This window comes from Halomonas sp. LBP4 (genome assembly GCF_003202205.1).
Taxonomy (GTDB): Bacteria; Pseudomonadota; Gammaproteobacteria; order Pseudomonadales; family Halomonadaceae; genus Halomonas; species Halomonas flagellata.
In genome coordinates this window covers 112,716-162,422 of sequence record NZ_PDOG01000007.1, presented here as the reverse complement: position 1 = coordinate 162,422, position 49,707 = coordinate 112,716, and the positions used below count along the sequence as shown (strand labels likewise).

At 65.7% G+C, this 49,707-nt stretch carries 47 protein-coding genes and 1 pseudogene (1 of these 48 cut by a window edge); 34 read left to right on the top strand and 14 right to left on the bottom strand.

Features of this window, described 5'->3' with window-relative positions; genetic code table 11:
* Positions 1 to 77: 77 nt before the first annotated feature.
* From CR157_RS22410 to CR157_RS19290, 3 genes are read right to left on the bottom strand one after another with little or no spacing between them, the layout of a single operon-like run.
* Positions 78 to 1,229 carry a hypothetical protein gene (locus tag CR157_RS22410; RefSeq protein ID WP_146218736.1) on the bottom strand — a complete coding sequence of 384 codons (1,152 nt, stop codon included), beginning with the start codon at positions 1,227 to 1,229 and terminating at the stop codon, positions 78 to 80.
* Positions 1,219 to 3,261 carry a site-specific integrase gene (locus CR157_RS22685; RefSeq protein WP_181422120.1) on the bottom strand — a complete coding sequence of 681 codons (2,043 nt, stop codon included), beginning with the start codon at positions 3,259 to 3,261 and terminating at the stop codon, positions 1,219 to 1,221. The genes CR157_RS22410 and CR157_RS22685 overlap by 11 nt, the downstream gene beginning before the upstream one ends.
* Before the next feature lie 3 nt (positions 3,262 to 3,264).
* Entirely contained in the window at positions 3,265 to 4,365 is a 1,101-nt protein-coding gene (locus CR157_RS19290) for a tyrosine-type recombinase/integrase (protein WP_110285167.1), read from the bottom strand.
* A gap of 85 nt (positions 4,366 to 4,450) precedes the next feature.
* Between CR157_RS19290 and CR157_RS19285 the strand changes: the two are divergent.
* Positions 4,451 to 4,717: pseudogene (locus tag CR157_RS19285) on the top strand (peptide-methionine (S)-S-oxide reductase); the annotation flags it as partial.
* Here CR157_RS19285 and CR157_RS19280 read toward each other — a convergent pair.
* The 3 genes from CR157_RS19280 to can form a co-directional block, all read right to left on the bottom strand.
* Complete coding sequence (locus tag CR157_RS19280) at positions 4,698 to 5,759, bottom strand: hydrolase (protein ID WP_258364236.1); 1,062 nt, start codon at positions 5,757 to 5,759, stop codon at positions 4,698 to 4,700. The pseudogene CR157_RS19285 and the gene CR157_RS19280 overlap by 20 nt on opposite strands.
* Complete coding sequence (gene pepQ / locus CR157_RS19275) at positions 5,746 to 7,050, bottom strand: Xaa-Pro dipeptidase (RefSeq protein WP_110285164.1); 1,305 nt, start codon at positions 7,048 to 7,050, stop codon at positions 5,746 to 5,748. Before pepQ ends, CR157_RS19280 begins: the two co-directional genes overlap by 14 nt.
* Positions 7,051 to 7,238: 188 nt before the next feature.
* The gene (gene can, locus CR157_RS19270; protein ID WP_110285163.1) at positions 7,239 to 7,889 is read right to left on the bottom strand and encodes a carbonate dehydratase; all 651 of its coding nucleotides are present in this window, start codon (positions 7,887 to 7,889) and stop codon (positions 7,239 to 7,241) included.
* Between the two features lie 169 nt (positions 7,890 to 8,058).
* Between can and gorA the strand changes: the two genes are divergently transcribed.
* The 10 genes from gorA to yidD all read left to right on the top strand — a co-directional run bounded on the left by gorA (position 8,059) and on the right by yidD (position 17,285).
* A complete protein-coding gene (gene gorA / locus CR157_RS19265) occupies positions 8,059 to 9,423 on the top strand; it encodes a glutathione-disulfide reductase (protein WP_110285162.1) in 1,365 nt (454 codons plus the stop codon).
* Between the two features lie 291 nt (positions 9,424 to 9,714).
* Positions 9,715 to 10,293, top strand: a complete 579-nt coding sequence (ectA, locus tag CR157_RS19260) for a diaminobutyrate acetyltransferase (protein WP_110285161.1) — start codon at positions 9,715 to 9,717, stop codon at positions 10,291 to 10,293.
* An 88-nt stretch (positions 10,294 to 10,381) separates the two neighbouring features.
* On the top strand, positions 10,382 to 11,647 hold the full coding sequence (gene ectB / locus CR157_RS19255; RefSeq protein WP_110285160.1) for a diaminobutyrate--2-oxoglutarate transaminase: 1,266 nt from the start codon (positions 10,382 to 10,384) through the stop codon (positions 11,645 to 11,647).
* 100 nt (positions 11,648 to 11,747) lie between these two features.
* The gene (locus CR157_RS19250; RefSeq protein WP_110285159.1) at positions 11,748 to 12,158 is read left to right on the top strand and encodes an ectoine synthase; all 411 of its coding nucleotides are present in this window, start codon (positions 11,748 to 11,750) and stop codon (positions 12,156 to 12,158) included.
* A 294-nt stretch (positions 12,159 to 12,452) separates the two neighbouring features.
* A complete protein-coding gene (locus CR157_RS19245) occupies positions 12,453 to 13,298 on the top strand; it encodes an ATP-dependent zinc protease family protein (protein WP_110285158.1) in 846 nt (281 codons plus the stop codon).
* Positions 13,299 to 13,340: 42 nt separating this feature from the next.
* Positions 13,341 to 14,846, top strand: a complete 1,506-nt coding sequence (locus tag CR157_RS19240; protein WP_110285157.1) for a UUP1 family membrane protein — start codon at positions 13,341 to 13,343, stop codon at positions 14,844 to 14,846.
* Positions 14,847 to 14,851: 5 nt separating this feature from the next.
* On the top strand, positions 14,852 to 15,841 hold the full coding sequence (locus CR157_RS19235) for an alpha-L-glutamate ligase-like protein (protein ID WP_110285156.1): 990 nt from the start codon (positions 14,852 to 14,854) through the stop codon (positions 15,839 to 15,841).
* A gap of 146 nt (positions 15,842 to 15,987) precedes the next feature.
* On the top strand, positions 15,988 to 16,443 hold the full coding sequence (locus CR157_RS19230) for a Fur family transcriptional regulator (RefSeq protein ID WP_110285176.1): 456 nt from the start codon (positions 15,988 to 15,990) through the stop codon (positions 16,441 to 16,443).
* A 36-nt stretch (positions 16,444 to 16,479) separates the two neighbouring features.
* Positions 16,480 to 16,932 carry a phosphoribosyl-AMP cyclohydrolase gene (hisI, locus tag CR157_RS19225; RefSeq protein WP_110285155.1) on the top strand — a complete coding sequence of 151 codons (453 nt, stop codon included), beginning with the start codon at positions 16,480 to 16,482 and terminating at the stop codon, positions 16,930 to 16,932.
* A gap of 5 nt (positions 16,933 to 16,937) precedes the next feature.
* Positions 16,938 to 17,285 carry a membrane protein insertion efficiency factor YidD gene (gene yidD, locus CR157_RS19220; protein WP_110285154.1) on the top strand — a complete coding sequence of 116 codons (348 nt, stop codon included), beginning with the start codon at positions 16,938 to 16,940 and terminating at the stop codon, positions 17,283 to 17,285.
* Between the two features lie 4 nt (positions 17,286 to 17,289).
* On the opposite strand, the gene CR157_RS19215 is transcribed toward yidD, so the two are convergent.
* Both CR157_RS19215 and CR157_RS19210 read right to left on the bottom strand, forming a co-directional pair.
* Entirely contained in the window at positions 17,290 to 17,715 is a 426-nt protein-coding gene (locus tag CR157_RS19215; RefSeq protein WP_110285153.1) for a SufE family protein, read from the bottom strand.
* Positions 17,716 to 17,742: 27 nt separating this feature from the next.
* Positions 17,743 to 18,945 carry a tyrosine-type recombinase/integrase gene (locus CR157_RS19210; protein WP_110285152.1) on the bottom strand — a complete coding sequence of 401 codons (1,203 nt, stop codon included), beginning with the start codon at positions 18,943 to 18,945 and terminating at the stop codon, positions 17,743 to 17,745.
* Between the two features lie 284 nt (positions 18,946 to 19,229).
* Here CR157_RS19210 and CR157_RS19205 point away from each other — a divergent pair, with 284 nt between their 5' ends.
* Positions 19,230 to 20,297, top strand: a complete 1,068-nt coding sequence (locus CR157_RS19205; protein ID WP_110285151.1) for a DNA-binding protein — start codon at positions 19,230 to 19,232, stop codon at positions 20,295 to 20,297.
* 69 nt (positions 20,298 to 20,366) lie between these two features.
* Here the strand turns inward: CR157_RS19205 and nfuA are convergent, their stop codons facing one another.
* On the bottom strand, positions 20,367 to 20,957 hold the full coding sequence (nfuA, locus tag CR157_RS19200) for a Fe-S biogenesis protein NfuA (RefSeq protein WP_110285150.1): 591 nt from the start codon (positions 20,955 to 20,957) through the stop codon (positions 20,367 to 20,369).
* Positions 20,958 to 21,325: 368 nt separating this feature from the next.
* Here nfuA and metH point away from each other — a divergent pair, with 368 nt between their 5' ends.
* The 4 genes from metH (at position 21,326) to CR157_RS19180 (ending at position 28,735) form a co-directional block, all read left to right on the top strand.
* Entirely contained in the window at positions 21,326 to 25,051 is a 3,726-nt protein-coding gene (metH, locus tag CR157_RS19195) for a methionine synthase (RefSeq protein ID WP_110285149.1), read from the top strand.
* A 59-nt stretch (positions 25,052 to 25,110) separates the two neighbouring features.
* Positions 25,111 to 26,439: an MATE family efflux transporter gene (locus CR157_RS19190; protein ID WP_110285148.1), complete on the top strand. Its 1,329-nt coding sequence runs from the start codon at positions 25,111 to 25,113 to the stop codon at positions 26,437 to 26,439.
* 129 nt (positions 26,440 to 26,568) lie between these two features.
* Complete coding sequence (locus tag CR157_RS19185; RefSeq protein WP_110285147.1) at positions 26,569 to 28,221, top strand: nitrite/sulfite reductase; 1,653 nt, start codon at positions 26,569 to 26,571, stop codon at positions 28,219 to 28,221.
* Positions 28,214 to 28,735: a DUF934 domain-containing protein gene (locus tag CR157_RS19180; protein WP_110285146.1), complete on the top strand. Its 522-nt coding sequence runs from the start codon at positions 28,214 to 28,216 to the stop codon at positions 28,733 to 28,735. The genes CR157_RS19185 and CR157_RS19180 overlap by 8 nt, the downstream gene beginning before the upstream one ends.
* A gap of 155 nt (positions 28,736 to 28,890) precedes the next feature.
* Here the strand turns inward: CR157_RS19180 and smrA are convergent, their stop codons facing one another.
* On the bottom strand, positions 28,891 to 29,484 hold the full coding sequence (gene smrA, locus CR157_RS19175) for a DNA endonuclease SmrA (protein ID WP_110285145.1): 594 nt from the start codon (positions 29,482 to 29,484) through the stop codon (positions 28,891 to 28,893).
* Positions 29,485 to 29,604: 120 nt separating this feature from the next.
* Between smrA and CR157_RS19170 the strand changes: the two genes are divergently transcribed.
* From CR157_RS19170 to pdxH, 5 genes are all read left to right on the top strand, one after another.
* Positions 29,605 to 30,111: a gamma-glutamylcyclotransferase family protein gene (locus tag CR157_RS19170; protein ID WP_110285144.1), complete on the top strand. Its 507-nt coding sequence runs from the start codon at positions 29,605 to 29,607 to the stop codon at positions 30,109 to 30,111.
* A complete protein-coding gene (arsC, locus tag CR157_RS19165; RefSeq protein ID WP_110285143.1) occupies positions 30,108 to 30,461 on the top strand; it encodes an arsenate reductase (glutaredoxin) in 354 nt (117 codons plus the stop codon). The genes CR157_RS19170 and arsC overlap by 4 nt, the downstream gene beginning before the upstream one ends.
* A gap of 41 nt (positions 30,462 to 30,502) precedes the next feature.
* On the top strand, positions 30,503 to 31,126 hold the full coding sequence (gene wrbA, locus CR157_RS19160) for an NAD(P)H:quinone oxidoreductase (protein WP_110285142.1): 624 nt from the start codon (positions 30,503 to 30,505) through the stop codon (positions 31,124 to 31,126).
* A complete protein-coding gene (locus tag CR157_RS19155; RefSeq protein WP_110285141.1) occupies positions 31,123 to 31,512 on the top strand; it encodes a DUF2069 domain-containing protein in 390 nt (129 codons plus the stop codon). Before wrbA ends, CR157_RS19155 begins: the two co-directional genes overlap by 4 nt.
* Before the next feature lie 95 nt (positions 31,513 to 31,607).
* On the top strand, positions 31,608 to 32,249 hold the full coding sequence (gene pdxH / locus CR157_RS19150) for a pyridoxamine 5'-phosphate oxidase (RefSeq protein WP_110285140.1): 642 nt from the start codon (positions 31,608 to 31,610) through the stop codon (positions 32,247 to 32,249).
* A gap of 93 nt (positions 32,250 to 32,342) precedes the next feature.
* Here pdxH and CR157_RS19145 read toward each other — a convergent pair whose 3' ends face one another.
* Positions 32,343 to 35,090 carry a bifunctional acetate--CoA ligase family protein/GNAT family N-acetyltransferase gene (locus CR157_RS19145; RefSeq protein WP_110285139.1) on the bottom strand — a complete coding sequence of 916 codons (2,748 nt, stop codon included), beginning with the start codon at positions 35,088 to 35,090 and terminating at the stop codon, positions 32,343 to 32,345.
* 132 nt (positions 35,091 to 35,222) lie between these two features.
* Between CR157_RS19145 and CR157_RS19140 the strand changes: the two genes are divergently transcribed.
* Both CR157_RS19140 and CR157_RS19135 read left to right on the top strand, forming a co-directional pair.
* Positions 35,223 to 36,158 (top strand): histone deacetylase family protein, encoded by a 936-nt coding sequence (locus CR157_RS19140; RefSeq protein ID WP_110285138.1) that lies wholly within the window; start codon positions 35,223 to 35,225, stop codon positions 36,156 to 36,158.
* A gap of 171 nt (positions 36,159 to 36,329) precedes the next feature.
* Complete coding sequence (locus tag CR157_RS19135; protein WP_110285137.1) at positions 36,330 to 36,965, top strand: helix-turn-helix domain-containing protein; 636 nt, start codon at positions 36,330 to 36,332, stop codon at positions 36,963 to 36,965.
* A gap of 128 nt (positions 36,966 to 37,093) precedes the next feature.
* Here the strand turns inward: CR157_RS19135 and CR157_RS19130 are convergent, their stop codons facing one another.
* Entirely contained in the window at positions 37,094 to 37,933 is an 840-nt protein-coding gene (locus tag CR157_RS19130) for a formate dehydrogenase accessory sulfurtransferase FdhD (protein ID WP_110285136.1), read from the bottom strand.
* Positions 37,934 to 38,027: 94 nt separating this feature from the next.
* On the opposite strand from CR157_RS19130, the gene CR157_RS19125 reads away from it, so the two are divergent.
* The 11 genes from CR157_RS19125 (at position 38,028) to CR157_RS19070 (ending at position 48,776) form a co-directional block, all read left to right on the top strand.
* Complete coding sequence (locus tag CR157_RS19125) at positions 38,028 to 38,459, top strand: DUF3305 domain-containing protein (protein WP_110285135.1); 432 nt, start codon at positions 38,028 to 38,030, stop codon at positions 38,457 to 38,459.
* Complete coding sequence (locus CR157_RS19120) at positions 38,456 to 39,004, top strand: DUF3306 domain-containing protein (RefSeq protein ID WP_110285134.1); 549 nt, start codon at positions 38,456 to 38,458, stop codon at positions 39,002 to 39,004. The genes CR157_RS19125 and CR157_RS19120 overlap by 4 nt, the downstream gene beginning before the upstream one ends.
* Before the next feature lie 93 nt (positions 39,005 to 39,097).
* On the top strand, positions 39,098 to 40,819 hold the full coding sequence (locus CR157_RS19115; protein WP_110285133.1) for a 4Fe-4S binding protein: 1,722 nt from the start codon (positions 39,098 to 39,100) through the stop codon (positions 40,817 to 40,819).
* 4 nt (positions 40,820 to 40,823) lie between these two features.
* Positions 40,824 to 41,453 (top strand): TorD/DmsD family molecular chaperone, encoded by a 630-nt coding sequence (locus CR157_RS19110; protein WP_110285132.1) that lies wholly within the window; start codon positions 40,824 to 40,826, stop codon positions 41,451 to 41,453.
* Positions 41,454 to 41,549: 96 nt separating this feature from the next.
* Positions 41,550 to 41,750 (top strand): twin-arginine translocation signal domain-containing protein, encoded by a 201-nt coding sequence (locus CR157_RS19105; protein ID WP_110285131.1) that lies wholly within the window; start codon positions 41,550 to 41,552, stop codon positions 41,748 to 41,750.
* Positions 41,751 to 41,777: 27 nt separating this feature from the next.
* Positions 41,778 to 44,630, top strand: a complete 2,853-nt coding sequence (locus tag CR157_RS19100) for a formate dehydrogenase subunit alpha (protein WP_110285130.1) — start codon at positions 41,778 to 41,780, stop codon at positions 44,628 to 44,630.
* Positions 44,631 to 44,640: 10 nt separating this feature from the next.
* Positions 44,641 to 45,255, top strand: a complete 615-nt coding sequence (gene fdh3B / locus CR157_RS19095) for a formate dehydrogenase FDH3 subunit beta (RefSeq protein WP_110285129.1) — start codon at positions 44,641 to 44,643, stop codon at positions 45,253 to 45,255.
* A 9-nt stretch (positions 45,256 to 45,264) separates the two neighbouring features.
* Positions 45,265 to 46,326: a formate dehydrogenase subunit gamma gene (locus CR157_RS19090; RefSeq protein ID WP_110285128.1), complete on the top strand. Its 1,062-nt coding sequence runs from the start codon at positions 45,265 to 45,267 to the stop codon at positions 46,324 to 46,326.
* A gap of 99 nt (positions 46,327 to 46,425) precedes the next feature.
* On the top strand, positions 46,426 to 46,743 hold the full coding sequence (locus CR157_RS19085) for a DUF1244 domain-containing protein (RefSeq protein WP_110285127.1): 318 nt from the start codon (positions 46,426 to 46,428) through the stop codon (positions 46,741 to 46,743).
* Complete coding sequence (gene moaB, locus CR157_RS19080; RefSeq protein ID WP_110285126.1) at positions 46,740 to 47,270, top strand: molybdenum cofactor biosynthesis protein B; 531 nt, start codon at positions 46,740 to 46,742, stop codon at positions 47,268 to 47,270. Before CR157_RS19085 ends, moaB begins: the two co-directional genes overlap by 4 nt.
* 297 nt (positions 47,271 to 47,567) lie before the next feature.
* Positions 47,568 to 48,776 (top strand): molybdopterin molybdotransferase MoeA, encoded by a 1,209-nt coding sequence (locus CR157_RS19070; protein WP_110285124.1) that lies wholly within the window; start codon positions 47,568 to 47,570, stop codon positions 48,774 to 48,776.
* Positions 48,777 to 48,782: 6 nt separating this feature from the next.
* On the opposite strand, the gene CR157_RS19065 is transcribed toward CR157_RS19070, so the two are convergent.
* Complete coding sequence (locus CR157_RS19065; protein WP_110285123.1) at positions 48,783 to 49,352, bottom strand: acyl carrier protein phosphodiesterase; 570 nt, start codon at positions 49,350 to 49,352, stop codon at positions 48,783 to 48,785.
* Between the two features lie 12 nt (positions 49,353 to 49,364).
* Positions 49,365 to 49,707 carry the 3' portion of a TusE/DsrC/DsvC family sulfur relay protein gene (locus CR157_RS19060; RefSeq protein WP_110285122.1) on the bottom strand. It continues 11 nt past the right edge of the window, so 343 of the gene's 354 nt are visible here — the last part of the coding sequence; the start codon falls outside the window, past its right edge; the stop codon is at positions 49,365 to 49,367.

The window sequence follows — 49,707 nt, the reverse complement described above, 5'->3', positions numbered from 1 at the left end:
TTCCTCGGAGTAGCGAGGCATGAGCGGCTCCTATCGCCCCCTGGATGTTAAGAACAGGGTATCAGAGGGCACGACACTCATCCTGACACTGGGGGATTAAGCGTCTTAATTTTATCTAGAGATTCAAGTGCTCTCTTAGCGATTGGTACTGTTTGCCATAAATAATCAGTGGGGTTCCTTTCGAGCTTTCTAGTTTTTGATTTTATGAAGTACAGTTTTTTTCTAAGATCCCCTATACGTACTTCTTTTTCCTCCCAGTTTTTGTCAACACCCGAACGGATACTTAATACCTCATGCATGCGCATGCCTGTCAGAAAAGCAATAACAATGTACCCCGCAGCGGTTATCCTCGCTCTAAGAGATTTGACATCATGGCTGTTACGGAACCCATATTCACTCCAGTCAAACGGGTTTAAAGCTTCAACCTTCCATTTTTTTGGTCCGACAGTATTTTTCAGAAATGTTCTCTTGATCTTGAAGTCGTGCCCCTTGTGTTTGCTATAAACTTCTAACACCGAGTCAGAATAAGTGAGGTCATGAAGCGCATTCTCAAATATTTGAGTTGCTACACTGTCTGGCATCTCTACTGTGGTAGAAGCGTGCCTTGGTAAAACCTTTTGAGCATGGTGCTTACACCACTCACTTTCCGTATTGAAGTCGCCTAAAGGCCATACTCTTATTCCATCTAGCATTTTGTTAGACTGCTGGTATAACCAAGTTAAGCCAGCGACTCTTGCCGATAGAGTTCTATTTGTTATTGCACCACTCGAAGAGTTTTCCCTATCTAAAACATACTGATGAAACCTGGCCATATCATGCTCATTTAAGTGGGAAAAGTAAGTGATAGCGTTTTCCCACATAAAACATACTAGAGACTTTATTCCTCTTCTCATACTATGGCGTATTGTTGTGACTTTTGGGTTGGACGGTATTGGGTCGAAGATCAAAGAGTAGACATACTCTTTCACCATAGTGAGATAGATGTTGTTTTTAGGAGTGTCGAGCCGACTTCCATCAGGGAGAAGAAAATTAAAATTGATAATCGCCTCAGATCTTGGGATCTCAATAAGCTCCTCATTAAAATCCCAGCTAGTGTCGGAATAGAATGATCGCTTTGAAATTCTGATCTTCGATCTTTCAGTAACGGGTATGTCTTTTATCGAGCTTAGCGAATATTTTTCAGGTGTCTCAGCAAGGTTCGTTATACTAAGGATTGGTTTATTTTCCATTTTTTTCTATCTCATACAAGGATATATCCCACACGGGAATCGGTTTTTTTACAGCATCAGTAGCAATTATTTCTATAACATCTTTGTCGTACTTAGGGAGGATACTAGATTCCCACATCGCTTTTTTATTCTTAACAGATTTTTCGAACTCCTCTTGGGAGATATCCCCACACCCCACTAAATGCTCGTGGAATCTAATGAAGCAAAAATATTTTTTGATATCTATGTGGGTTATTACTAGATTTTGACACCCAAGGCAAACTTCACTATCTGCGCCACATGCTTGCCCATGACGTTCTCCTGCGACAGGAGAGTTATATGGATCTTTGCAATGGTTTAAAAGAGTATCATGCATTTCGATTTTATTATGCCTGTTATGTTTGTTTTTTTCTAGATCAATGCCTCCTGATAATCCTTGGAAAATAGCTTCTTGATGTATTGCTCTTCTAGTTCTTAACAATGGGTTGTCGTAGTTTTTAAGATAGTCTGCAGTGGTTGAAACTTTAGAGTGACCTAACAAAGCCTGTACATACTGTAAATCCTCGGTCCTCAGGTATTCGTTCCATGCAATTGTAGGCCTAATTCTTTTTGCATGGATGTGTAGAAAATCACCGTTATCTGCAACCAGTGAGTGAGCTTTAGAAAACTTCCTTACCGATCTTTTAAATGCAGGTCCCTCAATTGGCAGAGGCTTTTTAAATCTGTTAGCTGTGGCAATCCATAATTCTTTCTGTCCTGGCTCCCTGAATCTGCTTGTTATACCTATAATGCGTTTAATGATCATGGCAGGCCAAGAGTCACCCTCAACTCCTGATGGGATAGTTTTTCCTTTTTTGAAAGAGCGGAATTTAGTCCAGTCTATTTGGTATTTATCTTTGTCCAGAGGGTCTTCAATGAGGCAGTCAATTGTAAGCCCCTGAATCGTTGCTGGATTCAGTCCTGTCCTGATTAATAGCATTAGATAGTACGGTATCAAGTCATAAGAGCTGACCCAAACCGAGACCGCCTTTTCTCTATAGAAGCTCTGTATTTTACCTCCATGGTATTCTTGCATAGCACGCCAAAACTCTGGGTGCTTTTTATTTAACTCCACAGAAGAGAGAGCTTTGCAGCTTACCTTGTTTTCCCAATACCAGTCGAGGTAGTCTTTTTTTCTCCAAGGAGTTAAATAAGTAACAGGGGGTGCTTTTCCTATATATTTAGGTTTGTAGTTTTTTTCAGCCCCTATGAAGTCATAGAACAATCCCAAGCTGCCATATTTTTTTCTTGTCACCTCATAAAACATATTTCCCTGCTTGATTTTTATGATGTCACTGTGAGTGAGCTTCTCGCATGCACAATTATTTTCCCACCACCAGATTATATACTCATCGCTATACCAAAATGATCGCCTTCCCGTGGATTTGTTCTGGGGAGCAACATCGTCTATAGGGGGTGGTTTACCAAGCCATGTCGGCTCATACTCTGTTTCTAGTTTGATTCTTTGCTCTCGCAAAGCGAGCACTGTTGTTTTTATTATTTGCTTCATCTCCTGTTCAGAGTACCCTAGAGTCGCAGATTTCAATGTCTCTGACTTTGGGAATGAATTTTTTTGTGGCTGGAAGTCATCGTTGACTCTAGGGTGTTTGGCCATCTCCCTAAAAACATTTGAAAGTTTTCTATATAGAGAGCCTGCTGTGGAATAGCTAAGCGCAGCATCATTTTTTAATGTTTCGGAAAATTTTATCAATGTGTGTGAGTTTAGTTGCTCTGGGGTATCTACTTCGTTCGACTTTAAGAACCAGAGGAATTTCGGCAATGCTTCTAATATTGTTATTCTTGTCTTATGTCCCATAGTGTCTCTAAGTCTATATAATGACCAAGAGACCACTTTTGTGATTTCAGGGATTCGGATGTTTCCCAACCTGGCGTCAAGGTCATAGTAATATCTCTTCTTAGAGTTTTTGCATACAATAGTAAATTGCAGCGTCTCTTCCGCTTTCTTTTCGTCACCCTGGATGCTCTGTAGGGTAGGGTATTTTGGTTTTTCCATGGCTTAACTCAGTAGCTCGTCTATTGTTTTTTGAAAGTCAGTATAAGTGCCAGAGTATGCTACTAGCGATGCAGTATGTACGTAGTATTGGTGTGTTGTTGTTTCTGATTCATGCCCAAGGATTTTAGCAAGTAATGGCAAGTCTTTGTTGAATAGGTAATGATATGTTGCAAATGTATGCCTTAGTATGTGAGGGTTAGCGGTGAAGTTCAACTCGCGCCCGATATTTCTAAATAGTTTTTGCACATAGTTAACAGTGAGCTTCTTGCCCGACTTACTTAAAAATATGGCGTCTTGATATGAGCTATCACCTCTGGCATTATCCATTACATGCTGCCTGTTAAAATCTACATATTCCCAAAGCTTCAACACCAAATCATTTGGAATTGGCACAGCCCTAGCTTTTCCACCTTTGCCTATCACTTTGCAAGGTGCAAAGTATCCTCCATGATTATATTCGGGAAGTTGAGAGATTCGGAATTCGCATACTTCAGAAACGCGTAAGCCACATTGAAGCATGAGAGACCCTATCAGCTTATTCCTTAGCTTTATGCTTGGGTCTTTAGATCCTGTCTTGCTTTCCAAGGTGTTTATAAAAGTTACTGCATCTTCTAGAAGTAAAAAATTTATTGGGGATTTTATTTCTTGTGGCATATATGCAGTTGCTCTGTACCTCTGCCTTGCGGAATCTTTTACAGAGTCCAGGTCATATATTTTAATGTGGGGTAGGAGCTTTCTCCTGCAGCCCCATTTTAGAAACCTGTATACTCCATTTGTTCGACTGTTAACAGTATTCCACCGCAGGCATTCTCCTGATTTCTTAGTATAGGCACATAGTGCTGAAACATACGAATCAAATATAAAACTTGTTACGCTCTCGATGTCTATCCCGGAGCTTGAAGTGAAAATAAGGAACTCTTTCATGTGCTCAGCTTCAGTTTTTATGCTTTTTTCTACGAGCTTTAAAGAGAGGTGGTGAAAGTATCGGTTTGCCAAAGTTATCGGCGTACCATCATTTTCAAAGAATTGGGGGATTTTATAGGAAGACTTTGACAGCCTACTGTCTTTAGATGGCTTAAAAGATGCTCTTATAGTTATTATCATTGGTTAACCCATTGGCTGTGGTTTAATAGGATGAACAGAATGAGCTAAGTTTAGGTGGATCACCACGTACATCACGTCATTCTAACAGGGCAACCGCCAGGGCAATGACATCGGCCCCCAGTACCGTTCGGCGATCTACGTGACGGACGACGACCAACTGGAGCTGGCCCGCCGCACCCGTGATGCCTACCAGCAAGCGCTGCAGCGCGCCGGCGGGGGCAGGATCACCACCGAGATCGCCCCCCTCGAGGCGTTCTACTACGCCGAGGAGTATCACCAGCAGTACCTGGCCAAGAACCCCGGGGGCTACTGTGGCCTGCGAGGCACCGGGGTCAGCTGTCCGACCGGGTGACCCGTCGAAGAGCCGGCCAGACCTCCTGTCCCGCGGGCCTGGCCCAGTCCTCCAGTTGCCGGCCCACCCGGCGTGACAACCAGGAGCGCAGGCGTCCGTCTCGCCACTCCATGAAGCCCAGGTGTCCGCCATGGTGGGCGATCTCCACCCGTACCGAGGCCGAGGGGTCGGGCAGTCGCTCGAACAACCCCGCCGGCATGAAGGGGTCGTCATCGGCGTGAAGCAGCAGGGTAGGGAGCTCGAGCTCGCCGAGCAGGGGGCCGGCCGAGGCGCGTCGGTAGTAGTCGGCGGCGCCGTCGAAACCATGCAGCGGCGCGGTCACGGCATCGTCGTAGGCGCGCAGGCTGTCGAGCCCGGCGAGCCGGCGTCGATCCAGGGCCAGCGGCAGTTCGCCGGCCTGCAGCCGCGGCGCCACCTTGGCCTTCAACGAGGCCAGCAGGTGGCGCTCGTAGAGACGCGCGACGCCCTGGTGCAGGGTATCGGCGCAGGCCGCCAGGTCGAGCGGGGCGCCGATGGCGATGGCGCCGGCCAGGTCGAGGCCGTCACCACCCTGTTCGGCCACCAGCTTGACCAGCATGTTGGCCCCCAGCGAGACCCCGGCCGCGACCTTGAGGGCACGCGGGTAACGGTGGGCGAGTTGGCCGATCAGCCAGTAGGCATCGGCGGTGTCGCCACTGTGATAGGCCCGTGGCAGTCGGTTGGGGGTGCCGCCACAGCCGCGGAAGTGCATGAGCACGGCGCGCCAGCCCAGCCCCGCGGCCATGCCCAGCAGATGGCGCGCGTAGGGCGAGTCGAAGGAGCCCTCCAGGCCGTGGAAGAGCACGAACAGGGGGGCGTCCGCTCGGGCCGGTGCCGGGCGCACCCACGCCAGCTCGACGAAGTCGCCATCCGGCAGCTCGAGGATCTCGACGTCGCGCTTGACGCCGGGACGCGGCAGCAGTCGCGGCAGCAGGGTCTGGACGTGGCGGTTGGCGAGCCCCGTGGGTGGTCGAAAGGTGGCGTGATGCAATCGGCCGGACATGGCGGTGTCACTCGGCGTCATGAAGCGTCAGGTTATCGGGCCCCTGGGCGGTGACCAGCACGTTGTCCTCGATGCGGACGCCGCCGTGGTCGGCCAGCCCCTCGACCCTGTGCCAGTCGATGTCGTGGCTGTCACGGAACCGTTCGAGCAGCATGGGAATGATGTACAGCCCCGGTTCCATGGTGACCACCATGCCCGCTTCCAGTTCCCGTGTCAGGCGCAGGGCCGGATGGCCGGCCGGCGGAGGAAGGGGGCTGCCATCGGCGGCGACCCGCCCGGCCACGTCGTGGACCTGCAGCCCGAGCAGGTGGCCCAGGCCGTGAGGGCAGAAGGCCCGGGTGATGCCCGTGGCCACCGCCGCTCCCGGTGAACACCGCACCAGGCCGTGTTCGGCCAGCAGTTCCCCGAGACCCGCGTGCATCCGCTCATGGAGCTCGACATAGCTCACCCCGGGGCGCAGGGCGGCGACCAGCCGCTGTTGCAGGGTCGTGACACCCTCGACCAACGGGGCGAAGGCCGGGTCGGCGTCGGGGCCGGGCCAGGTGCGGGTGATGTCGGCACAGTAGCCGCGGTAACGGTGGCCGCCGTCGAGCAGCAGGCTGCGGTGCCGGGCCGGGGCGTCGATGGTGTAGTGCTGGTAGTGCAGTACGCCGCCGTGGGCATTGAGGCCGACGATGTTCTGGTAGGGCAGCTCGCTCTCGCGGACCCGGGCGGCCCCCTGGTAGGCGAGCTGGCAGTCCAGCTCGGCGCCCCCGGCCAGGAAGGCCTCCCGGGCCGCCCGATGGCCGGTCAGGGCCCGGCGATTGGCCTCGCGCAGGCAGGCCACCTCGTAATCGCTCTTGTGTACCCGCAGCTCGTTCAGGGCCCGGGTCAGGGCCTCGGGGTTGGCCTCGGCGCCCAGCGCCGAGGCCAGCTCGGCATCGACCTCGCCGAGTATCGCGAAGCGCCCGGCGGGTAGCGACGGCGGGGCCGTCTCGGAGCGTAACTCGACCTCGAAGGCCTCGACCCAGGCCTCCTCGGGCAGCCGAGGCGTCAGGTGCCAGAAGTCCGCCGGGGCATGGAAATAGAGCGTCGGCCTGGCTCCGGGACGAATCAGCAGCCAGCCATGCTCCAGGCCGGCCATCGGCACCCAGTGCAGGAAGTGGCCGAACGCGGCGAAGCTGGCGGTCTGGTCGTCGCCGAAGTGACGGTGGGCGTGACCGCTGTAGAGCAACACCCCATCATAGCCTTCGGCGGTCAGGATCTTCGCGTAGGCCCGGGCCAGGGCGTCCAGGTGGCGTCCTTGGGCGGCGGCGAGGTCGGGGGTGGGCATCACGGACTCCGTCTTGGGTCATCGAAGGGATAGGGGACACCATCATTATCGACGTGGGCGGGCAGCCTGCGCCACATGTGGCGCAGGCCACGTCCGGGGAGCTCCTGGCCATCGAAGCGGATGCTGCCGCCGGCGATATAGCCGGGCTTGGCGATCAGGTTGAGCAGCAGCGGCTGCCGCGACTCGCCTCAATCGCCGGCGGGGGTCAGCCGGTCGATGCGATAGAGGGTGGTGGCCTGGTCGAGGCCGGAGACCGTGCAGTCGAGGTCCTTGACGCGCCCGTCGGCCAGGCCGTAGACCCAGCCGTGCACCGCCAGCTCCTGGCCGCGCTGCCAGGCGTGCTGGACGATCTTGGTGCAGCACAGGTTGGAGACCTGGGCCTTGACGTTGAGCTCGCACATGCGGTCCACCTGGGCGTCCGGGGCAAGGGAGGCCAACTCCTCGCGGTGGCGGGCATAGAGCTCGCGTACCGAGTGCAGCCAGATGTCCACCATGCCGTTGTCGCCACCACCGACCACGGCGCGTATCCCGCCGCAGCCGTAGTGGCCGACCACCATGATGTGGCGCACCTTGAGCACCTCCACCGCGTACTGCAATACCGACAAGGCATTGAGGTCGTTGTGGTGGAGCAGGTTGGCCACGTTGCGATGGACGAACACCTCGCCCGGGGGCAGCGAGATGATCTGGTTGGCCGGCACCCGGCTGTCGGAGCAGCCGATCCAGAGGTAGTCGGGGTTCTGCTGCTGCGAGAGTCGCGAGAAGTAGTCGGGATCCTCCCGGCACATGCGCTCGGCCCAGGCGCGGTTGTTCTCGAGCAGGTCCTGGATGTCCTTGTTCATGGCGGCATTTCCTCGAGTGGTGGGTGGTTGACGGCGGGGCAGCCCCTTTTACCGCTACGCTCCCGAGCGGTCAACCGCCAGCCCTCCCGGGGCTGTGGCAGGGCTGGTATCATGGCGGCATTTCGTTTCCCGGGCTACCTTGCGGCCCATCCCTGAGCAGGAGAATCACGTGTCCGAGTTCGACTACGATCTTTTCGTCATCGGTGCGGGCTCCGGCGGCGTGCGTGCCGCCCGCACCGCGGCAGCCACCGGGGCCCGCGTCGCCGTGGCCGAGGATCGCTACCTGGGCGGCACCTGCGTCAACGTGGGCTGCGTGCCGAAGAAGCTGTATTCCCATGCGGCCCACTTCCATGACACCTTCGAGGATGCCGGCGGCTTCGGCTGGCGGCTGCCGGCAGCGCCCGAGTTCGACTGGGCGACCCTGCGCGACAACAAGATCGGCGAGATCAAGCGCCTCAACGGCATCTACGGCCGGCTGCTCGACACTGCCGGGGTGCGCCTGATCAACGGCCGCGCCCGGGTGGTGGATGCCCACCGCGTGGAGATCGCCGGCGAGACGATCAGTGCCGCCAGGATCCTGGTCGCCGTGGGGGGCTGGCCCTGGGTACCCGAGTTCCCGGGCAGCGAGCTGACACTCAACTCCAACCAGATCTTCGACCTGGACACCTTCCCGCGCCGCTTCCTGGTACTCGGCGGCGGCTATATCGCCGTCGAGTTCGCCAGCATCTTCAATGGCCTGGGCAGCGAGACCCACCTGGTCTATCGCCGGGAGCTCTTTTTGCGCGGCTTCGACCGCGAGGTGCGCGAATTCACCCGGGACGAGATGGCCAAGAAGGGCGTCGACCTGCACTTCGAGGCCAACGTGGAGTCGATCGAGAAGGTCGACGACGGCCTGCTGGTGACCCTGACCAACGGCGAACAGCTCGAGGTCGACGCGGTGCTGGCCGCGACCGGCCGCAAGCCACACCTCGAGGGACTCGGCCTCGACGGCCTCGGCATCGAGCTGACCGAGGGGGGGCACCTGCGTGTCAATGATCGCTTCGAGACCTCGGTGCCCTCGATCCTGGCGCTGGGCGACGTCACCGGCGGCCCGGAGCTGACCCCCGTGGCGCTGGCCGAGGCGATGCACATGGTGCAGCACCACTTCGGCGAGACACCACCGAAGGCGCCACTCGACTACCGCAATATCGCCACCGCAGTGTTCTGCCATCCCAATATCGGCACCGTGGGCCTCTCCGAGGAACAGGCCCGCGAGGCGTGCGGGGAGATCCGTGTCTATACTGCCGATTTCCGCCCCCTGAAGCACACCCTGTCCGGCAGCAGCGAGCGCTGCCTGATGAAGCTGATCGTCGATGACCAGAGCGACGTGGTCGTCGGCGCCCACATGGTGGGCGAGGAGGCGGGGGAGGTGATCCAGGGCATCGGCATCGCCGTGCGTGCCGGGCTCACCAAGGCCGATTTCGATGCCACCGTGGGCATCCATCCCACCGGCGCCGAGGAGTTCGTCACCATGGGGACCCCGACCCGCCGCTGAATCGTCCCGCGCCATACGAGCACCACGGGCCGCCCCTCCGGGTGGCCCGTGGTGCTGACAGGGAAGGACATTTCAACAGTCGACCGACCGGGAGAGTGGTGAAAAACGGGCTAGACTGAAGCTAGTGCCCCGTCGGACCTGACGCCGACCCGCCACGAGGCGTTTCAGGCGGTCGATCATCGCCAGTATAATTTTCCGTTATGGATATGGTGCGACAGAATAATCGCCGCTTTGAAATGAAATAAGCCGCTGTTATAATGCCCAGCAAATTCGCTACAGCGAAACGCCACCATGAATACAACGACAGAGCCCTTCACACCCTCCGCCGATCTGGCACGCCCCAGCGTGGCCGATGCCGTGGTAGGGTTCGATGCGATGCCCCTGTTCATCCGCAAGCCCAACCCCGATGACGGCTGGGGTATCTACGAGCTGGTCAAGTCTTGTCCGCCGCTGGACGTGAATTCCGCCTACGCCTATCTGCTCCTGGCCACCCAGTTCCGTGATACCTGCGCGGTGGCCACCAACGAGGAGGGCGAGATCGTCGGCTTCGTTTCCGGCTACGTGAAGAGCAATGCCCCGGACACCTACTTCCTGTGGCAGGTGGCGGTGGGCGAGAAGGCCCGCGGCACCGGGCTGGCACGCCGCCTGGTGGAAGCCGTCATGAGCCGTGCCGAGCTGGCCGAGGTTCACCACCTCGAGACCACCATCACCCCCGACAACCAGGCTTCCTGGGGGCTGTTCCGCCGCCTGGCCGACCGCTGGCAGGCCCCGCTCAACAGCCGCGAGTACTTCTCCACCGATCAACTCGGCGGCGAGCACGACCCGGAGAACCTGGTGCGCATCGGTCCCTTCCAGACCGATCGCCTCTGAGTCACCCCGCACTTTCCTGCCTGGCGTGTGGTCGCAGGTCGGCCCCGCCATGCCTATCCGATTCGTCTTCTCACAAGGAGGTCGCCAGATGCAGACCCAGATCCTCGAACGCATGGAATCCGAAGTCCGGACCTATTCCCGCTCCTTTCCAGTGGTCTTCACCCAGGCGCGCAATGCCCGTCTGACCGATGAGGACGGTCGCGAATACATCGACTTTCTCGCCGGCGCCGGCACCCTCAACTACGGCCACAACAATCCGAAGATCAAGCAGGCACTGCTCGATTACCTCGCCGAGGACAACATCATCCACGGCCTGGACTTCTGGACCGCCGCCAAGCGCGACTATCTCGAGACCCTCGAGGAGCTGATCCTCAAGCCGCGCGGCCTGGACTACAAGGTCCAGTTCCCGGGGCCGACCGGCACCAACGCCGTCGAGGCCGCCATTCGCCTGGCCCGCAATGCCAAGGGACGGCACAACATCGTCACCTTCACCAACGGCTTCCACGGCGTGACCATGGGCGCCCTGGCCACCACCGGCAACCGCAAGTTCCGTGAGGCCACCGGCGGCGTACCGACCGTGGGCGGCACCTTCATGCCCTACGACGGCTACCTGGGCAACGCCACCGACACCCTGGACTACTTCGAGAAGCTGCTCGGCGACAAATCCGGTGGCCTGGACGTACCGGCCGGGGTGATCGTCGAGACCGTGCAGGGCGAGGGCGGCATCAACGTCGCCGGTCTCGAGTGGCTCAAGCGCCTGGAAGGCATCTGTCGCGAGCACGACATCCTGCTGATCATCGACGACATCCAGGCCGGCTGCGGCCGTACCGGCAAGTTCTTCAGCTTCGAGCATGCCGGCGTCGTACCCGACATCGTCACCAACTCCAAGTCACTGTCCGGGCTCGGCCTGCCGTTCTCCCACGTGCTCATGCGCCCCGAGCTCGACCAGTGGAAGCCCGGCCAGTACAACGGCACCTTCCGCGGCTTCGCCCTGGCCTTCACCACCGCCGCGGCGGCACTCAAGCACTACTGGCGCGACGACAGCTTCGAGCGTGATGTCCAGCGCAAGGGCAGGGTGGTCGCCGAGCGCTTCCAGCAGATCGCCGCCTGGATCAGCGAGCAGGGCATCGAGGCCTCCGAGCGTGGCCGCGGCCTGATGCGCGGCATCGACGTGGGCAGCGGCGAGATCGCCGACAAGATCACCGCCAGGGCCTTCGAGAACGGCCTGGTGATCGAGACCAGCGGCCAGGACGGCGAAGTGGTCAAGTGCCTCTGCCCGCTGACCATCACCGACGAGGATCTGCTGGAAGGCCTGGACATCCTCGAGACCAGCGTCAAGCAGGCGCTGAGCTGATAGTCTGGAGGGCCGCGCGCCGATTCGGCGGCGGCCCGGTCATCGGCCGGTCCCTGGACGACCGGCCCGTCATCGATACCCCATACATCGGAGTTCACCCATGATCGTTCGCAACCTCGAGGAAGCACGCCAGACCGACCGCCTGGTCAAGGCCGAGAACGGCAACTGGGACAGCACCCGCCTGTCGCTGGCCGACGATGGCGGCAACTGTTCCTTCCATGTCACGCGGATCTACGCAGGGACCGAAACCCACATCCACTACAAGCATCACTTCGAGGCGGTCTACTGCATCGAGGGCGAAGGCGAGGTGGAGACCCTGGCCGACGGCAAGATCTGGCCGATCAAGCCGGGCGACATCTATATCCTCGATCAACATGACGAGCATCTGCTGCGGGCGAGCAAGACCATGCACCTGGCATGCGTCTTCACACCGGGCCTGACCGGTCACGAGGTGCATCGCGAGGATGGCTCCTACGCGCCCGCCGAGGCCGACGACGACAAGCCGCTCTGAGTCCCGATGGCGCGAAGCGCCTCGACGTCGCCCCTGGTTCGCATGAGCCGGGGGCGACGCCGTATGGTTCAGGGAGGATTCGTCAAGCGAGAGCCGGGGGCCAGCGAGCGACTCATCCGGGACCAGGCCAGCCGTGGGTTCGTATAATGTATATTATGTTAAATCATGACTGGCTCGCGTCCCCGCATGGAGCCAACTCAACCTCGGCGCTCCAGCATCCGGCGTTGGACGTTGGACAAGGCAGCCAGCGACTCCTTATCATCACGCCACCATTCATAGGATCTTCCTCACCCCATGCGACAACGCCTGCTGCACACCGGAGCCCTATCCCTCGCCCTGCTGGTGACCGGCTGCGCCCTGCCAAGCGACCGCCCCGAGCCGCCGCCGGTGCTGACACCCGATGAATTCGCGATGCGCATCGACCGCCTGGAGACCGACCTGGCCTCGCGCTGTGACGTGCAGCAGGAGCGGCTCGCCGAACAGTTCCACCGCCAGGACCTGATGCATACCGAGGTGCGTGAGCTCGGCAGCCTGCTGGGCCACCTGCGTGCCGACATCGAGCGCCTGGAGCATGGCGATGGCGAACCGGTCGTCATGTCCCGGGAGTGCGCCGCCGACGAGCTCGGGCTGGCCAACAAGGCCGTGGTCGGCCGCAGTGAGTGGGTCGGCCTGCCGGATGTCGGCACCTACCTCAAGGCGCGAGTCGACTCCGGGGCCAACACCTCCTCGCTCTCGGCCACCGAGGTAACTCGCTTCGAGCGTGACGGCGAGGACTGGGTGCGGTTCAAGCTCGGCCTGGGCGAGAAGGACGTGGCCGTCGAAGGGGTTCGCGACGACTGGATCGAGGCACCGATAGAGCGTCGCGTGCGCATCCACCAGGCGACCGGCGAGCACTCCAGGCCGGTGGTCAGCCTGCTGATGACCCTGGGGCCGATACGCGAGACGGTGGAATTCACCCTCAACGACCGCTCGCATCTCAACTACCCGGTGCTGCTGGGACGGCGGTTCCTGATGGATATCGCGGTGATCGATGTGGCGGAGAGCTACCTGCATGAGCGCCCGGAATTTCCCGGCGGGCGTCCGGCAGAGGAAGCCGACCGCGACGAGACCGGGGACCGAGATGACGAAGAAGAAGCCTGAAGCGCCGGCTGACCAGGCGCCCGACCCTTCCAAGGATGATCCATGTCACGACTGCCCTTCTATCTGATCGTCGGCCTGCTGCTGGTAGTCGGTATCGCCATGAGCCTGCATCGACACGTACAGCTCGAGGTTCCCTGGACGCCCGGCGAGCAGCGCCAGGTCTGGGAGGTCGAGGCCCAGGTCAATTTCAACGCCCAGAATGGCCCGGTCAAGGTCGACATGGCCCTGCCCGCCAACCAGCAGGGCTTCCGGCTGCTGACCGAGAACACGGCCTCCCCCGGTTTCGGGCTGGCCTTCCTCGAGGACGAGCGTGGCCGACGCGCCCAGTGGTCGATCCGCGAGGCGGCCGGCGACCAGCAGCTCTACTACACCGCACAGTTGCTGGTGGCCCCGGGCGCGCGGGCGCCGGAGGTCGAGCCCCCTCCCCTGCAGCGCGACATCGTCTGGGAGCGCCCCTACGACACCGCCGCGGCCCAGGTGATCGAGCGTGCCTGGGGGCGCAGTGCCGACGCCTTCACCTTCGCCCGCGAGCTGATCCGCGACTTCGGCGATGAGCGTCAGGGCGAGAACGCCCGCCTGCTGTTGACCCAGTTCGAGCGCAGCCCCCTGCTGGTCCGCCTGCTCAACCAGGCCGGGGTGCCGGCTCGGGAGGTCAGCGGCCTGATGCTCGAGGATGGCCGGCGACGCCAGAGCCTGACCTCCTGGGTGCAGGTCTTCGATGAAGAGGAGTGGGCGCTGTTCAACCCGGCGACCGGCGAGCAGGGCCGCCCCGACAACCTGTTGCTCTGGGAGTCCGCCGGCCAGGCGGTGCTGGAGGTCCAGGGGGCGACCAACTCCCGGGTGACCTTTTCGATGCTCACCCACAACCAGCCCGCCGCCGCCGCGGTGCGCAATCAACTGGCCGACGACACCCTGCTCAACTTCTCGATCCACAGCCTGCCGCTCGAGGAGCAGGCACTGTTTCAGACCATCCTGCTGATCCCCATCGGTGCCCTGGTGGTGGTGATTCTCAGGGTGCTGGTCGGCATCAAGACGTCGGGCACCTTCATGCCCGTGCTGATTGCACTGGCCTTCATCCAGACCACCCTGATCACGGGGCTGGTCGGTTTCCTGCTGGTCGTCGCCGTGGGCCTGGTGATCCGAAGTTACCTGTCCTATCTGAACCTGCTGCTGGTGGCGAGGGTGACGGCGGTGATCATCACGGTGATCGCCATCATCTCGCTGTTCTCGGTGCTCTCGTACCGCTTCGGCCTCAACGCCGGCCTGACCATCACCTTCTTCCCGATGATCATCCTCTCCTGGACCATCGAGCGGATGTCGATCCTGTGGGAAGAAGAGGGGCCCAAGGAGGTGCTGATCCAGGGCGGCGGCAGCCTGCTCACCGCGGTGCTCGCCTACCTGGCCATGAACAACCCCTGGATCCGTCATATCACTTTCAATTTCCTGGGGGTCCAGCTGATACTGATGGCACTGATCCTGCTGCTCGGCAACTATACCGGCTACCGCTTGCTGGAGTTGCGCCGTTTCAAGCCCGTCACCGAGGATTGAGCCCCATGTGGACGACCCCCGAAAAGCTTCGCACCAAGGGCATCATCGGCATGAATCGGCGCAACATCCGCTATATCGGCCGTTACAACAGCCGACGGCTCTATCCGCTGGTGGACGACAAGCTCAAGACCAAGCTGCTGGCCCAGGAGCACGGCATCACCACGCCGGCGCTGATCGGCACCGTGACGACCCAGTTCGGTGTCAAGCAGCTGCGCACCATGCTCGAGGGCCACCACGGCTTCGTCATCAAGCCGGCCAAGGGCAGCGGCGGCAAGGGGATCCTGGTCATCGAGCACAGCGCCGACGGTCTCTACGTCAAACCCAGCGGCGCCCAGCTCAGGCTCGAGGACATCGAGCGCCACGTCTCCAACATCCTCTCCGGGCTCTACTCCCTGGGCGGGTCACCGGACGTGGCGGTGGTCGAGGCGCTGATCAACTTCGACGAGAGTCTCTCGGAGTACACCTACGAAGGGGTCCCGGACATCCGGGTGATCGTCTTCCGCGGCTTTCCGGTCATGGCCATGATGCGCCTTTCCACGGCCGCCTCCGATGGCAAGGCCAACCTGCACCAGGGCGCGGTGGGCGTGGGGCTCGACATCGCCAGCGGCACCGCCATCCGCAGCGTGCAGTTCGACCGCACCCGCCACGACCATCCGGATACCGGCCACGAGCTGGTCAGCCTGCGGATCCCGGGCTGGCGCACCCTGCTGTTGATGGCCGCCGGCTGCTACGAGATGACCGGGCTCGGGTATCTCGGCACCGACATGGTCCTCGACCGGGATCTCGGCCCCATGCTGCTGGAGCTCAATGCCCGCCCCGGGCTGGCCATCCAGATGGCCAATGGCGAGGGACTCAGGCCCCGCCTCGACCTGATCGAGCGACAGCCGGAAGGCAGCACACCCGAGCAGCGGGTGGCCTTCGCCCAGCAGCACTTCGCCCGGCAGAGCGAGCTGCGCGAGACCGAACCGGAGCTGCCGGCCGTTGCCGTGGGCTGAGCAGGGCTATCGCAGATGGCGGTAACGTCCCCGGCGCCTCTCGCTTTGGGTAACGGCGATTGCCCTGGGGCTGAGGGGCGCCGACTGGCTCCCTCGCCGCCCGCCGCGTAGAATATGGCATTCCACTCAGTCACCGCATGGCCACCATGACCGACTCCCGTGCCCTGATGCATCAGGCCGAACGGCAATGCCAGCGTCGCGGCGCGCGCTTCACGCCGATCCGGCGGCGCGTGCTGGAGATGATCGCCGACTCCCCCGGCGGCCTCAAGGCCTATGATCTCCTCGACCGGCTGGCGACGGAGCACGCCGCGGCTCGGCCGCCGACCATCTACCGGGCCCTGGAGTTTCTCATCGACCAGGGACTGGTGCATCGCATCGAGTCGCTCAACGCCTACGTGGCCTGCCCCTGTCCCGAGCATGCCCACGGCTTCCAACTGCTGATCTGCCGCCATTGCGGCCGCGTCGAGGAACTCCACCTGGACGACGTCAATGCCCAACTGGTACGGCGCGCCCGAGACCTGGGGTTTCGTGTCGACCGCCAGACCATCGAGCTGCTTGGCCGTTGCGAGGCCTGCCTCCAGGCCGTCGCCGGCGAGCAGTGAGCGCCCTTCCCTTTCGAGCCATCACCCGGAGTCCGCATGAGTGACACCTTCAAGCGCCTCGAGCAGGCCACCATCGACAGCCGGCACCCCCTGGCCGAGATACTCGCCGCGGTACGCTTCAATGCCGACGGCCTGATCCCCGCCATCGCCCAGCAGCACGACAGCGGCGAGGTACTGATGATGGCCTGGATGAACCGCGAGGCGCTGGAGGAGACGCTACGCACCCGGCGTGTCTGCTACTGGTCGCGTTCCCGCGGCAGGCTATGGCGCAAGGGCGAGTCCTCCGGCCAACAGCAGCATCTCGCGGGTGCGGCGCTGGATTGTGACGGCGACACCCTGCTGCTGCAGGTCGACCAGACGGGTCCCGCCTGCCATACCGGTCGGCGCAGCTGCTTCTACGTGGCGCTCGAGGAGGACCGCGCGCGCATCACCAGTGACCCGCTGATCGACCCGGCCACCCTCTACGGCCGGTCCGGGAAAGAGGGCTGAGCCCCATGCCCTGCCTCGCCGCCTGGCTGCGCCGGCCGCTCCGCCTGCTCGGCCGTGCCCTGGGGCTGGTCATGGTCGGCCTGGTAAGGGTCTATCAGTACCTGATCAGCCCCCTGCTCGGCCCTCGCTGTCGCTTCTGGCCGAGCTGCTCCCACTACACGGTAGAGGCGATCCGGGTGCACGGACCCTTCAAGGGGGGCTGGCTGGCGGCGAGACGCATCGTGCGCTGTCACCCCGGCAGCGACGGCGGCATCGACCCGGTGCCGGGCGGGCCCAGCGAGGCGCTGTGTCGCGAAGACGACGAGCTGGACGAGCACTTCTCCTGCCGGCCGCAGGGCCGGCGCCGGCAGTGACCGTTCAGGCCGCTTCCCGCTCCGCGACCTCGTAGATGCGTGCCAGCATGCTGTTCAGGCCGTTGCTGCGGGTCGGCGAGAGATGCTTGTCGAGCCCCAGGTCCTTGAGGAAGTGCGGGCTGGTGGAACGGATCTCGGTCGCCGGGCGGTCGTTGTAGATGCGCATCAGCACGGCGATCAGCCCGGAAACGATGGCGGCGTCCGAGACGGCATCGAAATGGAGCACCTCGCCGTCGCGACAATGGTGCATCCAGACATTGGACTGGCAGCCCTGGATCTTCCGCTCGGGGGTCTTCCACTCCTCGGGGAAATCAGGCAGCTGCTTGCCCATGTCGATGATGTACTGGTAGCGATCCATCCAGTTGTCGAATATCTCGAACTCGTCCAGCAGCTCCCGCTGGGCCTGTTCGGCGGTGATCTCGGAACTCATGACGCCTCCTTGAAGGGGTTGTCACCATTATAACGTGTCGGGGCCGCCATCACGATCTCTGGCAACGGCGCGGGGCGCCAGGCCATGGGCCGACTGCTGGCGATGCCACTCCTCGTCCTCGGCGTGCAGGTAACGGGCCGTGGTATCGAGCCGCGCATGGCGCGCGGTGCCGGCGAGGTAGCGCAGCTCCACCCCGGCCTGGGCCTGGTGGGTCAGGGCGGTATGCCGCAGCCAGTGCGGGGTGGCACGACGCAGGCACAGCACCTCGGCCCGGGCGCCCTCCCCCAGCTCCCTCTCCAGCGCGGTGGCGGCGTCGCGGAAGGTCTCGCGGATCAACCGGTAGAGCCGGTTGTCGCCGAGGCCGCGCCTGCCATCCAGGGCTCGCAGCAGCGGACCGTCGTCGTCCGGTGCCGGATGCGGCGACAGTCCCAGCGCGGCTCGCCACGCTGCCAGCAGGGCCAGCATGTCGGGCGGCACCGGGATCCGTGCCGCCTTGTCGCCCTTGCCCACCACCCGCCACCACCAGCGCCCTTCGCGGCGCACGAAGTCACCCATGCGCGCCGCGGCCATCTCGCCGACCCGCGGGGCCAGCAGGTAGGCAAAGCCGAACGCGAAGCGCCGGCGCTCGGCCTCGAAGCGCCGCCGTCGCGAGGCGCCCTCCTCCAGCGGCCTGGTGAGCCAGCCCCATAGCCAATCCCATAGCGGCTTCTCCAGGTAGCGCTCGATCCCACCCTGGCGGTTGTCGAGCCGCCGCCGCTTGTCGCGCATCAGCCGGAAGGGGTTGTGGTCGACCCAGCCGGCCTCCACCAGCCAGGCGAAGAGCCCCTGGAGGATCACCAGGCTCTGGCGGCGGCTGGCCGGCGACAGCGGGCCACGAAAGGGGCGCCAGTCGGGACTGTGTCGCGGGCGCGGCGGCCCCACCCAGCGGTGGGCCGGGCGCGGGTCGGCGAGGAAGGCCTCGAAGGCGTCGAGATGCTCGCGGCGCACCCCGCCGAGGCCGAGCCCGTGACCCTGCAGCCACAACAGCAGCCGCTCGGCCTCGCGACGATAGGCCGCCCGGGTCCGGGGGCTGGCGCGGTATTCCGCCAGCCACCGGGCCACGGCCTCGGCATCGCTGCCGGCCTCGATGCGCACACCGGCTGGCGGCCGGGGGCGCGACAACAGGATCGCCGTGTCGGCAGAGTCGTCGGCTATCGCGCGGTCTTCCGGCCCTTCCCGGCCATCGCTCATGCTCGCCTCCTCGTTCGCATCGCCCCTCCCTCCTTCGCCATCGGCCTCCCAGCGGCCCGTTTGCTGCCGGCAGATTGTCCGGCCATAGTGAAATAAAATCAAGATAAGCCGGGTAATCTTGCTTTTATTGTCTTTGTCGTAAATAAAATTACGCTTTACGTATTATGTAATAACCTTCCCTGGTGTGGCGCCATGGGGTATCCTGCGAAGGGAAAGGGAGGGCGACAGCCGCCCCGACGGCTCGCCGGCGTCACCCGGCCGAGCGACCGACCAAGGAGAACCGCATGGCACGCAGTGGAGTGCGTTACGAGGACGTGCAACGGGCGATCGATGATCTGCTGGCCCGGGGCGAATCACCCAGTGTGCAGAAGGTGCGTGAGGTGCTGGGGACCGGGAGTTTCACCACCATCAGCGAGCACCTGCGCCATTGGCGCACCCGCCGGGAAGAGAACCGTGACCTGCCCCCGCCCCGCGGCATGCCCGAGGGGCTGCAGGAGCTGGCCGAGGCGTTGTGGGACAGGGCCCAGGAAGCCGCCGGGGAGGCGCTGGGCCACTATCGCGAGGAGGCCAACCAGCAGGTGAAGGCGGCCCGGGACGAGGTCGGCGAGGCCAGGCGCCAGGCGGAGGATGCCGAACAGCGCGAGTCGGCCCTGGCCACCCATCTGGCCAGCACCGAACAACGACTGGAGGAGCGCAGCGCTGCCCTGGCACGAAGCGAGGCCGAGCGCGAGGCGCTGGCGGAGCAGCAGGCACGCCTCGCCACCCGTGCCGACCGGCTCGAGGAGCAGCTGGCGCGCCTGCAGGCGGAGAACGAGCGTCGGGCGCACGAGCACCAGCAGGCGCTGGCGGAGCGCGAGACGCAGCATCGCGAGCGGCTGGCCCAGGAGGAGGAGCGCCACGAGAGCGCCGAGGCGCGGCTGATGTCCCTGCTCGACGAGGCGCGCCGGGAGCGACAGGCCGCCGACAAGAGCCATGCCCAGCGACTGCAGCAACTCGAGGCGCGACTGGAGCGGGCGCAGCAGTTGGTGCAGGAAGCACGTGGCGCCCTGGCCGAGGAGGAGAAGCGTCACCGGGAGACTGAGTGGGCTCGCCATCAGGCCGAGGAGCGAACCCGGACACTGCAGCATGAGCAGGTCTTGCTGCAGGCACGCATCGACGAGCAGAAGCGGCTGCTGGAGGATCAGGTGCGCCGGCTGCGCGAGCTGGAGGCACAGCTCAACCGCTGCCTCTGGCAGACCCCGGTGACGGCGCGGGGTGGCGAGGCAATCCCGAAGGACGAGCCGGAGGCCGAGACCAAAAACGACGAAGGCCCCGCCGATGCGGAGCCTTCGAAACGGTCGAGCCAGCCGTAAGTGCCGTCGCCAGGTTGCCCGCGCCGGGAGGCCCTATGGGGTCAGACCCCAGAGACCGACCCGCGCAGTTCAGCGATAATAGGCGTTGGTCGTGTCGGTATGGTCGGTCACGTCGCGGATGCCGGCCAGCTCCGGGATACGCTCCATCAGGGTCCGCTCGACGCCCTCCTTGAGGGTCAGGTCGACCGCGGCACAACCCTGGCAGCCGCCGCCGAAGGCCAGCACCGCCACCTGGTTCTCGGTGAGCTCGACCAGCTTGATCTCGCCGCCGTGAGCGGCGAGCCCGGGGTTGATCTCACTGTAGAGGATGTAGTTGACGCGATCCTCCAGCGGGCTGTCGGCATTGACCTTGGGCATCTTGGCATTGGGGGCCTTGATGGTCAGCTGGCCGCCCATGCGGTCGGCGTTGAAGTCGACCACCGCCTCCTCGAGGAACGGGATGCTGTGCTTGTCGAGATAGACGGCGAGCTTCTCGAGGTCGAGACGCTCGTCGCTGGGCTCTTCCTCGCCGGGCCGGCAGTAGGCCAGGCAGGTCTCGGCGTAGGGCGTGCCCGGCTGGGTGATGAAGATGCGCACGGCGATGCCCTCGACGCTCTGCTTCTCGAGCAGCTCGGCAAGGTAGTCCTGGGCGCTGTCGGTGATCTGGATGCTGTCGCTCATGATGCTCTCGCTGGTCGGGCCGCGGCACGGCGGGGAGTCCACCGCTCCCGGTCGGGGCGCCGCGCGCCGGGAATGTCATGCCTCTCATGGTAAGCGAGCACGCGTCGCGAGACAATCCCGAGTGAATTGCTCGGTTATAGCCGCATCCCCCTCGGCACGACCCGCCTGCGTGCTCCCCCTGCCCCATGGCGCCGGCTTTTGCTACCATGACGGGCTGATTCGGCCGCTGTACCACCCGACCCGAGGGTGGAGAGCCTGCCGCTGGACCGCATGCGCTCACCCCGGTGAGACGAACAAGACGCCCCAGGCGCCCCGCGGCCAGTCCGAGAGATTCCCGACGCTTCCCACGCTGGAGACAGACCCGACCCATGGCCGCCGTTCCCACTGCCCTGACCGCCACGCTCACCGACAGCCTCTCCCGGCGCATCCTGATGCTCGACGGGGGCATGGGGACCATGCTGCAGAACGCCAGCCTGGGGGAAGCCGATTTCCGTGGCGAGCGCTTCAGCGACTGGCCCTCCGACCTAAAGGGCAACAACGACCTGCTGGCGCTGACCTGCCCCGACCTGGTGACCCGCATCCACCGCGAGTACCTGGAGGCCGGCGCCGACATCGTCGAGACCAACACCTTCAACAGCACCCGCCTCTCCCAGGCCGACTACGGGATGGAAGACCTGGTGCCGGAACTCAACCGGGAGTCGGCGCGCCTGGCCCGTGAGGTGTGCGATGCCGTGGCCGCGGAGACCGGCGTGCCACGCTACGTGGCCGGGGTGCTGGGGCCGACCTCGCGTACCGCCTCGCTGTCGCCGGACGTCAACGACCCGGCCAGGCGCAACGTCACCTTCGACCAGCTGCGCGAGAACTATCACGAGGCGGCCACGGCGCTGATCGAGGGCGGGTCGGACCTGATCCTCATCGAGACCATCTTCGACACCCTCAATGCCAAGGCGGCGATCTATGCCCTGGAGGAGCTGTTCGAGGCCCGCGGCGAACGGTTGCCGGTGATGATCTCCGGCACCATCACCGACGCCTCCGGCCGCACCCTCTCGGGCCAGACCACCGAGGCGTTCTGGAACTCGGTGCGCCACGCCCGCCCGCTCGCCATCGGGCTCAACTGCGCCCTCGGGGCCGAGGAATTGCGCCCCTACGTCGAGGAGCTCTCCACCAAGGCCGACACCTTCGTCTCGGCCCACCCCAACGCCGGCCTGCCCAACGAGTTCGGCGAGTACGACCAGACCCCGGAGGAGATGGCGACGATCGTCGCCGAGTTCGCCGAGAGCGGCCTGGTCAACATCATCGGCGGCTGCTGCGGCTCGACGCCGGAGCATATCGCGGCGATCCACCGCGCGATCCAGGGCCTGGCCCCGCGCCGGGTGCCCGAGCGCCCCCACGCCTGCCGCCTGTCGGGCCTGGAGCCCTTCAACATCGAGGCCGACTCGCTGTTCGTCAACGTCGGCGAGCGCACCAACGTCACCGGCTCGGCACGCTTCAAGCGGCTGATCGTCGAGGAGGACTTCACCACCGCCCTCGAGGTGGCGCTGGAGCAGGTCGAGAACGGCGCCCAGCTCATCGACATCAACATGGACGAGGGGATGCTCGAGTCCGAGGAGGCCATGGTGCGCTTCCTCAACCTGATCGCCGGCGAGCCCGACATCGCCCGGGTGCCGATCATGGTCGACTCCTCGAAGTGGGAAATCATCGAGGCGGGACTGAAGTGCGTGCAGGGCAAGGCGGTGGTCAACTCGATCTCGATGAAGGAGGGCGAGGACGCCTTCCGCGAGCAGGCCACGGCCTGTCGGCGCTTCGGCGCCGCCGTGGTGGTGATGGCCTTCGACGAGGCCGGCCAGGCCGACACCTTCGCCCGCAAGACCGAGATCTGCGAGCGCGCCTACCGCATCCTCGTCGATGAGCTCGACTTCCCGCCGGAAGACATCATCTTCGACCCCAACATCTTCGCCATCGCCACCGGCATCGAGGAGCACGACAACTACGCCGTCGACTTCATCGAGGCGACCCAGTGGATCCGCGAGCACCTGCCCCACGCCCTGGTCTCCGGTGGCGTCTCCAACGTCTCCTTCTCGTTCCGCGGCAACAACCCGGTGCGCGAGGCGATCCACTCGGTGTTCCTCTACTACGCCATCCGCGCCGGCCTGACCATGGGCATCGTCAATGCCGGCCAGCTCGCCGTCTACGACGACCTGCCGGCGGAGCTGCGCGAGGCGGTCGAGGACGTGGTGCTCAACCGGCGCAGCGACTCCACCGAGCGGCTGGTCGACCTGGCCGACAAGTACAAGGACGACGGCAGCGGCCCGGCCAGGAAGGAGGACCTGGAGTGGCGCTCCTGGGAGGTCGAGAAGCGCATCGAGCACGCCCTGATCAAGGGCATCACCGCCTTCATCGAGGAGGACACCGAGCTCGCCCGCCAGCGGGCCGAGCGGCCCATCGAGGTGATCGAGGGGCCGCTGATGGACGGCATGAACGTGGTCGGCGATCTGTTCGGCGCCGGCAAGATGTTTCTTCCCCAGGTGGTCAAGTCGGCCCGGGTCATGAAGCAGGCGGTGGCCTACCTGATCCCCTACATCGAGGCGGAGAAGGCAAAAAACGAGGACACCCAGGCCAAGGGCAAGATCGTCATGGCCACGGTCAAGGGCGACGTCCACGACATCGGCAAGAACATCGTCGGTGTGGTCCTGCAGTGCAACAACTACGAGGTGATCGATCTGGGCGTGATGGTGCCCGCCGAGAAGATCCTGCAGACCGCCCGCGACGAGAACGCCGACATCATCGGGCTCTCCGGCCTGATCACCCCCTCGCTGGACGAGATGGTCCACGTGGCCAGGGAGATGCAGCGCCAGGGCTTCAGCCTGCCGCTGCTGATCGGCGGCGCCACCACCTCCAAGGCCCATACCGCGGTGAAGATCGAGCCCGGCTACGAGCACCCGGTGATCTACGTCGCGGATGCCTCGCGGGCCGTGGGGGTGGCCGGCAAGCTGCTTTCTCCAAGCCAGAAGCCGGCCTATGTGGCCGAGATCCGTGCCGAGTACGAGACGGTGCGCGAGCGCAATGCCAGGCGCCGCCCCAAGGCCGCCGACCTCAGCTATGAAGAGGCATGCAAGCGCAAGCCGGCGATCGACTGGACGGACTACACGCCGCCCCGCCCCGCCGTCACCGGCCTCATGGCCTTCGACGACTACGACCTCGAGGAGCTCGTCGAGCGCATCGACTGGACACCCTTCTTCATGAGCTGGCAACTGTCCGGCAAGTACCCGAAGATCCTCGACGACGCCGTGGTCGGCGAGGCGGCGCGCAGCCTCTTCGAGGATGCCCGGGCGATGCTGCGCAAGCTGGTCGACGAGAAGCGCATCCAGGCTCGGGGCGTGATCGGCCTGTGGCCGGCCAACAGCGTCGACGACGACGTCATCGAGGTCTATGCCGACGAGTCGCGCACGGAGGTGATCGAGCGGTTGCACCATATCCGCCAGCAGACCACCAAGAACCGCGACGGCGTCTGCCATAGCCTGGCCGACTTCATCGCGCCCCGCTATGACGCCAATGGAGAGCCGAGTGGCAAGCCGGACTGGATCGGCGGCTTCGCGGTCACCGCCGGCCACGGCGTCGAGGAACTCAGCAAGGCCTACGAGGCCGCCGGCGACGACTACAACGCCATTCTGGTGCAGGCACTGGCCGACCGCCTGGCCGAGGCCTTCGCCGAGCGCCTCCACGAGCGGGTACGCAAGGAGTTCTGGGGCTATGTGCCCGAGGAGTCGCTCGACAACGATGCACTGATCGGCGAGAAGTACCAGGGCATCCGCCCGGCGCCGGGCTACCCGGCCTGCCCCGACCATACCGAGAAGGCCACCCTGTTCCGGCTGCTCGAGGCCGAGGTCCACAGCGGCCTCGCCCTCACCGAGAACTTCGCCATGTGGCCCGCCGCTGCGGTGGCCGGCTGGTACTTCTCGCATCCCCAGTCGAAGTACTTCTCGACGGGCAAGATCACCCGCGACCAGGTCGAGGTGCTGGCCAGCCGCAAGGGAATGACGCTCGCCGAGCTCGAGCGCTGGCTCGCGCCGGTACTCTCCTACGACCCCGACTGAGAGCCAGGCGCCGGGCCCGCTCACGCGCGGGTCCGCCTTCACCACCGACCGGAAGACGGATGCTGCCCGAGACCACCCGCCGCCAGACGATCCTGCACCTGGCCCTGCCGATCATCGCCGGGATGCTCTCCCAGAGCCTGCTCAACCTGGTCGATGCGGCCCTGGTGGGATCGCTGGGCGAGGTCCCCCTGGCCGGCGTCGGCATCGGCGGCTACGCCATGTTCCTGATCACCGCCGTGGTCTTCGGGCTCTCCTCCGGCGTCCAGGCCCAGACCGCCCGCCGCCACGGCGAGGAGGACTGGGGGCAGCGGGCGATGGCGCTCAACGCCGGCCTGCTGATCGCCCTGACGGTCGCCGGCCCGCTGGCGCTGCTCTGCCTGTGGCAGGCACCGCGCCTGCTGGCGCTGATCAACCAGGACCCGGCGGTCAATGCGGTGGCGGTGGCGTATTTCCGCTGGCGGGTGGTCTCCCTCGTTCCGGTGGCGATGATCTTCTGCTTCCGCGGCTACTGGAACGGCATCCAGCAGACCGGCATCTACCTGCGCATCATCCTGTTCATGCACCTGGTCAACGTAATCGCGAGTATCGGCCTGATCTTCGGCCTGTTCGGCCTGCCGGCCATGGGCGCCGCCGGCGCCGGGGCCGGCACCAGCCTGTCGCTGTTCGTCGGCCTGGCGATCTGGGCCCTGCTCAGCACCCGCCACGCCACCACCAGCGGTTTCCTGGCCGGCCTGCCACAACGACTGACCATGCTCACCACCCTGCGCCTGGCTACCCCCCACTCCTTCCAGCAGCTGTGGTTCGCCGCCGGCTATGCCGTGCTGTTCTGGATGCTCGGGCGCATCGACACCGGCAGCGTGGCGGTGGGCCACGTGCTGGTGAACCTGTCGCTGCTGCTGATCCTGCCCGGCGTGGGCCTGGGCATGGCGGCGATGAGCCTGGTCGGCCAGGCGCTCGGCCGCCAGGCGCATCGGGACGCCCATCGCTGGGGCTGGGAGGTGGTGCACCTGGCCTGGCCCTGCCTGGCGGCCCTGGCGCTGCCGATGGCGCTGTTCCCCGACGCGGTGCTGGGGCTCTTCCTGCACGACCCGGCGCTGATCGCGCTGGGCCGGGTGCCGCTGCAGCTGACCGCGGCCATGATCGTGCTCGATGCCGCCGCCCTGGTCCTGGCCCAGGCGTTGCTTGGTGCCGGCGCCAACCGTATGGTGATGACAGCGACCCTGACCATGCAGTGGCTGGTGTTCCTGCCGCTGGCGTGGTGGGTCGGGGTGGTGCTGGACCATGGCCTGCTCGGCATCTGGTGGGTGCAGCTGGGCTATCGCTGCCTCAACTCGGCCTGGTTCGCCGTGATCTGGCAGCGACGACGCTGGCTGCAGCTACAGGTCTGACCCCCCCCGACCTTAATAACCCTTCACTCGAATTCTATGATCATTTATTCTTTCATAGAATATAGGAAGAGGAGTATGGTGCCTTTACGGCATATTCCTTCACCCGCTCCGACAGCAGGACACGCCTGAATGTATCGGTACGACACCTACGACCAGACCCTCGTGGATGAGCGCGTCGCCCAGTTCCGGGACCAGATGGACCGTCATCTGGCCGGCCGTCTCGGGGAGGATGAGTTCCGCCCGCTGCGACTGCAGAACGGCCTCTACATCCAGAAGCATGCGCCCATGCTGCGCATCGCCATCCCCTACGGCATGCTCGGCAGCCATCAGCTCAGGCGCCTGGCCGCCATCACGCGCCGCTACGATCGCGGTTATGGCCACTTCACCACCCGCCAGAACCTGCAGCTCAACTGGCCGGCGCTGGAGGACGTGCCGGATATCCTCGGCGAGCTCGCCGAAGTCCAGATGCACGCCATCCAGACCAGCGGCAACTGCATCCGCAACACCACCAGCGACCAGTTTGCCGGCATCGCCGGTGACGAGGTGGAGGATCCGCGGCCCTGGTGCGAACTGATCCGCCAGTGGTCGACCCTGCACCCGGAGTTCGCCTTCCTGCCGCGCAAGTTCAAGATCGCCGTCTCCGGTGCCGCCGAGGACCGTGCCGCCATCCAGGTCCACGACATCGGCCTGCGCCTGTGGCGCGACGACCGCGGCGAGTTGCGGGTGAAGGTGCTCGCCGGGGGGGGCCTGGGCCGTACGCCGATGATCGGTGACGTGGTGCGCGAGGATCTGCCCTGGCAGCACCTGCTCACCTACCTGGAAGCCTGCGTACGGGTCTACAACCAGTTCGGCCGCCGTGACAACAAGTTCAAGGCGCGCATCAAGATCCTGGTCAAGGCGCTGGGCATCGAGGAGTTCCGCCGCCGCGTCGAGGCCGAGTGGGCCCATCTCAAGGATGGCCCCCAGACCCTCACGCCGGCCGCGGTGGAAGCCGCCCGGACCCACTTCCCCGAGCCCGAACGGCGTCCGGTCGCCGAAGCCGCCATCGCCGACTTCGAGCGGCTGCGCGCCGAGAATCGCGCCTTCTCGCGCTTCGTCACCAACAACGTCACCGACCACAAGGTGCCGGGCTACAAGGCGGTGACCCTGTCGCTCAAGCGGCGCGAGCACGCCCCGGGCGATGTCACCGCCGACCAGATGGAGGCCGTCGCCGATCTCGCCGACCGTTTCAGCTTCGGCGAGATGCGGGTCACCCACGAGCAGAACCTGGTGCTGTCCGACGTGCCGGTGGACGAGCTCGAGACGCTGTGGCGGGAACTCGAGGAACTCGGCATGGCCAACCCCACCGTGGGCACCCTCAACGACATCATCTGCTGCCCCGGCGGCGACTACTGCGGCCTGGCCAATGCGGTGTCGATCCCCATCGCCCAGGCGCTGCAGGAACGTTTCGAGGACCTCGACTTCCTCTACGACCTGGGGCCGCTGGACCTCAATATCTCCGGCTGCATGAACGCCTGCGGCCACCACCACGTCGGCCATATCGGCATCCTCGGCGTCGACAAGAAGGGCGAGGAGTACTACCAGATCTCGCTCGGCGGCAACGCCACCGATGACGCCTCGCTCGGCAAGATCCTCGGCCCCTCCTTCTTCCGCGAGGACGTGCCCGAGGTGATCGACAAGGTGCTGCAGGTCTACGTGGAGCAGCGGCACGAGGACGAGCGCTTCCTCGACACCTATCGCCGAATCGGCCTCAAGCCGTTCAAGGAGCGGGTCTATGCCTGATCAACAACTGGAACACGCCCGCACCCTGATCAAGATGGGGCAGCCGGAGCAGGACGAGTGGGCGCTGTCGCGCCTCGAGGAGGCCCTGCCGACCCGCCGGCCGGTGATCGTGCCGCTCGCGCTGTGGCTTGACGAGCATGCCGACGAAGAGGGCCTGGCGCCCTGGCTGCCCAGCGACACCGAGCTCACCGATGCCCTGGCGCTCGAGCTGGTGAAGGCGCCGCTGGTCGCCATCGACTTCCCCGCCTTCACCGACGGTCGCGGCTATACCCTGGCCCGGCTGCTGCGGGAACGCCATGGCTACGAGGGCGAGGTCCGCGCCATCGGTGACGTCCTGGTCGACCAGCTGTTCTACATGACCCGCTGCGGCTTCGACGCCCTGGCGCTGCGCGAGGACCAACACCTCGACGACGCCCTGCGCGCCCTGGGAGCCTTCAGCGTCAGCTATCAGCCGGCGGTGGACCAGTCAGAAGCCCTCTTCGAACGCCGCCTGCGCGAGAACGGTCAGGCCTGACGCGCGACGACTCGTCTGAACCACCAGGGCCCCGGCAATTGCCGGGGCCCTGGCGCTTTGGGCATCGTGGTTGATTCCCAAGTGTCCCTGCGCCGCCAGGACAAACACAGCTGGATGATGGAGGGGCGCCGGGGGCAGGTCGAAGAGGAGGTCCGTCACCCCCGGCGTTTCTGCTGACGCTCCCTGTTGGCCGTCCTGGCGCGTTCGCTCTTGCGCAGCATCACCCAGGTCGCCCCCAGGCCGCCGTCGGCCTGCCCCGCCGAGACATAGGCCTGGACCTCCTCGAACTGGGCCAGCCACTTGGCGAGGTAGGAGCGCAGCACGTTGGGGGCGCTGTCGATCTCGCGTCCCCGGCCATGGATGATCAGCACCGAGCGCAGGTCATGGGCGCGGGCCTCCCGGATGAAGGACGGCAAGGCCCGGCGGCACTCCTCGAGCGGACGACGCAGCAGGTGCAGCTGGGCCTGCGCCGCATACCCGCCGTGGCGCAGGCGGTCCACCACCCCCTGCTGGATGCCGTCGCGGCGGTACTCGAGCGGGTCGAAGGGGGGAATCAGGTCGACGAAGTCGTCGGAAAGGAAGTCGCGGCCCTGCGGCTCGGCGGCGGCGCTCTCCCGGCGGGCGAGCTGGGCCTCGCTGGGGCCGCGCGTGGCATGGCCGGGGTCGGCCCGGTTGCGTGCCCGCCCGAGGGGGCGCACATCGCCCATCAGGGCCCTGAAATCCAGATCATCGCGTGCCGACTGTGTCATGGGCCACCTCCCGGTCGTCAGGGGAATCTCCATCCTAGCAGAGCCTGTCGGGCGGCTTAAGCCGGACAGCGCCGGCCGCCCATGGCACGATGGTCTCTTACCGGCGCGCCCGGAGCGACCATGACACGATTGCGCCTCCTGCTGCTGACCCTGGTCGGCCTGCCACTCGCCGTGGCGGGCTGGCTATGGCTGACCCTGCTCAGTCCCTTCACCTACGACCCGCCGGACGACCTGCCGGCGATCGCCGACGGCCGCCATGAGGTGTTCGTCTACGGCACCCTGCGCTCGGGACTGGTGCGCTGGGTGGTCACCGGCCGCATCGGCGAGTCGACGCCGGCGGTGCTGGAAGACTTCCGCCGCGAGGGGCTCGACCTCGTCGAGGCCCCCGGCGCGCGCGTCGAGGGCGAGGTGATCGACGTCTCTGCCGAGGAGCTCGCCCGGCTCGATCGCTACGAGCGCCTGGGACTCCGCTACGAACGGGTCACCGTCGAGCTCGTCGATGGCCGCGAGGTCTGGGTCTATCGCCGCCTGCCCGAGGAGGCGCCGTCGGGCGCACGGTTGTGGCCCGACCTGGCGGCCTTCTACAATGGCCGCCTCTTCATCGTCGGGACCAAGGAGTCCGCATGACCACCATCACCCTCTACCATAACCCGCGCTGCTCCAAGTCGCGCCAGGCGCTCGCCCTGCTCGAGGAGCGTGGCGCCGAGGTCAGGGTGCGCCGCTATCTCGACGAGCCCCTCGACGAGGGCGAACTGCGCGAGCTGATGTCGCGGCTCGACGCCGACGGCGAGGCGCTGGTGCGCACCGGGGAGCAGGAGTGGAAGACGCTGGACGTCGACCTCCAGGATCAGGAGCAGGTCATCGCGGCGATCGTCGCCCACCCCCGGCTCATGGAGCGCCCCATCGCCGATGACGGCCAGCGTGCCATGATCGGTCGCCCTCCGGAAGATGTCCTGGGCCTGATCGACGGACGCTGAGTCCGCCTCCGCCCTTCCCTTCTTCGCCGCCTGGAGCCCCGATGAGCGCCCCCCTGCCCTATGTGCTGATCCTCTACTACTCCCGCTATGGTGCCACCCGGGCCATGGCCGAACAGCTCGCCGCCGGCGTCGAGTCGTGCCGCGGCATCGAGGCCCGGCTGCGTACCGTGCCGCCGGTCTCCCCCACCTGCGAGGCCGTGGATCCGGAGATCCCCGCCGAGGGGGCGGTCTACGCCGGCCTCGACGACCTGCGCCACTGTGCCGGCCTGGCCATCGGCAGCCCGACGCGGTTCGGCAACATGGCCGCCCCCCTCAAGCACTTCATCGACTCCACCAGCGAGCTGTGGCTGGGCGGCGCCCTGGTCGACAAGCCGGCCAGCGCCTTCACCTCCACCTCCAGCCTCCACGGCGGTCAGGAGACCACCCTGATCTCGATGCTGCTGCCACTGCTGCACCACGGCATGGTCTATGCCGGCCTGCCCTACAGCGAGACCGAGGTGATGGACACCACCAGCGGCGGCACCCCCTATGGCGCGAGCCACCTGGCCGGCAAGCGCAGCGACCGCCCGCTCGACGACCACGAGCGCCACCTGGTCCGTGCCCAGGGGCGACGCCTGGCCAGGCTCACCCTGGCCCTGGACGCCATGCGCCGGGAGGCCCCATGAGACAGTGGCTCGAAGGGCTCGAGGCCCGGCGCGGCCTCGACACCCTCACCGAACGCTCCCGCAGGCTGGTGCTCGGCAGCTATGTCCTGCTCCTGCTGCTGATGCTCTACCGGGGCGTCGCCGTGCAGAGCGAAGTCGCCCTGGGCCCGTTGATCGCCTTCGTGCTGCCGCTGGTGCTCTTCCTGCCGTCGATCCTCGGCCGTCGACCGCGAGGCCATGCCTGGCTGGCCTTCGTCAGCCTGCTCTACTTCACCCAGGGAGTGATGGTCGCCACCCTGCCGGGCCAGGGTCTGCGCGGCCTGCTCGAGGCCCTGGTGTCGCTGGCCCTGTTCACCGGCTGCATGGGCTATGCCCGCTTCCGCAGCCGACAGCTGCGCGCCGGCTAGGAGCCTTGGCCCAAGAAAACGCCTGCCGTTGCCGTGAAGCTGTTGAGCTCTACCCCGCGAGCGGCGACCATGGAACAAATCTCGAGGAGAACGACATGACACGCAACATCGCCGATATCCGACGCGACTACGAGGGAGGAAGCCTGGACGAGGCCCAGGTCACCGGTGATCCCATGGTGCTGTTCGACGAGTGGCTGGCGCTGGCGCTGGAAACGGAAGGCGAGGACGGCAATACCATGACGCTGGCCACCGTCGATAGCCAGGGGCTGCCCCATGCCCGGGTGGTGCTGCTCAAGGGCATCGACGAGCAGGGCCTGGTCTTCTACACCAACTACCATAGCCACAAGGGCAGCGAACTCTCCAATGTGCCCCATGCCGCCCTGGTGTTCTGGTGGCCCTCGCTGTCGCGTCAGGTGCGTGTCGAGGGTCGGGTGGAGCGGGTCAGCGAAGCGGAATCGGACGCCTATTTCGCCAGCCGACCCCGAGCCAGCCAACTGGGCGCCTGGGTCGCCACCCAGAGCGTGGTGATTCCCGACCGCACCTGGATCGAGGAGCGCGAGAAACGCTTCGAGCAGGCCTACGAGGGCCAGGAGATTCCCCGGCCGGTGCACTGGGGCGGCTACCGCGTCATTCCCGAGATGATCGAGTTCTGGCAGGGCCAGCCGAGCCGCCTGCACGACCGCATCCGCTACGAGCAGCGCGACGGCGAGTGGAGCCACTTTCGCCTGGCCCCCTGACCTGCAGAACCCTGGGCAAGGAAGCCCTGATTCATGTAGCGAGCGACGATAGGCCGGCCGCCGCCGGAGCGCAGTAATGAATCAGGGTTTCCGTTAGTCCGGCAGGCTTTCCAGACGGTGCCGCTGCCACTCGCTCTCCGGCTCGTTGAGCCTCAGCACCGCGTCCACCACCTGCTCCTCCATGTTGTAGCGGCAGCGGAACCCCAGGTGCTTCATCAGCGCCCGCATGGGATGGTTGTCGACCATGATCTTGCCGGTCATCTCCAGGGTGCCGACGCTCCTGCAGTAGGCGATCATCTTGTTCATCAGCAGGCTGCCGATGCCGAGCCCCTGGAGGTCGTCGCGGATGATGATCGAGAACTCGGTGCGGATGTTGTCCGGGTCGTTCCATACCCGCACCACGCCCAGCATCTCCTTGCTGCCGTCGTCGCGCAGGTGCTCGGCGATAAAGGCCATCTGCCGATCGTAGTTGATATGGGAGAGGATCGACAGGTCGCGCTGGGTCAGGTCCGACTTGTTGTGGAAATAGCGAAAGCGGATGCTCTCCTCGGAGAGCTGAGTATGGAAACTGGTGATCAGCGGGGCATCCTCGGCGCGGATCGGCCGCACCTCCACCTCCCAGCCGTTGTTGAGGGTGACCCACTCACGCAGCTCTTCCGGGTAGGGCATGATCGCGAAGCGTGCCGGGGGGGCCAGGTCCAGGGCGAAGTCCACCGCCACCATGCCGTCGCGGTTGAGCAGCAGCGGGTTGAGCTCGAGGCCGCGCAGTTCGAGCAGGTCGCTGGCCATCTGCGACAGCTTGACCAGTAGTTGGCAGAGCCGCTCGATGTCCCGGTCCGGGTCGCTGGAGTGTTCGCGGATCAGGCGCGCCGCATGGGTGCGTCCGATCATATCCTCCGCCAGGCGCATGTTGAGCGGCGGCAGCGCTACCTGGCGGTCGGCCAGGATATTGACCTTGTAGCCGCCGATGCCGAACACGATCACCGGCCCGAACACCGGGTCGCGGGTGATGCCGGCGCAGAGCTGCATCGAGTGCTTGCCGCGCTGCATCGGCTGGAGGCAGTACTCGCGGATCTCGAAAGCAGGAAACTTCTCGCTCCCCTTCTCCTCGAGTCGGCGCATGCCCTCGGCGACCTGTTCCGGGGAGCCCAGGTCCTGCAGCAGGCCGGCAGAGAGCTTGTGTGGGTGCTTGCGGTAGCGGAACGGCCGGCAGTTGCCCTCGTGTACCACCTTGAGGGCCAGGGGGCCGTCGATCTCGGCCGCCGCCGCGGCCCCCTCCTCCGGCGTCTTCACGTAGCGGCCGGGCGCCACGGGGATGCCGTAGGCCTCGAGCACCTGGGCAGTCTGCGAATGGGAGAGGCACTCGCGCCCGCTGGCCCTGGCCTCTTCAATCAGGGTGCGGCAGTGCCGCCGGATCTCCGCCGTGGTGGTGAATGGCAGGCTCGGCGGGGTCTCCTGCAGCAGCGCCTGCACACGCTGGTAGTCGACCATGTGCATGAAGGCCTTCACCGCCTTCTCCGGCGAGAGATAGGTGGGGATCCCGGCCAGGTTGCACTCGTGGCGAGCCGACAGCGCCTCTTGCAGCCCCATCCAGCTGGTCAGCAGGTTGCGTCGGAAGCGCTTGCGATTGGCGATGATCGCCTGGGCCGTGGTCTTCGAGGGGGCCAATCGGGTCGGGGCATGGACCACCAGCACGGCATCGACGCCGGGGTCGGCGGCGACGATCTCCAGGGCATCCACCAGCTTCTCCGGGGTGGCATTCCCCCCCAGGTCCACCGGATTGTCGCCGGGGCGGCTCATGTCGAAGCCGCCCTCGAGCAGCGCCTGGTGGGTCTCCTCGCTGAAGGCGGCCAGCTTGCCGCCGGCGCTGACCAGCTTGTCGATGGCCAGCAGCGCCGGCCCCAGGCCGTTGGCGACGATGGCCAGGCGATCGCCGCGCAGCGGTTTCATCCGCGACAGGGTCTCCAGGGCGTCGAACAGCTCGTCGGAGTCGTTGACCCGTACCACCCCGGCCCGGGAGAAGGCGGCGTCGAATATCTGGTCGCGATTGGCTACCCCGGGCGTCGGCGGCAGGCCGGTGAGGTCGGACGCCGCGGTGCGCCCGCTCTTGATCGCCAGCACCAGACGATGCCGCGAAGCGTCACGCACCGCGGTCATGAAGTGCTGGGCATCGAGGATGCGCTCCAGGTGCAGCAGGATCGCCTGAGCGGGGGCGTACTGGTTGATGTAGTCGATCAGGTCGGGAAGCATCACATCGACGCTGTCGCCGACGGTGATCAGGTGCGAGAAACCGATGCCGCGCCCCGCGGCCCAGTCGATCATGGCGTTGCCGAGCATGCCGGACTGGCCGAGGTAGGCGACCCGACCGGCCTTGACCGGCTGGCTGGCATAGGAGGCATTGAGCTGGCGCCCGGGCACGATCAGGCCCATGCACTCCGGTCCCAGCACGCGAATCCCCGACTCCCGGGCGGCGGCCAGCATGCGGCTGCGGATCGAGCCCCGGTCGCCGCGGTCGTCGTCCAGATGGGCACCGCCCGAGAGTACCAGGGCGGCCTTGACCCCGAAGCGACCCAGCCGGGCGATACGTCCCGGCACGGTCTCGACCGGCGAGCAGATCACCGCCAGGTCGGGTATCTCGGGCAACTGCGAGACACGCGCCACGCAGGGCTGGCCGAAGACTGTCTCGTAGCCCTTGGGGTTGACCGCCCAGAGGGTGCCGGGAAAGCCGGCCTCCTGGAGATTGCAGATCACCTGGCCGCCCAGGGAGTGGGGTTTCTCGGACGCACCGATCACCGCCAGGGTACGCGGCTCGAAGAAGTGGCGCAGGAAACGGGTGCTCAAGGCTCTCTCCCCGGGGTGTCCCCGTGACGGATGATGCCGATGGTTGGCCATTCCCCTGTGTACGACCTATTGACACTGTCGTGCAAGGGGCTGTGGCGCTTATCGTGACACCAGTCAGCCTGGAGTTCGTGCATGATCACCGCCTATATCACCCATCCCGATTGCCACCTGCATCACATGGGGCCCGAGCACCCCGAGAGCCCCCTGCGACTGGAGGCGATCCGTGCGCGGCTGGCCCTTGCCGGGGTGCTGCAGCAGACCATGCAGTCGGACGCCCGGGAAGCCACCCGGGAGGAACTCGCCAGGGTGCACCCGCTGCGTCACCTGCAGGCGCTCGACAAGTGCGTGCCCGAACAGGGCATCGTCACCCTGGACAGTGACACCCTGATGAACCCCGACAGCCTGCAGGCTGCACGGATGGCGGCCGGCGCGGTCATCCGCGGCGTCGACCAGGTGTTCCGTGGCCAGGCCGACAACGTCTTCTGCGCGGTGCGCCCGCCGGGCCATCATGCCGAGGCCACCGATGCCATGGGCTTCTGCTTCTACAACAACGTGGCGGTGGGGGCGGCCCATGCCAGGGCGAAGTACGGCGCCCGCAAGATCGCCATTCTCGACTTCGACGTCCACCAGGGCAACGGCACCATCGACATCTTCAAGGATGATCCCGAGGTGCTGGTCTGTACCAGCTTCCAGTACCCCTTCTACCCCTGGCGCTACCTGCGCAGCGAGTGGCAGAACGTGGTCAACACCCCGCTCGAGGCCGGCACCGGCAGCGGCGCCTTCCGCCGGGCCATCGAGGACGACTGGCTGCCGGCCCTGCACGCCTTCAAGCCGGAGATCGTGCTGGTCTCGGCGGGCTTCGATGCCCACCGCGACGACCCCCTCGCCGAGCTCTGCCTCGAGGACGAGGATTTCCACTGGGTCACCCGCCTGGCGATGGAGATCGCCGCCCTCTATGCCGACAACCGACTGGTCTCGGTGCTCGAGGGCGGCTATCACCTGGACGCCCTGGGCCGCTGTGCCGAGGCCCATGTCAAGGCCCTGCTCGGCCAGCCCTTCCACGGCTGACGCCGTTTCCAGCATCGGGGAAACGTGATACGGCAGCATGGGGATACCGGCGGCGGATCAGGCCGCCGCGAATCACGTCGCAATCGGCACCATTTCGGGTCGTTCACGCGAGGCGCGGGGCAGCCATTGTGGTAGGCTGGTGGAAACTCTGTTTCCGATAGTGAACCGACCATGACCGCCACCACCGATCAGGACGCTGCCCTGCGTATCGCCTCGGGGCGCAAGCCCTTCGTCGAGCCGCTGCGCCTGGGGGAGCGCCTCAAGGAGATCCGCCTGGCCAACCAGTGGACCCTGGAGGACGTGAGCCAGCGCACGGGCCTGGCACGCTCCACGCTGTCCAAGATCGAGAACGATCAGATCTCTCCCACCTTCACCGCCGTGCAGAAGCTGATCGGCGGGCTCGGCATCGACCTGCCCCAGCTGCTCTCGCCGCCCCGGGCCCAGACCCGCACCATGGGGCGTCGCGACCTGACCCGCCGCGGGCACGGCCAGCAGCACCCCACCCCCACCTACGAGCACGAACTGCTCAGCTGCGAACTGGCCCAGAAGCGCATGATCCCCTTCAAGACCATCGTGCGGGCGCGTAGCTTCGACGAATTCAACGAATGGGTGCGCCACGACGGCGAGGAGTTCCTGATGGTGCTCGACGGCGAGATCCTGCTCTATACCGAGTTCTACGAGCCACTCCAACTGGTGCAGGGCGACAGCATCTACTTCGACAGCGACATGGGCCACGCCCTGGTGTCGGTCAGCGAGGAGGATGCCGTGGTGCTCTCCGTCTGCACCCGGAGCGAGAACTCTCCATGAACCACCAGGTAGGTTTATACAGCTAGGAGCCTGTCGGATTTGACCGATCGTCGCGAGAGAGTCGGATTTCGAGACAGGTTTATCGATCTGATGAGGCGAATAGCCCGCTATTTAACGAATCAGGGCTCCTAGCGACGGTCGCCCGGGCGCCGCGGCGGAATGGCGTCCAGTACGAGGCGCTCGCCGGTGTTGATCGCCTGGAAGTGGCGTCCCTTGGCCCGGGCGATCAGCAGCACCCCGAAACGTTCGGCGAGCTCCACGCCCTTCTGGGTCACCCCGGAGCGCGACACCAGTACCCCGATGCCCATCTGGGCCACCTTGAGCACCATCTCCGAGGTCAGTCGACCGGTGGTGTAGAAGATATCCGCATCGGCGCTTGCCGCCTCCCCCAGCCACTGGCGTCCCGCCAGGGTGTCCACGGCGTTGTGGCGCCCCACGTCCTCGACGAAATCCAGCACCGTCTCCTGTCGGCAGAGCGCACAGCCGTGCACGGCGCCGGCGCTGCGATAGGTCTCGTTGTAGACGCCGAGGTTCTCGAGCAGCTGGTAGAGCACCGACTGGCGCAGCCGGGTGGCCGGCAGCACATGGAGCGAGGTGGCCTCGAGCAGGCGACCGAACACCGTGCCCTGGCCGCACCCGGTGGTCACGGTGCGCTGCCCGAGACGTGCCTCGAGATCCTCGGGCAGGTGGCGCGTGACCACCGCGGCCGCCTCCACCTCCCAGTCAACGTGCACCGCCTCGAGGTCTTCGCGGGCGACGAGCAGCCCCTGATTGCGCAGGTAGCCTACCACCAGCGCCTCGGGGTCCGCCCCCAGGGTCATCAGGGTGACGATCTCGCGCCTGTTGAGGTAGACGGTCAGGGCGCGCTCGGCGGCGATGGCCTGGGGACGAGCCTCGCCGAATTCGTCGAGCACCTCGATCTCCAGGGTGGCGGGCAGGCGCGCCTGGCTCAGGCTGATGTCGTGCATCCACGGCTCCTCGACAAAGCGTTGATAGATGATGATGGCATTCCCTCCGTCCAGTGTCTTTACTGAATTGACAACTTTGGCGAGAGCGGCATCCATGACCCACGTCAGCAGCCATCGAGTCCTGAGTCTCGATCTCGCGAGCGAGTCCCGGCGTGTCAAGGGCTTCAGCTCCACCCGATGGCGGATCGTCGACCTGGCCCCCGGGGATGGCGGACCCTGGGTGTTGGAACTGCAGCTGTACCTCACCGAGCGGGCCGCCTACCGTTTCAACCTCGATGCCGGCACTCCCCGGTTGTTCGTACGCTGCGGCGAGAGCGGCTTGCCTCCCCGCCCCTCGGCGATCACGGCCAGCCAGGACGTCGCGGCCTCCTGGCTCGATGGCGAGCAGCAGGTGCTGGAAGTCGAGATGCCGCTGGCGCTCCAGGCCTGGCTGGAGGCCTATCTCGCCCGCCACGGGGAAGCGCCGGATGAAGGGCGCAAGAAGAAACGCCACGGCGCGGGCCGCGCCCGGGAGCAGCGCGCATGAACCGACTGAGTCGCTGGTCACGCCGCAAGCTGGGCGAGCAGACCGAAGACGTCGAACTGCCCGAGCCCGCAGCTACCACCGTGGAGCCGGCACCGGAGAGCCCCGGCGCCGATACGCGGCCTCCGGAACCCGGCAGCCTGGACGACTCCCTGCCCGATCCCGACACCCTGCCCGCCGGCAGCGACTTCACGGCATTCATGCAGCGGGGGGTCAGCGACGGCCTGCGCCGGCGCGCCCTGCGGCGGATGTTTTCCGGCGAGCGGTACGGGATCCGCGACGGCCTGGACGACTACGACGACGATTACCGGGAGCGTCTCAAGCCCCTGGCCAGTGAGCTGGCCCAGCGCCTGAGGCAGTGGACCCGCCAGCTCGACGAGAGTGAACTCGAGCCGGCAGTGGCCGACCCTGCCGGGGAGGCGGAGATCGCCGAAGGCGAGGAGCAGCGGGAGGCGATGCCCGCCCCCGACGAGGACACCGTGGATGCCCGGCGTGTGGTCGCGGCCAGCGCCGAGACCGGCACTCCGCCCGCGAAGGGGGAGGATTAGACCAAGGGTGGTCTGGCGTCATCACGAAAACCAACCAGACTGCAACATTAGCATCACCATACAATAACAAAGTATCACTGACCGTGAGGTGGCATGAACCAGCGCATCGAGATGCTGCCGGTGGACGACACCGGCAATCGTCGGGCGAGGGAGGCGACGCACCGCCAGGTTTCCTGGCCGCTCAACCTCACCCCGGCCAGCGTCGGCTATGTGAGTGAGGGGCACGCCCTGATCCTGGGCAACGAGCGGGCCGCCCGTCGGGCCGCCCGAGCGCTGCAGGACCGGGGGCTGGCCTCGCTGACGCTCGCCTTCACCGAGCCCGTCGCCGAAGCCAGCGATCCGACAGCAGATGACAGCGACGACGACACCCTGCTGGCCGATACCCGGCACCTGACCTGCCAGGCCCTGAGCCGCGAGCAGGCCGCAAGCCTGCACATCGAGGGCTACCTGGGCCGCTTCTCGGCCATGATCGCCCGCGAGCAGCCGCTCAACCTGGCCCGGGCGCTGGCCGACCGCGACCACTTCGACCTGGTCCTGGATCTCGGCGAGAGACCGGTGCTGTCACTGGAGCTGCCACCGCCCGGCTATGTCGCCACGCGCTGGGCCGAGCCCGATCGTGCCTCCCGGCTCGAGGCCTTCGCCGACCTGGTGGGCGAGTTCGACAAGCCGCGCTACTTCCAGATCAACCACGACCTCTGCGCGCATGCCGCCAGCGGCAACACCGGCTGCACCCGCTGCCTCGAGGTCTGTCCGGCCGATGCCATCGCCAGCCAGCAGGGGCGCATAGCGGCCTGGATCGAGATCGACCCCTTCCGTTGCCACGGCGTCGGCAGCTGCAGCAGTGCCTGTCCCACGGGGGCCATCCAGTTCCGGTTACCGGACACCCATCGCCAGCAGGAGACCCTGCTGGCCTGGCTCGACGCCTACCGCCGTGCCGGCGGCACCCTGCCGGTGGTGCGTTTCGGCGAAGCCGAACACCTCGCCGCTGACGGCGACCCGGCCGGCCATGTCCTCGACGTCCCGCTCGCGGAGCTGGGGGGCGCGGGCCACGACCAGTGGCTGACCGCCCTGGCCGGCGGTGCCGCCGAGGTGCGCATCCAGCGCCATCCGCAGATGCCCGAACGGCTCTCCGCCTTCATCGACGACCAGCTCGCCCAGGCCCGGGCCCTGCTCGAGGCACTGGGGCACGCCCCCGAACGCGTGACCTGCCTCGACGCCGGCGACACGGCCGGCCGCGACGCCCTGCCGACGCATCCCCCCCTGGTCGAGGCGCCCCTGGCCTTCGATACCGCCGGCAAGCGCGACCGCCTGAACGTCGTGCTGACCCGACTACTCGAGTGCGGCGAGCCGGATGGCAGGCGCCATGCGATGCCCGCGGGTGCCGCCTATGGCGATCTCGACGTGGACAGTGCCGCCTGCACCCTGTGCATGGCCTGCGTGGCCGGCTGTCCTACCCCGGCCCTGGCGGCCGGAACCGACAGTCCGCAGCTGAGCTTCCGCGAGGCCGACTGCGTGCAGTGCGGGCTCTGTGCCGAGGCCTGCCCGGAGGATGCCATCACCCTGCTGCCCGGCTTCCTGGCCGACCCGGCCCGGGACCAGCGCCGGGTGTGCCACGAGGAGGAGGCCTTCCACTGCATCCGTTGCGGCAAGCCCTTCGCCACCGCCAGCACCATCGCCACGATCAAGGCCAAGCTCGCCGACCACCCGTATTTCGCCGGCGATGCCCTGGCCCGGCTGGAGATGTGTGAGGACTGTCGCGTAAGGGACGTGTGGCACGAACTGGCGCGGAATCCCGAATCGCAACTGAAGGTGTGAGCCAATGACCGATACTGTCACGCCCCGGGTGGCCCCCGAACTCGACGAGTTCCATGCCCTGCGGGCCGATGTCTACCGGCTGCTGGCACGCCTGCTGCGCGAGCCACCGGATACCGCGCTGCTCGACTGGCTCGCCGGGCTGGAGGTCGAGGACGACGGCAGCGCCCTCGCCAGCCCCTGGCGCGAGCTCATCGCCTCGGCAGGCGACGCCTCCATCGAAGAGCTGACCCGCGCCCATTTCCGCCATCTCGTCGGCGTCATCCAGGGGGACGTGACGCCCTACGCCTCCTGGTACCGCAACGGCGAACTGCTGGACGAGGCCCTGGTGGCCCTGCGCCGGGACCTCAAGGTGCTGGGATTCGAGCGCAGCGAGCGGACCCGCGACCCGGAAGACCACCTGGCCGCACTCTGCGAAGTGATGGCCCTGCTCATCGAGGCCCGCTCCCCCGCCGAGGCGCGGTTCTTCATGGCGCACCTGGCGCCCTGGGCCGCGCACTGCCTGGCCGACCTGGCCGCGGTCGCATCGCCCTTCTATTCCCGACTCGGCCGGCTCGGCCGGGCCTTCATCGACAAGGAAGAGGCGCTGCTCGCCGGTGAGGCAGCGCAGGACCCCGTCAGGCTCGTCGAGCCCTGATGCCTGGAGAGAGAACCCGACGACATCATCGCAAGAGCGCCCATGGACATGACAACAACGCCAACGCAAGGCCACGGCATGATCGAGGAGACTCCCATGAACAAGACTCGCAACCCGCAGCGCCGCCGCTTCCTCAAGACCCTCGGGGTCGGCACCGCCGCCGCCGGGGCAGCGGCCGCCGTCGGTCACGTCACCCTGGCCCAGGCCGAGACCGCCGACGAACCGCCGGCCGACACCTCCCGCCACTACCGGGAGACCGACCATATCCGTGCCTTCTACGCCACCCTGCGGGACTGACGGCTCGACAGCCAGGAGATCACAGCCATGCGTCTGACTCGTAAAAGTGATGCCCCGAAGGCTGCCGGACTGGGCATCTCCCGCCGCCAGTTCCTCAAGCGCAGCGGGGCCACCGGCGGCCTGGCCGCCGCCGGCTTCATGGGCGCCCCGATGATGCGCCGCACCGAGGCCGCCGACAAGACCCCGGTACTCGACTCGCCGGTGGAGACCAGGCGCACCATCTGTTCACACTGCTCGGTGGGCTGTGGCGTCTACGCCGAGGTCCAGGAGGGCATCTGGACCCGGCAGGAGCCCGCCTTCGACCACCCCATCAACCGCGGCGCCCACTGTGCCAAGGGCGCCTCGTTGCGTCAGCACGGCCATTCCAGCCGCCGCCTCAAGTACCCCATGAAGCTGGTCGGCGGCGAGTGGCAGCGCCTGAGCTGGGACGACGCCATCGAGGAGATCGGCGACAAGGTGCTGGCCCTGACCGAGGAACACGGGCCCGACAGCGTCTACTGGCTGGGGTCGGCCAAGTTCAGCAACGAACAGGCCTACCTGATGCGCAAGTTCGCCGCCCTGGCCGGCACCAACAACACCGATCACCAGGCGCGCATCTGCCACTCCACCACCGTGGCGGGGGTGGCCAACACCTGGGGCTACGGGGCGATGACCAACTCGCTCAACGACATTCAGAACAGCAAGGCGATCATGTTCATCGGCTCCAACCCCTGCGAGGCTCATCCGGTGGCCATGCAGCACATCCTGCTGGCCAAGGAGCGCAGTCACGCCCACATCATCGTCGTCGACCCGCGCTTCACCCGCACCGCGGCCAAGGCCGACAGTTACGTGCGCCTTCGCCCCGGCTCCGACGTGGCCTTCATCTGGGGCCTGCTGTGGCACATCTTCGAGAACGGCTGGGAGGATCGGGAGTACATCGACCAGCGCGTCTATGCCATGGACGAGGTGCGTGAAGAGGTGGCGGCCTTCCCCCCCTCCGAGGTGGAGCGCATCACCGGCGTCCCCGAGGGCGTGATGCGTGACACCGCCCGGCGCCTGGCCGAGAACCGGCCGGGCTGCATCGTCTGGTGCATGGGCGGTACCCAGCACACCACCGGCAACAACAATACCCGGGCCTACTGCATCCTCGAGCTGGCGCTGGGCAATATCGGCGTCTCCGGTGGCGGCGCCAACATCTTCCGTGGCCACGACAACGTCCAGGGCGCCACCGACCTGGGGCTGATGTCTCACTCCCTGCCCGGCTACTACGGCCTGGCCGAGGGCGCCTGGGCACACTGGGCCCGTGTCTGGGACCTCGACCTCGACTGGCTCAAGGGCCGCTTCGACCAGACCGAGTACGCCGATGGCCAGCCGATGTACACCAACGGCATCACGGTGTCGCGCTGGGTCGACGGGGTGCTCGAGGAGGAGGAGGCCATCTCCCAGCGTACCCGGCTCAAGGCGATGTTCTACTGGGGGCATGCGGTCAACTCCCAGACCCGTGGCCCCGAGATGCAGAAGGCCATGCAGCAGCTCGAGATGATGGTCATCGTCGACCCCTACCCCACCGTGGCCGGGGTGATGCATGGCCGCAGCGACGGTGTCTACCTGCTGCCGGCGGCCACCCAGTTCGAGACCACCGGCAGCGTGACCGCCACCAACCGTGCCCTCCAGTGGCGCGACAGGGTGATCGAGCCGCTGTTCGAGTCCAAGCCGGACCACGAGATCATGTACCTGCTGGCCCGCAAACTGGGCTTCGCCGACGAACTGTTCAAGCATATCGAGGTCAACGGCACCGAGCCGCTCATCGAGGACATCACCCGCGAGTTCAACCGCGGCATGTGGACCGTGGGCTACACCGGCCAGAGCCCGGAGCGCCTCAAGGCCCACCAGCAGAACTGGCACACCTTCAGCTTCCATACCCTGCAGGCCGAGGGCGGTCCCGCCGATGGCGACTACTATGGCCTGCCGTGGCCCTGCTGGGGCACCGCCGAGATGGGCCACCCCGGCACGCCGATCCTCTATGACACCAGCAAGAAGGTCTCCGAAGGCGGCCTGACCTTCCGCGCCCGCTTCGGCATCGAACGCAACGGCGAGAACATCCTGGCTGACGGCGTGTTCAGCCAGGGCTCCGAGCTCAACGACGGCTATCCCGAATTCACCGACGTCATGCTCAAGGACCTCGGCTGGTGGGATGACCTCAGCGAGGAGGAACAGGCGGAAGCGGATGGCAGGAACTGGAAGACCGACCTCTCCGGCGGCATCCAGCGGGTGGCCATCGCCCACGAGTGCGCCCCCTTCGGCAATGCCAAGGCGCGCTGCAACGTCTGGACCTTCCCCGACCCCATCCCCAAGCACCGCGAGCCGCTCTACACCAGCCGCCGCGACCTGGTCGCCGACTATCCCACCTGGGACGACGTGGCCTCGCACTACCGGCTGCCGACCCTCTACAAGAGCATCCAGGACAACGACAACTCGGATCGCTACCCGATCATCCTGACCTCCGGGCGCCTGGTGGAGTTCGAGGGGGGCGGCGAGGAGACGCGCTCCATGTCCTGGCTCGCCGAACTGCAGCAGGAGATGTTCGTCGAGATCAACCCGGCGCTGGCCAACGACCTGGCGGTGGCCGACGGCGACGACGTCTGGGTCGAGGGCGCCGAGGGTGGGCGCGTGCGGGTCAAGGCCCTGGTCACGCCCCGGGTGGCCCGCGAAGTGGTGTTCATGCCCTTCCACTTCGGTGGCATGTTCCAGGGCGAGAGCCTGCATGACCGCTACCCGGAAGGCTCCGCGCCCTATGTGCTCGGCGAGGCGGCCAACACCGCCACCACCTACGGCTATGACTCGGTGACGCAGATGCAGGAAACCAAGTGCACCCTGTGTCGTATCGAGAAGGCCAGCTGAGGAGAACAACATGGCCACTATGAAGTTCATGTGCGACGCCGAACGCTGCATCGAGTGCAACGGTTGCGTCACCGCCTGCAAGAACGCCAACGACGTCGAATGGGGCATCCAGCGCCGCCGGGTGGTCACCCTCGACGACGGCGAACCCACCGAGGTGTCGATCTCGGTGGCCTGCATGCACTGCGATGATGCGCCCTGCATCGCCGTCTGTCCTACCGAGACGCTGTATCAGCGCGATGACGGCATCGTGCTGCACGACAAGGATCTGTGCATCGGCTGCGGCTACTGCCTCTACGCCTGTCCCTTCGGTGCGCCCCAGTTCCCGCAGCAGAACGCCTTCGGCGAGCGCGGCAAGATGGACAAGTGCACCTTCTGCGCCGGCGGCCCGGCGGAAACCAAGGAGGAGGAATACCAGAAATACGGCGCCAACCGTATCGACGAAGGCAAGCTGCCGCTATGCGCCGAGATGTGCTCCACCAAGGCGCTGCTCGCCGGCGATGCCCAGACGATTGCCGACATCTTCCGCCAGCGGGTGGTCCAGCGCGGACACCCGGACGGCGCCTGGTCGGGCAACCCCCGCGCCGACACCGACAACCTCGCCTATGACGCCACCCGCCAGGGGTAAGGAGGCTGCATGTACATTTCCAATGCATGGCCTGGGTTCTGGCGGGTGGCGGTCTTCACCCTGGTACTGCTGGTCGGCCTGGGGATCGCCCAGTCGGTGCTGGCCCAGGCCGACGCGGACCGCGAGGCGGCCACCGCCGTCGTCGGGGTGACGCCGGACACCTGGCGCCAGGTACGCAGTGGCGAGACCGGGGCCAACTTCCGCGACAGCCGGGCCGACTCCAACTACAACCTGGTCAATGCCAGCGGCGAGCGCTGGCGGCAGCTGCGCAACCGCTGGGTCTCGCCCTTCGGGCTGATCGCCATCGGCGGCATGATCGTGGTGATCGCGCTCTTCTACCTGGTCATCGGCCGCAAGGACCTCAGCGAACCGCGCACGGGGCGCAAGCTGTTGCGCTGGCCGCTGGTCGTCCGTGCGATCCACTGGACGGTGGCGAGCCTGTTCATCGTGCTCGCGCTGACCGGGCTCAACCTGCTCTACGGCAAGTTCGTCTTCCGGTCGCTGTTCGGTGACGGCTTCTGGGCGGCGATGATGTCGGGCACCAAGCTGATCCACAACTATCTGGGGCCGCTGTTCGGCATCCTGCTGATCGTGCTGCTGGCCCGGGTGCTGAAACACAACTGGCCGAAGAAGCACGACCTGGCGTGGTTCAAGAAGGGAGGCGGCATGGTCGGCAAGACACATGTCGATGCCGGCTTCGCCAACGGTGGCGAGAAGGTCTGGTTCTGGCTGCTGGCCACGGCGGGTATCGTGGTGATCGCCAGCGGTTTCGTGCTCGACTTCCCCAACTACGGCCAGGGCCGCGACACCATGCAGTGGGCCAACCTCATCCACGCCGTGGGCGCGCTGGGCCTGACCGCCGTGGCACTGGGCCACATCTACATCGGCACCATCGGCACCGAGGGGGCCCTGGAGGGGATGACCACCGGCTATGTGGACGAGACCTGGGCCAGGGATCACCACAACCTCTGGTATGAGGAGGTCAAGGACGAGGCGATTCCCGAGGAGCAGCTCGCCGCCGGTGGCAAGCCCTCCGGCGGCGGCGAGGAACCGACGCCCCGCTCGGGATGATTCGGCCTCATCGCGATGCTTCGACACCGCCCCCGGGCGGTGTCTTTTGTTATGCTGGCGGCACTCACGACCCCTTCACGACAGGCAGGGAGATACCCCATGCAGCATCTCGACGATACCACCCGTACCGAACTCGAGGCGGCAGCCTTCCGCCGCCTGCTCAGGCACCTCGACGAGCACAAGGAGGTGCAGAACATCGAGCTGATGATCCTGGCCGACTTCTGCCGCAACTGCCTCTCGAAGTGGCTGGTGGCCGCCGCCGAGGAGCGCGGTGCCGAACTCGACTATGACGCCGCCCGCGACTACGTCTACGGCATGCCCTACGCGGAGTGGAAGGAGAAGTATCAAGCCCCGGCCACCCCGGAACAACTCGCCGCCCTCGAGGCTCGGCAACAGCAGAAGAAGGGACAGGCATGAGCGACGATCGCGACGGTTTCGTCCCGCTAAAGGTCGCGGTTCTCACGGTCTCCGATACCCGCACCGACGAGACCGACCGCAGCGGCCAGGCCCTGGTCGAGCGTCTCACCGGCGCCGGCCATCGGCTGGCCGACAAGCAGATCGTCATCGACGATGTCTACCGCATCCGCGCCGTGGTGGCGGGCTGGATCGCCGACCCCGGGGTGCAGGTGATCCTGACCACCGGGGGCACCGGCTTCACCGGCCGCGACTCGACACCCGAGGCGATCTTGGTGCTGCTCGACAAGCAGATCGAGGGCTTCGGCGAGCTCTTCCGCCACCTCTCCTGGCAGGAGATCGGCAGCTCCACCATCCAGAGCCGCTGCCTCGGGGGGCTGGCCAACGCCACCGTGGTGTTCTGCCTGCCCGGCTCCACCGGCGCCTGCCGCACCGCCTGGGACGGCATCCTCGCCGAGCAGCTCGACAGTCGGCACAAGCCGTGCAACTTCGCCAACCTGGTCATTCCCGAGCGAGGCCAGCATGGTTGAGATCACCGACAGCCGTCACAAGCCCTGTAACTCTCCCCACGTTCAGGCCAACCTGGCGATTCCCGAGCGAGGCCAACATGTTTGATGATGACGCCATGGCAGGCCATGACCGCTCGATCCAGGTGCCGAGGCCGCACCTATGGGGTCTGACCCCGTGCTCGACTGGAGCCACCGACATGGCCTTCCTCGGCAACCTCGACGTCCCGGGGGTCAGACCCCATAGGCACCGCCAGCGTTGGCGACCCGTCGACACCCTGCACCATCGGGCGAGTGGGGTGCTGCCCGAGCGAGGCCAGCATGGCTGAGCTGAAGCCCGTCGAGGCGGCGCTGGCGGCCCTGCTCGACGGGGTCGTGCCCACGGCGGCCGAGACCCTGGCCGTGGAGTCGGCCGCGGGCCGGGTGCTGGCCGAGACGGTCACCGCCCGCCTCGACGTTCCCGGCTTCGACAACAGCGCCATGGACGGCTATGCCCTGCGCCACGAGGATGCCGGGGCCTGGCTGCCGATCAGCCAGCGCATCGCCGCTGGCACACCGACCGCACCACTGGCACCGGGCAGCTGTGCGCGCATCTTCACCGGCGGCGAGCTCCCCCCCGGGGCCGACTGCGTGGTGATGCAGGAGCGCGTCGAGGTGGATGGCGACCGGGCCCGCATGCCCGAGGGGCTGCCCGCCGGCGACAATGTCCGCCGCCGCGGGCGCGACGTCCGGGCCGGCACCCCACTGCTACCCGCCGGTGAGCGGCTCGAGGCCGCCGCACTCGGCCATCTCGCCGGCCAGGGCATCACCGCGGTGGCGGTGCGCCGTCGCCCCCGGGTGGCCCTGCTCTCCACCGGTGACGAGATCGTCGACCCCGGCCAGCCGCTGGCACCGGGCCAGCTCTACAACTCCAACCGGCCGATGCTCAGGCGCCTGCTCGAGCGCTTCGGCGCCGAGGTGACGTGGGCCGCCTCGGTGCCCGACAGCCGGGAAGCCACCCTGCAGATGCTCCAGGAGGCGGCCCAGCGGGCCGAGGTGGTGGTCACCACCGGCGGGGTCAGCGTCGGCGAGGAGGATCATGTCAAGGCGGCGCTGCAGGCCCTGGGCCGGCTCGACCTCTGGCGCCTGGCCATTCGCCCGGGCAAGCCCCTGGCGCTGGGCCGGCTGCCCAGGCCGGCCGGCCGCGAGGCCCACTTCGTCGGCCTGCCCGGCAACCCGGTGTCGGGGTTCGTCGGCGCCTGGCTCTTCCTGCGCCCGCTGATCGGTGCCCTGCTGGCGTGCCCGGCCCTGGAGGCCCTGCCCCGCCTCGCCGCCCGGGCCGACTTCGCGACCACCACCGGCCCGCGTCGTCACTATATGCGCGTGGCACTCGAATTCGGCGAGGAAGGGATCGTGGCGAAGGCGTTTCGTGACCAGAACTCGGCGGTGCTGTCGTCCTGCGTCGGTGCCGATGCCCTGGCGGTGGTGCCCGCCGAGTCGCGGATCGAGCCGGGAGATCGCATCGACTGCCTGTGGCTCAGGGGCGATTGAGCCGGGTCAGGGATCGGGAACCTCGAGTGCGTCGATGACCGCGGGCCACAGCCGGGCGAAGTCGGACGCCAGGTTGGCGTAATCCGCCTCGAGCCAGGGCACCAGGTCGGCGAGGCGGTTGGGACCGGAAAGCCGCTGGCCGATGCCGCGGATGGCGCGGCAGGTGAAGGCGAAGTCGGCATAGCCATGCAGCCAGTCCTGCTCCACCAGCACCGGCATCAGGGTGGCCAGCCGGGCCGGCGCCGGGCGGCTCGCCAGCAGGCGATAGCTGCGCGTGACCAGCGCCGATTCCGTCACGTCGAGCCCGAGGTCGCGGGCGATGAAGTGATCCCAGACCAGGTCGAGGGCGATGGCGGCATAGCGCCGCTGGGCCCTCGGTACCCGTTCCCGCACTCCCTGGACGACCGGGTGGGAATCGACGAAGGCGTCCACCCGGCGGTGATGGCGAATGCCGGCGGCGATCCCGTCGGGCCAGCCGGAGAGGTCCGGTCCCTTGACGCCGTCGGCGATCAGGTTACCGAACAGGAAGTCGTCGCTGCCGCCACGGGCCAGCCAGGCATGGGCCAGGAAATTCATCTCAGGAGCCGTTCACAGGCAGTGGGTCGGCTTGGGCAGGCCCGCCAGGCGGGCCGCCACCTTGGCCGGGCTGCCGGGAAAGAGCCGCATCAGGTGGATCGAGCGCCCCTTCTCGGGGCCCAGCGCCTGCCCCACCGCCTTGACCAGGGGCCGCATGGCCGGCGCCATCTCGAAGCGGTCGTAGAAGCTTCGCAGCACCTCGATCACTTCCCAGTGCTCGTCGGTCAGTGACAGCCCCTCCTCCTCCGCCAGGGCGAACGCCACCGCCGGCGACCAATCGGCGAGGTCGACCAGGTACCCCTCGGGATCGAGGCCGATCCGCTCACCCTCCACCTCCACCACGCGTGCGATAGCC

Excerpts from the sequence above, each read along its gene's own strand:
- CR157_RS22410 (WP_146218736.1), bottom strand. The coding sequence starts at position 1,229 with ATGGAAAATAAACCAATCCTTAGTATAACGAACCTTGCTGAGACACCT.
- CR157_RS22685 (WP_181422120.1), bottom strand. The coding sequence starts at position 3,261 with ATGGAAAAACCAAAATACCCTACCCTACAGAGCATCCAGGGTGACGAA.
- CR157_RS19290 (WP_110285167.1), bottom strand. The coding sequence starts at position 4,365 with ATGATAATAACTATAAGAGCATCTTTTAAGCCATCTAAAGACAGTAGG.
- CR157_RS19280 (WP_258364236.1), bottom strand. The coding sequence starts at position 5,759 with ATGACGCCGAGTGACACCGCCATGTCCGGCCGATTGCATCACGCCACC.
- pepQ (WP_110285164.1), bottom strand. The coding sequence starts at position 7,050 with ATGCCCACCCCCGACCTCGCCGCCGCCCAAGGACGCCACCTGGACGCC.
- can (WP_110285163.1), bottom strand. The coding sequence starts at position 7,889 with ATGAACAAGGACATCCAGGACCTGCTCGAGAACAACCGCGCCTGGGCC.
- ectA (WP_110285161.1), top strand. The coding sequence starts at position 9,715 with ATGAATACAACGACAGAGCCCTTCACACCCTCCGCCGATCTGGCACGC.
- ectB (WP_110285160.1), top strand. The coding sequence starts at position 10,382 with ATGCAGACCCAGATCCTCGAACGCATGGAATCCGAAGTCCGGACCTAT.
- CR157_RS19250 (WP_110285159.1), top strand. The coding sequence starts at position 11,748 with ATGATCGTTCGCAACCTCGAGGAAGCACGCCAGACCGACCGCCTGGTC.
- CR157_RS19245 (WP_110285158.1), top strand. The coding sequence starts at position 12,453 with ATGCGACAACGCCTGCTGCACACCGGAGCCCTATCCCTCGCCCTGCTG.
- CR157_RS19240 (WP_110285157.1), top strand. The coding sequence starts at position 13,341 with ATGTCACGACTGCCCTTCTATCTGATCGTCGGCCTGCTGCTGGTAGTC.
- CR157_RS19235 (WP_110285156.1), top strand. The coding sequence starts at position 14,852 with ATGTGGACGACCCCCGAAAAGCTTCGCACCAAGGGCATCATCGGCATG.
- CR157_RS19230 (WP_110285176.1), top strand. The coding sequence starts at position 15,988 with ATGACCGACTCCCGTGCCCTGATGCATCAGGCCGAACGGCAATGCCAG.
- hisI (WP_110285155.1), top strand. The coding sequence starts at position 16,480 with ATGAGTGACACCTTCAAGCGCCTCGAGCAGGCCACCATCGACAGCCGG.
- yidD (WP_110285154.1), top strand. The coding sequence starts at position 16,938 with ATGCCCTGCCTCGCCGCCTGGCTGCGCCGGCCGCTCCGCCTGCTCGGC.
- CR157_RS19215 (WP_110285153.1), bottom strand. The coding sequence starts at position 17,715 with ATGAGTTCCGAGATCACCGCCGAACAGGCCCAGCGGGAGCTGCTGGAC.
- CR157_RS19210 (WP_110285152.1), bottom strand. The coding sequence starts at position 18,945 with ATGAGCGATGGCCGGGAAGGGCCGGAAGACCGCGCGATAGCCGACGAC.
- CR157_RS19205 (WP_110285151.1), top strand. The coding sequence starts at position 19,230 with ATGGCACGCAGTGGAGTGCGTTACGAGGACGTGCAACGGGCGATCGAT.
- nfuA (WP_110285150.1), bottom strand. The coding sequence starts at position 20,957 with ATGAGCGACAGCATCCAGATCACCGACAGCGCCCAGGACTACCTTGCC.
- metH (WP_110285149.1), top strand. The coding sequence starts at position 21,326 with ATGGCCGCCGTTCCCACTGCCCTGACCGCCACGCTCACCGACAGCCTC.
- CR157_RS19190 (WP_110285148.1), top strand. The coding sequence starts at position 25,111 with ATGCTGCCCGAGACCACCCGCCGCCAGACGATCCTGCACCTGGCCCTG.
- CR157_RS19185 (WP_110285147.1), top strand. The coding sequence starts at position 26,569 with ATGTATCGGTACGACACCTACGACCAGACCCTCGTGGATGAGCGCGTC.
- CR157_RS19180 (WP_110285146.1), top strand. The coding sequence starts at position 28,214 with ATGCCTGATCAACAACTGGAACACGCCCGCACCCTGATCAAGATGGGG.
- smrA (WP_110285145.1), bottom strand. The coding sequence starts at position 29,484 with ATGACACAGTCGGCACGCGATGATCTGGATTTCAGGGCCCTGATGGGC.
- CR157_RS19170 (WP_110285144.1), top strand. The coding sequence starts at position 29,605 with ATGACACGATTGCGCCTCCTGCTGCTGACCCTGGTCGGCCTGCCACTC.
- arsC (WP_110285143.1), top strand. The coding sequence starts at position 30,108 with ATGACCACCATCACCCTCTACCATAACCCGCGCTGCTCCAAGTCGCGC.
- wrbA (WP_110285142.1), top strand. The coding sequence starts at position 30,503 with ATGAGCGCCCCCCTGCCCTATGTGCTGATCCTCTACTACTCCCGCTAT.
- CR157_RS19155 (WP_110285141.1), top strand. The coding sequence starts at position 31,123 with ATGAGACAGTGGCTCGAAGGGCTCGAGGCCCGGCGCGGCCTCGACACC.
- pdxH (WP_110285140.1), top strand. The coding sequence starts at position 31,608 with ATGACACGCAACATCGCCGATATCCGACGCGACTACGAGGGAGGAAGC.
- CR157_RS19140 (WP_110285138.1), top strand. The coding sequence starts at position 35,223 with ATGATCACCGCCTATATCACCCATCCCGATTGCCACCTGCATCACATG.
- CR157_RS19135 (WP_110285137.1), top strand. The coding sequence starts at position 36,330 with ATGACCGCCACCACCGATCAGGACGCTGCCCTGCGTATCGCCTCGGGG.
- CR157_RS19130 (WP_110285136.1), bottom strand. The coding sequence starts at position 37,933 with ATGCACGACATCAGCCTGAGCCAGGCGCGCCTGCCCGCCACCCTGGAG.
- CR157_RS19125 (WP_110285135.1), top strand. The coding sequence starts at position 38,028 with ATGACCCACGTCAGCAGCCATCGAGTCCTGAGTCTCGATCTCGCGAGC.
- CR157_RS19120 (WP_110285134.1), top strand. The coding sequence starts at position 38,456 with ATGAACCGACTGAGTCGCTGGTCACGCCGCAAGCTGGGCGAGCAGACC.
- CR157_RS19115 (WP_110285133.1), top strand. The coding sequence starts at position 39,098 with ATGAACCAGCGCATCGAGATGCTGCCGGTGGACGACACCGGCAATCGT.
- CR157_RS19110 (WP_110285132.1), top strand. The coding sequence starts at position 40,824 with ATGACCGATACTGTCACGCCCCGGGTGGCCCCCGAACTCGACGAGTTC.
- CR157_RS19105 (WP_110285131.1), top strand. The coding sequence starts at position 41,550 with ATGAACAAGACTCGCAACCCGCAGCGCCGCCGCTTCCTCAAGACCCTC.
- CR157_RS19100 (WP_110285130.1), top strand. The coding sequence starts at position 41,778 with ATGCGTCTGACTCGTAAAAGTGATGCCCCGAAGGCTGCCGGACTGGGC.
- fdh3B (WP_110285129.1), top strand. The coding sequence starts at position 44,641 with ATGGCCACTATGAAGTTCATGTGCGACGCCGAACGCTGCATCGAGTGC.
- CR157_RS19090 (WP_110285128.1), top strand. The coding sequence starts at position 45,265 with ATGTACATTTCCAATGCATGGCCTGGGTTCTGGCGGGTGGCGGTCTTC.
- CR157_RS19085 (WP_110285127.1), top strand. The coding sequence starts at position 46,426 with ATGCAGCATCTCGACGATACCACCCGTACCGAACTCGAGGCGGCAGCC.
- moaB (WP_110285126.1), top strand. The coding sequence starts at position 46,740 with ATGAGCGACGATCGCGACGGTTTCGTCCCGCTAAAGGTCGCGGTTCTC.
- CR157_RS19070 (WP_110285124.1), top strand. The coding sequence starts at position 47,568 with ATGGCTGAGCTGAAGCCCGTCGAGGCGGCGCTGGCGGCCCTGCTCGAC.
- CR157_RS19065 (WP_110285123.1), bottom strand. The coding sequence starts at position 49,352 with ATGAATTTCCTGGCCCATGCCTGGCTGGCCCGTGGCGGCAGCGACGAC.